Origin of the sequence: uncultured Sphingomonas sp. (assembly GCF_964021865.1) — a bacterium.
GTDB lineage: Bacteria > Pseudomonadota > Alphaproteobacteria > Sphingomonadales > Sphingomonadaceae > Sphingomonas.
The window spans coordinates 1-43,279 of sequence record NZ_CAXIAM010000025.1 but is presented as its reverse complement, the minus strand read 5'-3'; the positions used below and the strand labels follow the sequence as shown (position 1 = coordinate 43,279).

Genomic DNA, 43,279 nt, shown 5'->3' with positions numbered 1-43,279 from the left:
ACGTCACCAAGCCGTTCCACCGCGAAGAACTGATCGCGCGCATCCACGCCGTCGTTCGCCGCTCGAAGGGCCATTCGCAGTCGGTCATCAAGACCGGCAAGCTGTCGGTGAACCTGGATGCCAAGACCGTCGAGGTCGACGGTGCGCGCGTCCACCTGACCGGCAAGGAATATGCGATGCTGGAGCTGCTGTCGCTCCGCAAGGGCACGACCTTGACGAAGGAAATGTTCCTGAACCACCTGTACGGCGGCATGGACGAGCCCGAGCTGAAGATCATCGACGTGTTCATCTGCAAGCTGCGCAAGAAGCTCAGCCTGGCGTGCGACGGCGAGAATTACATCGAGACCGTCTGGGGCCGTGGCTACGTGCTGCGCGAGCCGGAAGAAGTCGTTCAGGTCGCGTGATCTCCGGATCGCGCTTTGTTAAGCGTCGATCGATCTCCGGCACTCCGCTCGCCGCACACATCGTCATTGCGAGCGTAACGAGGCAATCCAGGGCATCCTGATCCGGCCCTGGATTGTTTCGCTACCCTCGCAATGACGGATACTTCGCCGCCGAAGACGTGGCCCTTGCCCCCCGTCGAACCGCCGAACGAAGCGCCACCTTCCGCCGCCGCCGCAGCGCCGCGCCGAGCACCCCGAAGCCGGCGAGCATCATCATCCACGTCCCCGGCTCCGGCACCGCTGCGGTCGGACGGAAGTTGCCGGCATAGGTGTCGAGGTGCATCTCGCCGTTCTGCACCATGCTGTTGAACACCGCGCTGCCCTGGATGTAATTGCCGGTCGTCCCGGCGGCGAGCGGCGCGAGCACCGAGCCGCGCCACGCGGTCGTGACGTCGACCGTCGTCGCGTCGGCGAAGTTCCAGATCACGTTGCGGCCGAGCTGATCGACGTTGCCGAGGAAATTGTCGTCCAGCCTGATCGTCGCGCCGCTGACGTTGACGATCACCGTGTCGGCACCGTTGCGGTTGAACGCGATCTCGCCGAACGTCGACAGGTCGCTGCCGGCCAGCGAGAACACCGCGACGCCGTTGCTGCCCGCGACCGCGTTGAAGGTCGCGCGATTGTTTGAAATCAGCGCCTTGCCGGTCGCCGCCAGCGCCGGCAGCCCGTTCGACAGATCGATCATCGAGCGGGTCAGCGCATCGCGCTGATCGATCAACGCCTTCGTGAAGCCGACGGTCGCCGCCTGCCCGGACTTGACGGTGTTCTGATTGACGTTGGCGTTGGCGATCGTGCCGCCGACCAGCACCGTCTGCGGGTTGCCGTTCAGCGAGAAGCCGCTGGTGACGTTCCCGCCCACCGTCGCGCCGCCGGTCAGGTTCTTCGTCCCGCCGGTCACGTCGCCGACGACCGTCAGCGCGGGAGTATTCGCGGTCGAGGCCGCGGGGGTGCGGATCTGGTAGTTCGACGACGTGCCGCTCAGATTGCCGCCGACGAAGGTCCGACCCTCGACTTCGGACGAAGACTTCAGGTCGCCGAGCACGACGAGGTTCCATTCGTGCAGCGCATCCATGCCCTGGATCACGGTGGCAGCCGACGCGGGAGACGCCGCCACCAGCGCCAGCCCTGCCGCCAAACCCGCCGTAAATGCTGCGCGTGCCATCGTACCCGGTCCCGATAAATTGAACCGTTTCCGTGACTTGCCGCACAGCGTCACGCAATGTCGTTTACCTTGTCGCCGATCCCTGTTCGGGACGCGTGACCCGGATGCTCGTCGCCTCGATCGCTCTGCCCTTCCCGCGATCGTCAGCCCGGATTTGATCCGGGGCCCCGCTACCCCTCTTGGCGACTGAGCCGAAAGCGCGTCCGGGATGACGGGTTAACACGGGGGGATTGCCCAGCGCCCCTAGATCCCGCCCGCCGTCACGACACGCCCGTCGGCCTCCAACGCCGCCGTGAGGTCAGCGATACATGCATCGACCTGCGCCTGATCGGGCGAGCGCACCACGAAATTGGCGCCGGTCCGCCCGTCGCGAAAGAACGGATAGCTGCCGATCGCCACGCCCTCGTGCGCCTTTTCGGTCGCGCGCAGCAGCTCCGCGACCTCGCTTTCGGCCACCCAGCAGCCGATCGTCGCGCTCACCACCGGGCGTCCGCCCTCCAGCTTCCCGGTCAGCCAGTCGAGCATTCCCGCGGTGATGTGCGGCACCCCGGCCATGATGAAGATGTTGTCGACGCGGATACCGGGCGCGCCCGAGACGCGGTTCTCAATCAGCGTCGCGCCGTCCGGCACGCGCGCCATCCGCCGCCGCGCGTCGGTCAGCCCGCCACGCGTTGCGTAATGCCGCTCCAGCACCGCGATCGCGTCGGGGTGCTCGACCACCGGCACGCCCAGCGCCGCGGCGATCGCATCGACGGTGATGTCGTCATGCGTCGGTCCGATCCCGCCGGTCGTGAACAGGTAATCGTTGCGCGCCCGCAGCGTGTTGATCGCCTCGACGATCGCCGCCTCGCGATCGGGCACGACGCGCACCTCGACCAGCCGGATGCCCTGCACGTTCAGCCAGGTCGCGAGCTGCGCGATATTCTTGTCCTGCGTGCGGCCGGACAGGATCTCGTCGCCGATCACCACCAGCGCGGCGGTCCAGATGCGTTCGGTTGTCATGCTCCCTCACTAGCTCGCATTCCGTCGCCCGCCACGCTATATCCGCACGCATGACCGATTATGTGACTGTCACCAGCGATGCGCCACTCGCGCGCACCGGCGCGATCAAGCTGCACGGGCCAGATGCCTTTGCGGGGATGCACAAGGCCGGGCGGCTCGCCGCCGAAACGCTCGACATGCTCGTACCGCACATGGTGCCCGGCGTGACCACCGCCGAGCTCGACAAGCTGATCTACGACTTCGTCAAGGCCGGCGGCGGCGTGCCCGCGACGCTCGGCTATCGCGGCTATACGCATTCCAGCTGCATCTCGATCAACCACGTCGTCTGCCACGGCATCCCCTCGGACAAGGCGCTGAAGTCGGGCGATATCGTCAATGTCGACGTCACCCCGATCGTCGATGGCTGGCACGGCGACACCAGCCGCATGTACCTGATCGGCGACGTGCCGCTAAAGGCGAAGCGGCTGGTCGAGGTGACCTACGAATGCCTGATGCTCGGCATCGAGCAGGCGCGGCCCGGCAACACGATGGGCGACGTCGCGCATGCGATCCAGCGCCATGCCGAGGGGCATCGCTTTGGCGTCGTCCGCGATTTCTGCGGTCACGGCGTCGGCCGGCTGTTCCACGACGCGCCGGAGGTGGTCCACGTCGGCCGCCCGGGCACGGGGCCGGAGCTGAAGCCCGGCATGATCTTCACGATCGAGCCGATGATCAACATCGGCCGCCCCGACGTGAAGCTGCTCGACGACGGCTGGACCGCGGTGACGCGCGACCGCTCGCTGTCGGCGCAGTTTGAACATTCGATCGGGATCACCGAGGACGGGTGCGAGATCTTCACCGGCTCGCCCGCGGGGCTCGACAAGCCGCCGTATTGAGGATTTTGCGTGATGGCGAGCGGAACGACGGTCAGGAAACGATCCTGAACGTGTAGCTGTAATCGGTTGCCGCCCCCCGCACGCCGACCCCGGTGATCTTCACCGAATAGCTTACCCCTGCCTTCAGTCCGGCGACCTGGAATTGCAGGTTGTTGGGCACCGCATAGCCGACATTGTCGAAGCTGACGTTCGACACCGTCAGCGCGGTGCTCCCGTCGCTGACCGCGATCACCGCCTTCGAGAAATCAACCGTTGCGTTCGCCCCGCCGCGCTGCGTGGTGTCGGCGATGACCGTGAACGACAGCAGCGACGACGTGTCGAAATAGCGCGCCGGGTAGTCGCCGTACGGATAGGCGACGAACGACGGCAGGTTGCCGGGTACGCTCACGCCACCGGTGAACGATACGACCTTCATCGCCGCGGCATCGGTGCGGCTGCCGTCCGCCAGCACCTGCGCGACGCGGCCATAGGCGATCTTGCCGAGGAACGGATCGAGCATCCAGCGACGATGCCCGACATTGTTGGCGATCAGGTTCGACGTCTCGGTCAGCCAGCCGCTGAGGTACATATCCTCGGTATAATATGCGAGATACGGCGAGATCAGCCCGCCATACAGGTTGCTGGTCCCTGCCCCGTTCGCGCCGAGCGTCGTGTAGCATTTCCACGACGCCGCGGGCGTGTGGCTCAACTGGCCGTTGGCGGCCATCATCAGCGCGGCCTGTGTCGCCTGCTCGTCGTCGGCGCTCGAATAGCTCACCGCGGGCAGGCGATGCAGCGCACGGATCGCGTTCAGCCGTGCGAGTACGTCGTCGCGGACGCTCTGCACCAGCGTGCCGGGCTTGCAATTGGCGACGTCGGGCTGGGCGCTGAACAGCGCCGCGGTGTTGGTTGCCCAACTGCCGGTCGGGGTGAGCGTGGGCGACACCGCGGTCGGGGTAGGCGTCGGGCTGGGCGCGGGCGTGGGGCTCGGTGCGGGCGCGGGGGTCGGGCTGGGCGTCGGCGACGGGGCGGGCACCACCTGCACGCCGCCGCTGGCGGGAACGGCACCGCTCGCGCCGTCGCTTCCGCCGCCCCCGCCGCAGCCCGCCAGCAGCAGCGACAAGGCCGAGACGGCGCCGAACCGATATCCGCGTGAGCTTTGCATCGGGTTCGCATAGGGGCGCGCGGGTTAAGAAATGGCACATGCCCGCCAAAGTGGCAGACGAGGACCGCTTGCCCGTTTTTCAGGCAGCGAAAAGCGCGGATTTCCGCGAGTCGTTGCCTTGCCCTTCGCGCCTGCGGCTGGCACGATCGGTGCAACGATGCTGCTGGGGCATCCGAGTTTTCCGGGGTGGGGCGTTCGTCGCGTGAAGAAGATCGAAGCGATCATCAAGCCGTTCAAGCTGGACGAGGTGAAGGAGGCGCTGCACGAGATCGGCGTGTCCGGCATCACCGTCACCGAGGCGAAGGGCTTTGGGCGGCAGAAGGGCCATACCGAGCTGTATCGCGGCGCCGAATATGTCGTCGACTTCCTGCCCAAGGTGAAGCTGGAGGTGGTCGTCGAGGACGGGCTGACCGAACGCGTGGTGGAGGCGATCGCCGCCGCCGCGCAGACCGGCCGGATCGGCGACGGCAAGATTTTCGTGATCCCGGTCGAGACCGCGCTGCGCATCCGCACCGGCGAGCGCGATAACGAAGCGATCTGATCCTTATCCCTCGCCCCATGACGGGGGCGTGCCACTTACCGCGTCTCACCCGACAACAGTCGGGGCGGCGCTTATGCGAGAGAGAGCAACATCATGGCGAACACGGCCGCAGACGTTCTGAGCAAGATCAAGGACGAGGAGATCGAGTGGGTCGATCTGCGCTTCACCGATCCCAAGGGCAAGTGGCAGCATCTGACGATGGTCGCCTCGGTGATGGGCGAGGACGAATGGACCGACGGCCTGATGTTCGACGGCAGCTCGATCGAGGGCTGGAAGGCGATCAACGAGTCGGACATGATCCTGAAGCCGGATCTCGACGCGGTCTATACCGATCCGTTCTCGGCCACCCCGATGCTGATCGTGTTCTGCGACATCGTCGAGCCGTCGACCGGCGAGGGCTATAGCCGCGACCCGCGCACCACCGCGAAGCGCGCCGAGGCCTATGTCGCCACCACCGGGATCGGCGACACCGTCTATGTCGGGCCGGAAGCCGAATTCTTCATGTTCGACGACGTCCGCTTCGACACGTCGTACAACCAGTCGTACTTCAAGCTCGACGATATCGAGCTGCCGACCAACACCGGCCGCGAATATGAGGGCGGCAACATGGCGCACCGTCCGCGCGCCAAGGGCGGCTATTTCCCGGTCGCGCCGGTCGACTCGGCGGTCGATATCCGCGGCGAGATGGTCTCGACGATGATCGAGATGGGGCTGCCGTGCGACAAGCACCACCACGAGGTCGCCGCCGCGCAGCATGAGCTGGGCCTGACCTTCGGCACGCTGACCACCACCGCCGACCGGATGCAGATCTACAAATATGTCGTGCACCAGGTCGCGCACGCCTATGGCAAGTCGGCGACGTTCATGCCGAAGCCGATCAAGGAAGACAACGGCTCGGGGATGCACACGCACTTCTCGATCTGGAACGGCAAGGAGCCGCTGTTCGCGGGCAATGGCTATGCCGGCCTTTCCGACACCTGCCTGTATTTCATCGGCGGGATCATCAAGCACGCCAAGGCGATCAACGCCTTCACCAACCCGACCACCAACAGCTACAAGCGGCTGGTGCCGGGTTACGAAGCGCCGGTGCTGCTCGCCTATTCGGCACGCAACCGCTCGGCCTCGTGCCGCATCCCGTATGGCACCGGTCCGAAGAGCAAGCGCGTCGAGGTCCGCTTCCCGGACGCGATGGCGAATCCGTACCTCGCCTACGCGGCGCTGCTGATGGCGGGTCTGGACGGTATCCAGAACAAGATCCATCCGGGCGAGGCGATGGACAAGAACCTGTATGATCTGCCGCCGGCCGAGCTGGCGCAGGTGCCGACGGTCTGCGCCTCGCTTCGTGAAGCGCTCGAGTCGCTGCTGGCCGACCACGACTTCCTGCTGAAGGGCGACGTGTTCACCAAGGACCAGATCGAGGCGTACGTCGAACTGAAGTGGGCGGACGTGGCGCGTTGGGAAATGACCCCGAGCCCGGTCGAGTTCGATATGTACTACAGCGCGTAAGGCTGCCGTGCCGGCAGCCGGTGCGGCTCCGCCGCATACGCGCTGTCGGCCGGCCTCGCCAAAGGCGAGGACCGACGACGCGGCTTCGCCGCGTCGCTGCTCCCGATCGAAAGGGGACGTCTTTCCACACGGAAAGGCGCCCTTTTTCGTAATCGCGCGCGGTTCACCTCTCCTCTTTCTCCTCGTCATCCCGGACTTGATCCGGGATCCCGCTTCTTCTTCGCCCGCCAGGAAGAAGCGGGGCCCCGGATCAAGTCCGGGGCGACGGAGGGTTCATCTCCCCACCCTATCGTCTGCGACGAACGCCCCACCCCGACAAACCCCAACCTCACCGCGCCAAAGCCCAACTAGACTCCCCTTTTCGCGCCGTTCGCGTACCATCATCGTCCCTAGCCACGACAACGGTCCGCGCCACCCGGGAGCCACAGCCATGTTCGCCATCGCCGCCAACGACCGCTTCGCCCCTTTCTCGATCGTCGCGATCTCCGACGCCCGGCAGAGCGAGCCGACGTGGCGGACGATGTTCGGCTGGCCCGCCAACGATCCGCGCACGATCCCGATCGCCGCTCGCTCGCGCGCCGAACGCAAGATCTGGGCGGCACGCGTCGACCAGGCGGTGTGCGCGGCGGATCGCCCGGTGCTGTTGGTCGCGGACGGGATCGGCTGCGCGGCGAGCGCGTGGTGGGGCCGGCTGTCGCCGAGCGATTATGTGTCGAAGATCGCCGGCGCGTTGCTGTTCGCGCCGCGTGGGGCGGACGTGACGCGGGACGGCGACACCGACCTGTTCGCCTCCCCGACCGCGCCCCTGCCCTTCCCCTCGATCGTGATCTCGCCGCAAGGCGACGCGGGCCAGGTCGACGCGGCGGTCGAAAGCTGGGGCAGCCGCCTGATCGCCGGCCACCGCGACCGCCATGTCACGCGTGAGACGACCGCATGGCGACAGGCGCAGCGGCTGTTCCTGCGCGTGACGCAGCAGGTCGCGGCGCACGAGGTCGGGCGCGCCGAGGCGCTGATCGGGCGGTAGGTTCATCGCGGTCCAGGCCGCCGAACTTGGAGAGCGGCGTCCCCACCCTCACCGTCGCCCCTGCGAAGGCAGGGGCCTATGTCTGTCTCGTCCTGACCGACCATCTGCCACGGCCAGCGCCGCCCATGTGTCAACGAAAAGGCATGACGACACAGAGATAGGCCCCAGCCTTCGCAGGGGCGACGGCGTATGGGGCGGCGCGGGCCCTTTCTTACCTCCGTCGCCCCGGACTTGATCCGGGGCACCGCTTCCTCTCGGCCCACGAAGAACAAGCATCATCCCGGATCAGGCCCGGAATGACGAAGGCGACCCTACCGCCGCACATCCAGCCCGCCGGCAAGGAACGCATCGACATCCCCCTGCCGGAACAGTGCCGCATCCCCCGGCAGCGAGTGCTTCAGCGCCGCCAGCGCCAGCCCGGTTTCCGCCGCCGCCGCAATCCCCTGCCCGTTCAGCAAGGCATGCAGCACCCCGGCCGCGAACGCGTCGCCGCCGCCGATCCGGTCGACGATCCCCGCCAGCACCGTCTCGGGCGTCTGCGCATGGTCGTCGCGCGTGTCGATGCGTGCCGACAGCCGGTTGAGGTCGACATGCTCGACATGCCGCGCGGTGGAGGCAATCGTCATCAGCGTCGGGAAGCGCGCGAACGCCGCCTCCGCCGCCGCGCGTCGCCGGTCCTCGCCATCGCCGCCGAAATCGTCGCGGCCGAGCAACAGCGCGATGTCGCGGTGGTTCCCGAACATCAGATCGGCATGTTCGACGATCCGCGTCAGGATGCGGCGCGGATCGCTGTCCCAGCGCGCCCACAATTTGCCGCGCCAATTGCCGTCGAACGACACCGCGACCCCGCGCGCGCTCGCCGCCTCCGCCGCCGCGATCGCACTTTCCGCGGGCACAGCCCCCAGCGCCGGGGTAATCCCCGACAGGTGCAGCCGCGTCACCCCGTCGAGGATCGCGTCCCAGTCCCACGCGCTCAGCGGTGCCTCGGCGAACGACGATCCGGCGCGGTCGTAGATCACCTCGGTCGCGCGCATCCCCGCGCCCGAGGTGACGAAATACAGCCCCATCCGCTCGCCGCCGGTCTGCAGATGCCGCACGTCGACGCCATGCCCGCGCAACGTCGTGATCGCGCTCTGCCCCAGATCGTTGTCGGGCACGCGGCTGGCGATGCCCACGTCATGCCCCAACTTCGCCAATTGCGTGACGACATTCGCCTCCGCGCCCGCCACCCACACGTCGAAACGCGGCGTCTGCATCAGCAGCTCGCGCCCCGGCGGCGAGAGCCGGAGCATGATCTCGCCGAACGCCAGGAACTTGCCCATCAACCCCGCTCCACCAGCTCGGCCAGCTTCGCGCGTTCGGCGTCGTCGGCCTGCCAGCGCCCGGCGAACTTGCCGCCCACGCCGAACAGCGCATCGACCATGCCGCGCGCATCGTTGGCACGCCACAACGCCGCCAGCTCGTCCGCCATCGGATCGTTGATCGGCCCCGCCTGCCCGCGCAGATGCCGCAGCCACCCGGCCAGCGCGGTCAGCGTCGCGGTGCGCTCGACCCCACGCGCACGATTGATCGTGAGCGCCTCCAGCCAGCGCGGCCCGACCTTCTGCGACCCGTCGGTGGCGATCTGCGCCAGCCGATGTTCGAGCGAGGGATTGGCGAAGCGCGCCAGCAGCGCGTCGGCATAGCCGCGCAAATCCTGCCCCGGCGCAGCGTCGAGGCTGGCGGCGGCCTCGTCGCGCATCAACCGCTCGACGGTTGGGCGCACCGCCCGGTCGGCGATCGCCTGATGCACATAGTCATGCCCCGCGCCGAGCCCGAGATAGGCGAGCGCCGAATGCGCGCCGTTGAGCATCCGCAGCTTGGCGGTCTCATACGGCCGCACGTCGGTGACGAATTGCGCACCCCCGACGTCCCAGCGCGGACGATCGGTGGCGAAGCGATCCTCGATCACCCATTGCCGGAACGGCTCGGTCACGACCGCGCCCTCGTCGCGCTGCCCAAGCCGCGCTTCGATCGCGTCGAGATCGTCAGCGGTGGTGGCGGGGACGATCCGGTCGACCATCGTCGACGGGCACGCCCAGTCGCGCTCGAACCAGTCGCGCGCCGTGCCGTCGAGCAGCGCCGCCACACCGTCACGCAACACATGGCCGTTGTCGGTCATGTTGTCGCAACTGACCAGCGTCATCGGCCCCGCCCCCGTGGCCAGCCGATCGCGCACCGCCTGCGACAGATAATGGTAGATCGTCCCGCCCGCCGCCGCGACCGAGCCAGTGTCGATTCCGCCGCCCGGCAGCCGGTGATAGCCCTTCTCGGTCACGGTCAGCGTCACGATCCGCGTCGCGGGCGCGGCCAGCGCCGCCGCCACCGCGTGCGGATCGTCCGGCGCAACCAGCACCTCGCGCACCGCGCCGATCAGCCGCAGCCGCTCGCCCTCGGCGTCGCGGGTCGCGACCGTGTAGAGCCCATCCTGCGCTGCGAGCTGCTCGTGGACCTGCCGCGAGCGCAGCGACACACCGGTGATCGCCCAGTCGCGGTCGCCCGCCGCCATCGCATCGTCGGTATAGACCGCCTGATGTGCGCGGTGGAACGCGCCGATGCCCAGATGCACGATCCCGCGCGCCTGCTCGGTGCGCGCATAGCCCGGCTGCGCCACATCGGCGGGCAGCGCGGCGCGGGTGGCGTCCGACAGCCTCACAGCTTGTACGCCTTGCGCACCAGCCCGTCGGTCAGTTCATGTGCCAATTCGACCGCCTCCCAATCCTCGATGCGATGCTCGGCGACCAGCCGCGCGAGAAACGCGCAATCGACCCGCCGTGCCACGTCATGCCGCGCCGGGACCGACAGGAATGCGCGCGTGTCGTCGTTGAAGCCGACCGTGTTGTAGAAGCCGGCGGTTTCGGTGGTCAGCTCGCGATAGCGGCGCATCCCCTCCGGCGAATCGTGGAACCACCATGCCGGCCCCAGTTTCAGGCAAGGATAATGGCCCGCCATCGGCGCCAGCTCGCGCGCATAGACGCTCTCGTCGAGCGTGAAGAGGATGATCGTCAGGTCGCGCTCGTTGCCGACCACATCGAGCATCGGTTGCAGCGCGCGCGTATATTCGGTGCGCACCGGAATGTCGGCGCCCTTGTCGCGCCCGTGGCTCGCGAACAGCCCGGCATTGTGGTTGCGGTACGAGCCCGGATGAATCTGCATCACCATCCCGTCCTCGACGCTCATCTTCGCCATCTCGGTGAGCATCTGCGCACGGAACAGCTCGGCATCATCGACGTCCCAGGTGCCCCCGACGATCTTGGCGAACAGCGCCTCGCATGCGGCGGTCGAGAGATTGGCGGTCTGCGCGGTCGCATGGCCGTGATCGGTGGCGGTGGCGCCCGCGGCGCGGAAGTCGGCGCGACGCTTGCGATGGGCGGCGAGATAGCCTGACCAGCTATGGACATCCTCGCCGGTCAGCGTCGCGAATTTCTCCATCGCCCCCTTGAACTGCTCATGCTCGACGTCGATCACGCCATCGGGGCGATAGGTCGTTGCGACGCGCCCCTTCCAGCCCGAGGCGCGGATCGCGTGATGCGCATCGAGGCTGTCGTGCGCCCCCTCGGTCGTCGCGAGGAAGTCGATGCGGAAGCGATCGAACAGCGCGCGCGGCCGGAAATCGTCACCCGCCAGCCGCTCGTTGATCGTGTCGAAATACCAGTCGGCGGTGGTGGCATCCAGCCGCACGTCGAACCCGAACACCTCGGCGAACACATGATCCAGCCACAGCCGCGACGGCGTGCCGCGGAACAGGTCGTAATGCGATGCGAACAGCGTCCACGCCGCGCGCGGATCGGTGGCGGGGACGCCGCCGCGATGCGGGATGCGTAGATCGTCGAGCGCGATCCCCTGCGAATAGAGCATCCGGAACACATAATGGTCGGGTGCGAGCAGCAGCGTCGTCGCATTGTCCCATTTGGCGTCGGTCGCGAACCACGTCGGATCGGTATGGCCGTGCGGGCTGACGATCGGCAGCGCGCCGATCTCGGCATACAGCGCGCGCGCGATGTCGCGGGTCGTCGGATCGGCGGGGAACAGCCGGTCGGGGTGCAGTTCGAGCGGTCGTGTCATCGTCAGTTCGCTCCCATAAACGTCAATCCGCGCTCCAGCCCGCGCAGCTCCGCCAGCCCGCGCATCCGCCCGAGCAGCGAATAGCCGGGGTTCGTCACCCTGGTCAGATCGTCGAGCATCTGATGCCCGTGATCGGGGCGCATCACGATCGAGCGCCCCTCGCGGCGTTGCAGCGCCACCACCTCGGCCATCACCGCGGTCAGGCCGCCGCTGCCCTCCAGATGCGCGGCCTCGTGGAACGCGCCATCGGGTTCGCGCTGGACGCTGCGCAGATGGAGGAACCCGATCCGCTCCCCCAGCCGCCGGACCATGCCGGGCAGGTCGTTGTCGGCGCGCACCCCGAACGAGCCGGTGCAAAAACACAGACCGTTGGCGGCGCTCGGCACCGCGTCGAACAGCGCGGTCACGTCCGCCTCGGTGCTGACGACGCGCGGCAGCCCGAAGATCGGGAACGGCGGATCGTCGGGGTGGACGACCATCCGGATCCCCAGTTCCTCGGCGACCGGGCAGATCGCCGCCATGAAGGCGTGGTGGTTGGCACGCAGCTCGTCGGGTCCGGTGTCGGCATAGCCCTGAATCGCGTCGAGGAATTGCGCGGAGGTGAAGCTCTCCTCGCTGCCCGGCAGCCCGGCGATGATCGTCCGCTCCAGCCGCAGCTTCGCCTCGTGGTCCATCGCCGCGAAGCGCCGCGCGGCGCGCTCGATCGTGTCGGCACCATAATCCGCCTCGGCGCCCGGACGCTTGAGCAGGTGCAGGTCGTACGCCGCCACCGCGTCCAGCTCGAACCGCAACGCACGCGCGCCGTCGGGCAGTTCCCACGCCAGATCGGTGCGCGTCCAGTCGAGCAACGGCATGAAATTGTAGGTGACGATGGTGATCCCCTCCGCCGCCAGATGGCGCAGGGTGGTGATATACTGGTCGATCAGCCGGTCGCGGTCAGGCCCGGCGGTCTTGATCGCCTCGTGCACCGGCACGCTCTCGACGGTGGTCCAGCCGAGCCCGGCGGCCGCGATCGTGGCGCGCTGCGCGGCGATTTCCTCGCGCGGCCAGACGTCGCCATTGGGGATGTGGTGAAGCGCGGTGACGACCTCGCTGGCGCCGGCCTGCCGGATATGCGCCAGCGGCACCGGATCGCGCGGCCCGAACCAGCGCATCGCCTGCGTCATCAACACGTCCGCCATCCTCTCCGATCCTGCCGCCCGCAGCTTCGCGCCGCTTGTGCTAGCGATACCACGTCACCAAGCAAGCTACGGCAGCCGCGTGCCCATCCCCGCCTCGAGCACCGCATACCATTGCGATCGCGTCCATTCGACCCGGTACGCGCCCGCCGCCGCCGCGATCCGCTGCGAGGTTTGCGAGCCGACGATCGGGATGATTCGCGCCGGGTGCGCCATCACCCACGCCAGCGCCGCGGTGGCGGCGTCGACGCCGTACGCCGCGCCCTGTTCGGCCAGCAGCGCCCCCGCCGGATGCGTGGCGTCGGTCAGCCGCCCACCGCCGAGCGGCGACCATGCCAGCACCGCAAGGTCGTGCGTCATCGCATGGTCGAGCGTCCCGTCGAACAACGGCGCGACGTGCAGCGCGGAAAATTCCGGCTGTGTCGCGACGATCGGCCGGTCGAGGAACGCCTGCAGCGCATCGAACTCGGCGGGCGAATGGTTCGACACGCCGATCGCGCGCACCTTGCCGCTCGTCACCATCGCGTCGAGCGCCGCGGCGACCTCCTGCGGGTGCGTCAGCAGGTCGCGGCGGTGGATCTGGTAGAGATCGACCGTCTCCACCCCCATCCGCTGCAGCGAATCGTCGAGCGCCGCCGCGAGATACGCGCGGCTGGAATTGTACGGGATACCGGGCCGGATCCCGCCTTTGGTCGCGATCACCATCCGGTCGCGCAAGGACCGGTCCTCGCCCAGCGCACGCCCGAACAGCGCCTCCGCCGAGCCGAACCCGGCGGGCACGTCGCAGCCGTAGATGTCGGCGGTGTCGAACAGCGTGATCCCCGCGTCCAGCGCGGCGTCGATCAGCGCGCGCACCGCCGCGATATCGTCACCCGCCAGCCGCCACATGCCCCAGGCGAGCGGCGAAACCACGATCCCGCTCTTGCCCAGGGGCCGCGGTTCATTCGATAGGCGCAATGTCGTCATGAACGGCGGCATGGCACAGGGTCGATCGGGATGATAGCGTCGAACCGTTTCTCGTTTCGGGCGGGGCTGCGTTGATCCGCCATGTCGCGATCGTCGGCGGCGGCTTCTCGGGCGCGCTGCTGGCGATCAACCTGCTCCGCCACGACGGGCCGCGCGCGACGCTGGTCGAGCGGCGCCCGGCGCAGCTCGGGCGCGGCGTCGCCTATAGCGCCGCCCACGAGGAGCATCTGCTCAACGTCCGCGCCGGCAACATGAGCGCACTGCCCGACGATCCCGACCATTTCGTCCGCTGGCTGACGCATAATGCGCTCGGCGACCGCACCACCTTCGTGCCGCGCCGCGTCTACGGCCGCTACCTGCGCGAGATGCTGGAACAGGCCGCCGCCGCGCACCCGCACCGACTGACGCTGATCGAGGACGAGGTGCAGGCAATCGCCCCGACGGCGAACGGCTATGCCGCCACGCTGGCGGGCGGCGGCACGCTGGCGGCGGACACGATGGTGCTCGCGCTCGGCAACCTGCCGCCGCACACCCCGGCGGGGATCGCCCCCGATATGCTTCCGCCGGGCTGCTATCGCGGCGACCCGTGGGCGGGCGACATTGCGGAGCGGTTGCGCGACGACGATACGGTGGTGCTGGTCGGCAGCGGGCTGACCGCGGTCGACGCGGCGCTGCTCCTCGATTCGAGCGGGTTTCGCGGCCGGATCGTCGCGCTCTCCCGGCGCGGGCTCGCACCGCGCCGCCACGCCGATACGCCGCCGCAGCCCGGCCTGTCCGAGCGCCCCGCCGCGACGCTGTCGGCACTGTTGCGCCATGTCCGCACGCGCAGCGCCACGATCGGCTGGCGTGCGGCGGTCGATAGCTTGCGCCCGATCACGCAGCTGATGTGGGGCGCGGCGGACGCGACGACCCGCGCGCGCTTCCTCCGCCACCTGCGCCCGTGGTGGGACGTGCACCGCCATCGCCTCGCGCCCGCCGTCGCCGACCGGATCGACGCGCTGGTCGCCGCAGGGCGGCTGGCGGTGGTCGCGGGCAAGCTGGTCGCCACCACGGCGGACGGGGAGCAGGCGCTGCTCGACTGGCGGCCGCGTGGTGAACACGAAACCCGCCGCCTTCGTGCCGCACGAATCGTCAATTGCACCGGGCCGCAGGGCGACCTGTTGCGCTCGGGCGAACCGCTGCTCCGCGATCTGCTCGCGCGCGGGATGATCCGCCCCGATGCGCTGCGCATCGGGCTCGAGGTCGACGCACAATCGCGGGTGATCGACGCGCGCGGCGTGGTCGCCGACCAGCTCTACGCGATCGGCCCGATGACACGCGGTGGGCTGTGGGAAGTCGTTGCGGTCCCCGACATCCGCCAGCAGAACTGGACGCTGGCACGGCGGCTCGCCAATGCACAATGGGTGGGCGGCGAAGGGCTTTGATGGCGAAAACGGTTGCGCGCCGATGATGGTAGCGCTACCTCATCTCGCAACGCGCGGGCGCAGACCCGCGAACTGGATCTGAGAGGAGCCCGAGACGATGCGTCGCCCAACCCGTGACTATCTGGCCCGTGCCTGTCTGTTGCCGCTGCTCGCCACGCTTCCGCTCGCGGCATGCGGTAATCGCACGACCACCGCCGATACCGCCACGGCCGCCAACGCCGCCGCCACTGATGCGCCGCGCGCCAAGGATGGCCGTCGCTACCTGTCGCAGCCGCTGGTCACCGACTTCTACACCGCCGACCCCTCGGCGCATGTCTTCGACGGCAAGCTCTACGTCTATCCCAGCCACGATATCGACGGTTCCGCGAAGGAAGACGATCTCGGCGGGCATTTCGAGATGCGCGATTACCGGGTGCTGAGCATGGACGAGCCCGGCGGCAAGGTCACCGCGCATCCCGTCGCGCTCGACGTCAAGGACGTGCCCTGGGCCGAAAAGCAGATGTGGGCGCCCGACGCCGCCTACAAGAACGGCACCTATTTCCTCTACTTCCCCGCCAAGGACCGGCAGGGCGCGTTCCGCATCGGCGTGGCGACGTCCAAGTCGCCGGTCGGCCCGTTCAAGGCCGATCCGCAGCCGATCGCGGGCAGCTTCTCGATCGATCCGGCGGTGTTCACCGACGACGACGGCAAGAGCTATATGTATTTCGGCGGGATCTGGGGCGGACAGCTCCAGCGCAACACCACCGGCACTTACGATCCGAACGGCTCGAAGACCGATCTCGGCGCCGACGACAAGCCCGCGCTGACCCCGAAGGTCGCCCCGATGGCCGCCGACATGAAGAGCTTCGCCGGCAAGCCCCGCGACGTCGTCATCCTCGACGAAAAGGGCAAGCCGCTGCTCGGCGGCGACCACGACCGCCGCTTCTTCGAGGCGTCGTGGATGCACAAGTACAAGGGCAAATACTACTTCAGCTATTCGACCGGCGACACGCATTACCTCGTCTATGCGATCGGCGATTCGCCTTTTGGTCCGTTCACCTACAAGGGCCGCATCCTTCAGCCGGTCGAAGGCTGGACGACGCACCATTCGATCGTCGAATGGAAGGGCAAATGGTGGCTGTTCTACGCCGACACCCAGCTCTCGGGCCAGACGCGCCTGCGCAACGTCAAGATGACCGAGCTGCACTATAACCCCGACGGCACGATCCAGACGATCGATCCCTTCGTGAAGTGATCTGACACCGGCGACCCTCACCCGTCACCCCGGCGCAGGCCGGGGTCCAGTTGGGGGACGCTTCCGCATCGCACGCCCGGCCCGCCGCTGGACCCTGGCCTTCGCCGGGGTGACGACAGAGATGAAAGATTGACCATGTTCCTCGGCATCGACATCGGCACCTCGGGCGTGAAGGCGGTGGTGATCGACCGTGATGGCACGATCGCCGCGCAGGCCACCGCCGCGCTGACCGTCCAGCGCCCGCACCCTTTGTGGTCCGAACAGGACCCCGATGCATGGTGGCAGGCTACCGACGCCGCGGTCCGCGCGCTCCCCGCCGACGTGCGTCGTGCGGTGCGCGGCGTCGGCCTGGCCGGGCAGATGCACGGCGCGACCTTGCTCGGCGCCGACGACCGCCCCTTGCGTCCCGCGATCCTGTGGAACGACGGCCGCTCCTTCGCCGAATGCGAGGAACTGGAGCGCGCCGCGCCCGGTCTTCGCGACATTGCCGCGAACATCGCGATGCCCGGCTTCACCGCGCCCAAGCTGCTGTGGGTGAAGCACCACGAACCCGAGACGTTCGCGGCGATCCGCACCGTCCTGCTCCCCAAGGACCACGTCCGCCTCATCATGACCGGCGAGAAGGCGTCCGACGTCTCCGACGCCGCCGGCACCCTGTGGCTCGACGTCGCGAAGCGCGACTGGAGCGACGAGCTTCTGGCCGCGACCGGCCTCACCCGCGCGCAGATGCCGCGCGCGGTCGAGGGCAGCGACGTCACCGGCCGCCTGCGCGCCGATATCGCCGCGAGCTGGGGCATGGAGCAGGTGCCCGTCGCGGGCGGCGGCGGCGACAATGCCGCCGGGGCCGCCGGGATCGGCGTGGTCCGCGATGGCGACGCGCTGCTGTCGCTCGGCACCTCGGGCGTGATCTTCGTCGCCACCGACACCCTGCGCGCCAATCCGGCGGCGGCGGTCCATGCCTTCTGCCACTGCATCCCGGGCATGTGGCACCAGATGGCGGTGCATCTGTCGGCGGCGGTCTGCGTCGACTGGGTCGCGCGGCTGATCGGCGCACCCGGCGCCGCCGACGTGTTCGCGCGCGCCGAGATCGCCGGCCCGGCGGGCGGCCCCGAATTGTTCCTGCCGTATCTCTCGGGCGAGCGCACCCCACACAACGACGCGCAGGTGCGCGGCGGCTTCCTCCAGCTCGATCACGACAGCACGCCCGAGCGTATGGCGCAGGCGGTCCTCGAAGGCGTCGCCTTCGCGCTCGCCGACGGCGTCCGCGTACTGCGCGAATCGGGCACCAGCGTGGAGCGGCTGTCGGTGATCGGCGGCGGCGCACGCTCGCGCTATTGGGGCGAAACGCTCGCCGCCGCGCTGGAGGTCGAACTCGCCTATCTCAAGGGCGGCGAGGTCGGCCCCGCGATGGGTGCGGCGCGCCTCGCGCAGCTCGCGGTCGACCGCGGGACGCCCGCCGATGTCTGCGTCGCCCCACCGATCAGTCACGTCATCACCCCCGACCCGACGCTGGTCGACCGGCTCGCCCCCAAGCGCGCCGCCTTCCGCGCCGCCTATTCCCGTATCAAGCCGTAAAGGAACCCAGCGAATGGCCACCGATTTCTTCGCCGACATCCCCCAGATCAAATATGAGGGGCCGGAAACCACCAACGAACTCGCCTATCGCTTCTACGACAAGGACCGGGTCGTGCTCGGCAAGCGCATGGAGGACCACCTCCGCTTCGCCGCCTGCTTCTGGCACACCTTCTGCTGGCCGGGCTCGGACGTGTTCGGCGGCGGCACCTTCAACCGCCCGTGGCATGCAGGTAGCAACGACAGCGCGGCCGCGGCGATGAAGCGCGAGGTGGCGTTCGACTTCTTCTCGAAACTCGACGTGCCCTATTACTGCTTCCACGACGTCGACGTGATGGCCGACGCCGACAACGTCGCCGAGCACCGCCGCTTCTTCGGCGAGGCGGTCGACCATCTGGAAAAGCTCCAGGCGTCGTCGGGCCGCAAGCTGCTGTGGGGCACCGCCAACCTCTTCGGCAACCCGCGCTTCGCCGCCGGCGGCGCGACCAACCCGGATCCGGAAGTCTATGCGTTCGGCGCGATGCAGGTCCGCGACGCGCTGGAGGCCACGCACCGCCTCGGCGGCCAGAACTACGTGCTGTGGGGCGGCCGCGAGGGCTATGAGACGCTTGCCAACACCGACCTGAAGCGCGAGCTGGACAATCTCGGCCGCTTCCTGACGCTGGTCGTCGAGCACAAGCACAAGATCGGCTTCACCGGCACGATCCTGATCGAGCCGAAGCCGCACGAGCCGACTAAGCATCAGTACGACTTCGACACCGCCACCGTGTACGGCTTCCTCAAGAAGTACGGGCTGGAGAACGAGGTCAAGGTCAACATCGAGGCGAATCACGCCACGCTGGCCGGCCACACGTTCGAGCATGAGATCGCGATGGCCGGCGCGCTCGGCATCTTCGGGTCGATCGACGCCAACCGCGGCGATCACCAGAACGGCTGGGACACCGATCAATTCCCGAACTCGGTCGAGGAACTGACGCTGGCGATGCTCGAGATCCTCCGCGCGGGCGGCTTCACCACCGGCGGCTTCAACTTCGACGCCAAGGTCCGCCGCCAGTCGATGGACGCGGTCGACCTGTTCTACGGCCATGTCGGCGGGATCGACGTCGTGGCGAAGGGCCTGCTCAACGCCGCCGCGCTGATCGAGGACGGCCGCCTCGACGCGATCAAGCAGGAGCGCTACGCCGGCTGGGACGCCGACTTCGGCCAGAAGGTGTCGAGCCTCGACCTTGCCGGGATCGCCGATCTGGCGGAAAGCGCCGACGTCAACCCGCGCCCGCGCTCGGGCCGGCAGGAGCGGATCGAGAACATCGTCAACCGCTTCATCTGATCCGACACGCTAAAACTGTCATTCCCGCGAAGGCGGGAATCCAGACGCGCAGGTCCGTCAATAGAGGCGAGACCGCAGAGCATCTGGATCCCCGCCTTCGCGGGGATGACGGTGGCGGATGCAGGACACAGTCTCTCCCCTCCCCTTCAGGGGAGGGGCTGGGGGGTGGGGCCGAGTCTCACCGAGACTGTCGCTCGTGACGCCCCCACCCCAACCCCTCCCCTGAAGGGGAGGGGCTTGATGGTATCGGGGCAATATCGACGTGCATTGCCCAAGGCGCAGGGTTGCGAATCCGCCCCCCGCCGCCTACCTAATGTCCGACTAATCCCCATCACGAGGACGATCATGATCGACGGAGCGATGCTCATCGGCGCCGAGGCGCGTCAGGCTGACAAGCGGTTCACCTCGGTCGATCCGTCGACCGGCGCGACGCTGACGCCGGACTTCTCCTCCGCCGGCCCCGACGCGGTCGACGCCGCCGCCGCGCTCGCCGCCGAGGCGTTCCCGACCTATGCCGCGACCGATCCCGAAACCCGCGCCGCGTTCCTCGAGGCCATCACCGACGAGATCCTCGCGCTCGGCGACGAGTTGATCGTCCGCGCGATGCAGGAAAGCGGCCTGCCGCGTGCCCGCCTCGAAGGCGAGCGTGGCCGGACGGTCGGCCAGCTCAAACTGTTCGCGAACGTCGTCCGCCAGGGCGACTGGCTCGACGCGACGATCGATCCCGCGATGCCCGACCGCCAGCCACTGCCGCGCCCCGACCTGCGCCGCATGAACGTCGCGCTCGGACCCGTAGCGGTGTTCGGCGCGTCGAACTTCCCGCTCGCCTTCTCGGTCGCGGGCGGCGACACCGCCTCGGCGCTTGCGGCGGGCTGCCCGGTCGTCGTCAAGGGCCATCCCGCGCATCCGGGCACCGGCGAGATGGTCGCGCGTGCGATCGCCAAGGCGGTCGAAAAAGCCGGGTTGCCGGCGGGCGTCTTCTCCTATCTGCCCGGCGAAACCAACGAGTTGGGGGGCGCGATCGTCCGCGATCCGCGCATCAAGGCGGTCGGCTTCACCGGCTCGCGCGGCGGCGGCATGGCGCTGATGAAGATCGCCGGCGAGCGTGACGAGCCGATTCCGGTCTATGCCGAGATGTCGGCGATCAACCCGGTTGTCATCATGCCGCACGCGCTCGACGCGCGCGGCGCGGCGCTCGCCCCCGCCTATGTCCAGTCGCTGACGATGGGCGCGGGCCAGTTCTGCACCAACCCCGGGCTCGTGCTCGCGATCGCCGGTCCGGCGCTCGACGCGTTCGTCGACGCGGCCGGTCAGGCGCTCACCGAGAGCGCACCGACGACGATGCTCACCCCCGGCATCCATGCCAGCTTCGAAAAGGGCGTCGAGGCGCTCGCCAGCCACGCGGCGGTCACCACTGTCGCGCGCGGCAAGGTCGGCGAGGGCGTCAACCAGGCGGTCGGCGCGCTGTTCCGCACCGACGCCACCGCCTTCCTCGCCGATCGCGCGCTCGGGCATGAGGTGTTCGGTTCGTCGTCGATCGTCGTCGCATGCCGCGATCTCGCCGAACTGAAGCAGGTCATCGCCAGCCTCGAAGGCCAGCTCACCGCGACCCTCCAGATCGACGCCGAGGACGAAGCTGACGCCAAGGCGCTGATCCCGGTGCTCGCCGACCGCGTCGGCCGCATCCTCGTCAACGGCTGGCCGACCGGCGTCGAGGTCGCCCCGGCGATGGTCCACGGCGGACCGTTCCCGGCGACCAGCGACGGCCGCACTACCTCGGTTGGCACGGCGGCGATCTACCGCTTCCTGCGCCCCGTCAGCCTCCAGAACCTGCCCGAGGCGCTGCTGCCGCCGGCGGTGCAGGACGGCAACCCCTGGGGCATCGCCCGCCGCCTCGACGGCAAGCGCGAGGCCTCGCCGCGGTAAGATCCGCCGGTTGTTATGGAAACGGAAGGGCGGCCTCGCGGGGCCGCCCTTTTTCGTTCACGCGGAGGCGCGGAGGCGCGGAGGCGTTCCGCCCGGCGCCGCAGGCCGGCGCGAAACGACGCCTCCTTCGTCATCTCGAGCGCCGCGAAGCAATCCAGGGCCGGACCAGGACGCCCGGGATTGCTTCGCTGCGCGCGCAATGACGATCTGGTTGGGCGGCGCGGCAAACGCACCCTCTCTGCGCCTCCGCGCCTCCGCGCCTCCGCGCCTCCGCGTGAACCGATCGGTCAGTGGTTGTCGCGCGGCAGCCCCATCGTCTGCGCGATGCGCTGGTACTTTTCCGCGCCTTCCAGGATCGCACCGGTGCTCATCTGCCCGACCACCGCACGCTGGATCTCCTGCCACGGCGTCTGCGAGGCCGGGTACGCATAGCCCCCCGCCGCCTCCAGCGCCGCACGGCGCTCGGCGAGTTCCTCGTCGGAGATCAGCACGTTCGCGGTGCCCTTGCCCAGATCGACCCGCACCCGGTCACCGGTCTTGAGCAGCGCGAGGCCCCCCATCGCCGCCGCCTCGGGGCTGGCGTTGAGGATCGACGGGCTACCGCTCGTCCCCGATTGCCGCCCGTCGCCGATGCACGGCAGCGCGTGGACGCCCTCGGTGATCAGATAGGCCGGCGGGCGCATGTTGACGACCTCGGCCGCGCCCGGATAGCCGATCGGCCCCGCGCCGCGCATGAACAAGAGCGTCTCCGGCGTGATCCCGGTCGCCGGATCGTCGATCCGCGCGTGATAATCCTCCGGCCCGTCGAACACCACCGCCGGCCCCTCGAACGCCTCGGGGTCGTTCGGGTTCGACAAATACCGGTCGCGGAACTCCGGGGAGATCACGCTGGTCTTCATCACCGCGGCGTCGAACAGATTGCCCGACAGCACGATGAACCCGGCCTCTTCCTTCAGCGGCGCGTCGTAGGGGCGGATGACCTTTTCGTCCTCGATCGCCACCCCGCGGCAATTCTCGCCCATCGTGCGCCCGTTGACGGTCAGCGCATCCTCATGGATCAGCCCCTGTTCGATCAGCTGGTTGACCACCGCCGGCACACCGCCCGCGCGGTAATAATCCTCGCCGAGATACTCGCCGGCCGGTTGCAGGTTCACCAGCAGCGGCACCTTGTGCCCCTCGGTCTCCCAGTCCTTGATCGGCAGCTCGACCCCGACGTGGCGCGCCAGCGCCGCGAGGTGGATCGGCGCGTTGGTCGACCCGCCGATCGCCGAATTGACCTTGATCGCATTGTGGAACGCGTCGCGGGTCAGGATGTCCGACGGCTTGAGGTCCTCGGCGACCATCTCGACGATCCGCTTGCCGGTGAGATAGGCGACCTCCTGCCGGTCGCGGTACGGCGCCGGGATCGCCGCCGAGCCGGGCAGCGACATGCCGAGCGCTTCGGCCAGCGAGTTCATCGTCGTCGCGGTGCCCATCGTGTTGCAATAGCCCGTCGACGGCGCCGAGCTCGCCACCAGCCGGATGAACTCGGCATCGTCGATCTCGCCGGCCGCCAGCAATTGCCGCGCCTTCCACACGATCGTCCCCGAACCGGTGCGCTCGCCCTTGTGCCAGCCGTTGAGCATCGGCCCCACCGACAGCGCGATCGCGGGGATGTTGACGGTCGCGGCCGCCATCAGGCACGCCGGGGTGGTCTTGTCGCAGCCGATCGTCAGCACCACGCCGTCGAGCGGATAGCCGTACAGCACCTCGACCAGCCCCAGATACGCCAGGTTGCGGTCGAGCCCGGCGGTCGGGCGCTTGCCGGTCTCCTGGATCGGGTGCACCGGGAATTCCAGCACGATCCCGCCCATCTCGCGCACACCCTCGCGCACCCGCTCCGCCAGCACCAGATGGTGGCGGTTGCAGGGGGAAAGGTCCGAGCCGGTCTGCGCGATGCCGATGATCGGCTTGCCCGAGCGCAGTTCCTCCAGCGTCAGACCGAAGTTCAGATAGCGCTCCAGATACAGCGCCGTCATGTCGATGTTCGCCGGATTGTCGAACCACGCACGGCTGCGCAGCTTCGTCGGATCAAGAGGGGCGGTCATGCAGGAAGGCTCCAGAACGAAATGCAGGTATATAGTCGGACAAATAGCATTGATCAGCGCAGCGACGCCAGCGAAATTCCTTCCGCCATCGCACGATACCCCGCAATGCTCGGGTGCAGCCCGTCGCCGCTGTCATAGGCGGGGAGCAGCCGGTCGGGGCGCGCCGGATCGCGCATCAGCCGGTCGAAATCGATCACGCGATCGGCGTTGCCCGGCGTGCGGATCCACGCATTGATCGCCTGCCGATCCGCCTCGCTCGCCGCACCGGGATGGTAATAAGCGTTGGTCGAAAACGGCATGATCGTCGCGAGATGCACCGTCATCCCCCTGGCACGCGCCCGCGCCACCATTTGCGCATACGCCCCCGTCACCCCCGCCACCAGCGCGCGATGCGCCTCCGGAGTCGCTGGCTGCTCGCGCGTCAGCACGCCGATATCGTTGACGCCCTCCAGCACGATCAAATGCGTCGCCCCCGCCTGCCCCAGCACGTCGCGGTCGAAGCGCGCCATTGCGTTCGGCCCGAGGCTGTCGAGCAGCACGCGGTTGCCCCCGATCCCGAGGTTGAGCACCGCCGCCTTGCCGCCCAGCCGTCGCGCGAGCACGTCGGTCCAGCGCGCGTTGGTGTTGGGCGTCACGCCGTAACCGTCGGTGATCGAGTCGCCGAACGCGACCACCCCGTTCGGCGCGGTGCAGCGCTCGACCTCGATGCCGGAGAGCTGGAACCAGTGATCGGTGGCGGTCGCCGCAGTCAGATCGGCCGCCGCGGTCGCATTGCCCTTCGCGATCCACGACGTGGCGCGCGATCCGGGGTGCGAGGTCTGTCCGTCCGGCGCGGTCGGGAAGAAGGCCGACACCGCCAGATCGTCGAACGCCGCGACCGGCAACGGCACCGCGTCGCTCCAATATTCCGCGCCCGGCGGCACGACCACGTCGCGCGCGCCACCAAACGACAGCGCCCGCACACTGCCCGGCGTCACCCGCGCGCTGGCGAGATCGGCGGAGCGCGCGATGCTCGCGGCGGCGATGCGCAGCGGCGCGCGGCCGAAGGCGTTTGAGAAGCGCACCCGCACCCGCGCGCCCCCGATCGACGGCCGCACCACCTGCCGCAGCGTCGCATCGCGCAGCGCGTCGTCGGACAAGACGTTCTCGCCCTGCGGAATCATCTGCGCCGACGCCCATGCCGCCTGCCACGTGCAGGTTCGCGCGGCGGCGGGAGCAGCGGCGAGGCCGAGCAATGCGGCGGCAAGTACGAACGAGGATCGCATGGTCCCTCCCGAAGAAAGAAGGGCCGGCCTCACGAAGAGACCGGCCCGAGAGTCGACGCGCCGAAAAAAGGGGAGAAAATCGGCGCGCCTATCGCATCAGCAAAAAGTGGAAGGTCGGGAAAACCGTTCGGGGAAGATGGTGGGCGGGCCACGATCACGGCCGCTCACGATCGCGGCGACGCAAGCCTGTCGATGCCGAACGATCGCGCGCATCTTCCTCTCCAAGAACGATCCGGTTGGCCGGATAGGCTTCGACGTCTCCGCCGGATATCATTGATAGCGGTATCATATAGATGCGACCGATCGTCAAGCGCTCTGTGCCAGACGAACGTCGCGATAGTGCGGGTTGAGCAGGTGGAACACCAGCAACGCCACCAGATACGCCACGCCGCACGCGATGAAGAACGGCCCGTAGCTTCCCACCGTATCGAGCAGCAGCCCAAGCGACTTGGATGCGATGAACCCGCCGACCGCGCCCGCGAACCCGCCGAGCCCGATCAGCGTCCCCTGTGCGAAGCGCGGGAACTGGTCGCCCGGCAACGCGAACAAATTGGTCGAGAAACCCTGATGCGCCGCGCACGCCAGCCCGATCAGCATCACCGCGATCCAGATGTTGCTCGCCTGCCCCGCAAACATCACCGGCAGCGCGAACAGCGCACAGGCGAACATCGCCCGCTTGCGCGCGCGCCCGGTCGCCACCCCGCGCTTGAGCAGATGCGACGAATACCATCCGCCCGCGATCGCGCCCAGATCGGCGAGAATGTAGATCGCGACGAGCGGCGGCCCGAAGCTCTTCAGATCATAGCCATATTGCTTGTTGAAGAAGTCCGGCAGCCAGAACAGGAACGTCCACCACACCGGATCGATCAGGAACCGCCCCGCCATATAGGCCCATGCCTCGCGATGGCGCAGCACGCGCAGGAAGCCCGCGCGGCCGTGGTCGACCGCCGGCTCGGTCTCGATCCACGCGCGTTCCTCGGCCGACAGCCGCGGATGCTCGGCGGGCTTGTGATACAGCCGCCACCACGCGAAGAGCCACACCAGGTTGAACAGCCCGGTGATGATGAACGCCCAGCGCCAGTCGAGCAGCAGCCCGGCGACGATGAACCCGATCAGCAGCGGCGTCACCACCGCGCCGACATTCGCCCCGGCGTTGAACACGCCGATCGCGAGCGCGCGCTCCTTCTTGGGGAACCATTGCGACGCCGCGGCGAGCGCCGACGGATAGGTCCCCGCCTCGCCGAACGCCAGCGGGATGCGCGCGATCACGAAGCCGGTCGTCGAGGTGACGAGCGTCTGCGCGAAATGGCCGAGCGTCCAGCTGCCCATCGCGAGCAGATAGCCGTATTTCGGCCCGATCCGGTCGATCAACCACCCGAAGATCGGGAAGCCGATCCCGTAGAATACCTGAAAATAGCCGGTGACGTCGCCGTAGCCGGTATTCGTCCAATGATAGAGCTCGGTCAGCTGGGGCTTGAGCACCCCCAGCACCAGCCGGTCGACATACGACAGCACCACCGCCGCAAACAAAAGCGCGCAGATGATCCAGCGGATGCGACCCTTGGGCCGCGGGACCTCGGATACGGCAGTCTCGGGCGCGTGCTGCGCGGCCTGGGTGAAGTCGCTCATGCGCCTGCCTCTCATACTTCCGTCACCCCGGCGCAGGCCGGGGTCCACCCCTCCGCACGAACAACGAGGCTGGCTCCTGCGGAACCGTGGATCCCGGCCTTCGCCGGGATGACGGGTAAGTGAAACACCCTCACCAACTCCACAGCGTGCCATCCTCCAGCCGGTTCACCGGCAGGTACGCGCGCTTGTAGTCATACCCCGCCGCCAGCACCTCATCGATCTCGACCCCCAGCCCCGGCGCGTCCCCCGGATGCATCATGCCCTGCTCGAAGCGATAGGCATGCGGGAACACCGCATCGGTCTCGGCGGTGTGCGGCATATGCTCCTGCACCCCGAAATTCGGAATCGACATGCCGAAATGCAGCGCCGCCGCCAGCGTGACCGGCGACAAATCGGTCGCGCCGTGGCAGCCGGTCCGCACCTGATAAAGATCCGCGAGCGCGGCGACGCGGCGGAGGTGCGTGATCCCGCCGGCATGGACGATCGTCGCTCGGACATAGTCGATCAGCTGCTGCTCAATCAGCGCCTTGCAGTCCCAGATCGAATTGAAGACCTCGCCCACCGCGATCGGCGTCGTCGTATGCTGACGGATCAGCCGGAACGCGTCCTGATTCTCCGCCGGCGTCGGGTCTTCGATCCAGAACGGGCGATACGGCTCCAGATCCCGCCCCAGCCGCGCCGCCTCGATCGGGGTCAGGCGGTGGTGGACGTCGTGGAGCAGGTGAACGTCCGGCCCCAACGCCTCGCGCGCCGCAGCGAACAGTGCGGGCACGACGCGCAGATACTTCTCGGTCGACCACACGCTTTCGCTCGGCAACGCCGCATCGGCGGGTTCGTAGCGCTGCCCCGGCTTGGCGACGCCATAGGTGGAGGCGAGCCCCGGCACCCCGCATTGCAGCCGGATCGCCTTATAGCCCTTGTCGCGCTCGGCCAGCGCGACCGCGATCGTGTCCTCGATCGACGTGCCGTTGGCATGCGCATAGACCATGCACGCCTCGCGGCTCGCACCACCCAGCAACTGATAGACCGGCAGACCGGCCAGCTTGCCCTTGATATCCCACAGCGCCACGTCGACCGCCGCGATCGCGGTCATCGTCACCGGCCCGCGCCGCCAATACGCGCCCTTGTAGAGATATTGCCAGATATCCTCGATCCGGTGCGCGTCGCGCCCGATCAGGCACGGCACGACATGCTCGGACAGATAGGCCGCGACCGCCAGCTCGCGCCCGTTGAGCGTCGCGTCGCCGACCCCGGTGGTGCCGTCGTCGCAGATGATCTTCAGCGTGACGAAATTGCGCCCCGGACAGGTGATGATGACGCGCGCATCGGTGATGATCGGCATGGTCTCTCTCAGGCGATATCGAGCGTGACGGTCTGCACGTCACGGCTGTTAGGGCCGATCATGATATCGAACCGGCCCGGCTCGACCACCTCCCGCATGTCCTCGTCCCACATGCGGAATGCCTCCGGCCCGAGCGTGAAACGCACCGTCTTCCGCTCGCCGGGCGCGAGCGCGACGCGCGCGAACTCCTTCAATTCCTTGACCGGGCGCGCCACCGACGACACCTGATCGCGGACGTAGAGCTGCACCACCTCGTCGCCCGCGCGCTGCCCGGTGTTGGCGACATCGACCTCGACCACCACCTGCCCGGCAATTGCGATGCGCGGCGCGGAAAGCCGCGGCGGCGACAGCGTGAAGGTCGTGTAGCTCAGCCCGAAGCCGAACGGGAACAACGGCGCGTCGTCGTCGAACAGGTAACCGCGCCGCGCCGAGGGCTTGTGGTTATAGTAGAACGGCACCTGCCCGACGTCGCGCACCACCGTCACCGGCAGCTTCGCGCCCGGATTGACGTCGCCGAACAGCACGTCGGCGATCGCGTGCCCGCCCTGCTGCCCGGCATACCAGCATTCGACCAGCGCGTTCGCGCCCGCTACCACTGTCGGCCACGACGGCGGCCGACCGTTGATCGCGACGACGACCACCGGCTTGCCGGTCGCCTTCATCGCGCGGAACAGCTCGTTCTGTTCGCCGAGCAGATCGAGGTCGGTGCGGTCGCCGAGGTGCGTCTTGGCATAGCCTTCGCGGCTGGTCTGTTCGGTATCGCCGATCGCGAGCAGGATCACGTCGGCGCCCCTCGCGACCTCGACCGCTTCGGCGATCAGCTGCCGGTTGCGCGCGGGATCGGCGAGCAGGACTTCGTTGGCGGAGCGATCCTCGCTCTGCGTGATGAACACGCCCTGCGCATGGACCACCTCGGCGCGCCCCTTCAGCTTCACGCGCACCCCGTCGAGCAGCGACACCGGATCGGTCGGGAGCGACGAATAGCCGCCCAGCCGCGCCACCGCCGCATTGGGTCCGATCACCGCCACCCGCTTCTGCGCGCCCGGCGTCAGCGGTAGCGTCCCGTCGTTGACCAGCAGCGCGATCGACTTGCCCGCCGCCTCGCGGGCGAGCGCCAGCGCCTCGGCATTCGCGGTCAGCTTCGCGGCGGCGCGAGCGTCGACCTTCGCCTCTTCGAACAGCCCGGCGCGGAACTTCATCGTCAGCATCCGCGCGCACGCCAGATCGATCGCGGCGACCGACACCTGCCCGGCGCGCGCCTGATCGGCGAGCGTGCGGTAGGCGACGCCATCGGGAAGGTCGCAATCGACTCCGGCCTCCAGCGCCAGCTTCGCCGCCGCCTCCTTGGAAGCGGCGACGTGGTGGAAATACTCCAGCTCCGGGATCGCGGCATAGTCGCTGACCACCGCGCCGTCGAAGCCCCACTCCCCGCGCAGGATCTTGCCGAGCAACCAATGGTTCGCATGGCTCGGCACGCCGTCGATCTCGTTATACGACGGCATCACCGCCGCGATCCCGGTCTGCTCGACCACCTTGCGGAACGGCGGGAAATAGCTCTCGCGCAACTCGCGCTCGCCCAGCTGCGCGGGCGCGACATTATTGCCCGCCTGCGGCTGACCATGCCCGGTCATGTGCTTCAGCGTGGCGTGCACCTTGCCCGGCGCCAGCTCCTTGCCCTCTCCCTGCAAGCCCCTGACCGCCGCGACCCCCATCTCGCCGCACAGATACGGGTCCTCGCCGAACGTCTCCTCGATCCGCCCCCAGCGCGGGTCGCGCGCGATGTCCACCACTGGCGACAGCGCCAGTGTCGTGCCGTGCGCGCGCACTTCGCGCCCGATCACCGACTGCACGCGCTGCATCAGGTCGCGGTCGAACGAACCCGCCATTGCGATGGCTTGCGGGAAGCTGGTCGCGCCCGGCGCCATATAGCCATGCAGCGACTCCTCGTGGAACAGGATCGGGATGCCCAGCCGTGTCCGCTTCGCCCAGTCCTGCGCGGCATTGACGAAGGCGATCGTGTCGGCGGGCTTGCGCCACCGCCCGGTCACGTCGTTCCCCGTGTTGTTCGCGGTCGCCGCCCCGCCGCGATCGGAGGGCCGCGCGATCTGTCCGATGCCGTGCGGATAGGCGGTGTCGGCCTTGCCTGGCGCAAAGGCGCGCGCCTCGTCCATGACGTCGCGCTTGGTGGTCGACAGCGTGATGAGCTGCGCGACCTTCTCGTCGAGCGTCATCCGCCCGAGCAGGTCCCGCACGCGCAGGTCGACCGGCGCGCGCGCGTCGCGATAGACCGGCATGCTGGCGGCGGCCGGCAGGAAAGCGAGCGCCGAGACACCGGCGCTCCAGCGCAGCAGGTCGCGACGGGCGATGACCGCGGTCGGTCGACGAGGGGCGGTCACGCGTCGCTTCTCCTGACATTCCCGATCTGTCGCCGGTACTTGTTAAATCTTCTGATAGCGGTACCATGACCTTTCAAAAGCGGCGTTGTCAATGCCGCCAAAGGTAGCGGGAGCGGAGATGAAGGCACGTCCGGAATGGCTGGGTGCACTCGCCCTGATGCTGGCGAGCGCCGCGCATGCCGATGACGGCTATCGCCTGTGGCTCCGCGCGGCCGTGGCGGCGCCGGCGGCAACGACGGTCGCGATCCGCGGCGACACCGCGACGCTGCGCCTCGCCGCCGCCGAGCTGTCGCGCGCGCTCCCGGCGGACCTGAGCGTCACGGTCGCCACCAGCGCCGACGCGCAAGTCGCGGCGTTGCGGCTGCCGTTCGCGCCGCTCGGCGACGAAGGCTATCTGGTCCGCCCCGTCACGCTCGACGGCACGCCGACGTTGCTGGTGGCGGGCAACAGCGACCGCGGCGCGCTGTACGGCGCGTTCGCGCTGCTCCGGCACCTCGCGACCGGCGGCACCGCGGCGAACGCGACGCTCACCAGCACGCCCAAGGTGAAGCTGCGCGTCCTCAACCATTGGGACAATCTCGATGGCACCGTCGAGCGCGGCTATGCCGGCGTGTCGCTGTGGGACTGGTGGACGCTCCCCGACCTCAAGGACCCGCGCTACGCTGACTATGCGCGCGCCAATGCCTCGATCGGCATCAACGGCACCGTCCTCAACAACGTCAATGCCAAGGCCGACAGCCTGACCCCGCGCTACATCGCCAAGGCCGCGGCGCTGGCCGACGTGTTCCGCCCGTGGGGGATCAAGGTCTATCTCTCCGCGCGCTTTTCCGCCCCGATCGAGCTGGGTGGGCTCAAGACCGCCGACCCGCGCGACCGCCAGGTCGCCGCGTGGTGGAAGGCGAAGGCCGACGAGATTTATCGCGCGATCCCCGACTTCGGCGGCTTTCTGGTGAAGGCGAACAGCGAGGGACAGCCCGGCCCGCGCGATTACGGCGCCAGCCACGCCGATGGCGCGAACATGCTCGCCGCCGCGCTCAGGCCGCACGGTGGCGTCGTGATGTGGCGCGCATTCGTCTATGCCGAAACCGACCCCGAGGACCGCGCGAAACAGGCCTATACCGAGTTCAAGCCGCTCGACGGCACCTTCGCCGACAATGTGCTGGTGCAGGTCAAGAACGGCGCGATCGACTTCCAACCGCGCGAACCCTTCCATCCGCTGTTCGGCGCCATGCCGAAGACCCCGCTGATGGTCGAGTTCCAGATCACCAAGGAATATCTCGGCTTCGCCACCCACCTCGCCTATCTCGGCCCGCTGTTCGAGGAAGTGCTGTCCGCCAGAACCGGACGCGGCGCTGAGACGGTCGCCAGCGTCGTGGACGGCAGCAGCGAGCGGCACCGGCTGACCGGCATGGCAGGGGTCGCCAATATCGGGCGCGATCGCGACTGGTCGGGGTCGACCTTCAATCAGGCCAATTGGTACGCCTTCGGCCGGATGGCGTGGGACCCGACGCTGACGGCGCAGCCGATCGCGCGCGAATGGGCGCAGCAGACGTTCGGCACGAACCCGCAGGTGGTCGACACCGCCGTCGCGATGATGATGGGCTCGCGCGAGGCGGTGGTGGATTACACCGGCGCGCTCGGGCTCGCGCATCTGATGGCGACCGGCCACCATTACGGACCGGGGCCGTGGGTCGCCGATCTCGCGCGCCCCGAATGGAACCCGGTCTATTACCACAAGGCCGATCGCACCGGCATCGGCTTCGACCGGACGAGGACCGGCAGCAACGCGGTCGCGCAATATGCGCCGCCGGTCGCGACGCGCTTCGCCGACCCGAACACCACGCCGGAGCGCGACCTGCTGTGGTTCCACCACGTCGCATGGGACCGGAAGATGCCGTCGGGCAGGACGCTGTGGGACGATCTCGTCGCGCATTACGATCGCGGCGTTGCCTATGTCGGCGACATGCGGCGGCAATGGGAGGGCGTGCGCGCGCTGGTCGATGACGAACGCTGGCAGAAGACCGCGACCTATCTGGCGGTGCAGGAACGCGAGGCGCGCTGGTGGCGCGACGCCAGCCTCGCTTACTGGATGTCGGTCAACGGCCGGGCCCTGCCCGCCGGGGTTGCGCCACCCGCGCACGATCTGGCGTGGTACAAGGCGCAGAAATTTCCCTACGTTCCGGGTCACCACGACTAATCTGACGCTTGCCGAGCCCGCGCGGGACCGCCAAGAACCGTGCCTATGGATTGTCCGGCATGAACGAACCGCGCGGGTCGCGCCGCCAACGCAACGCCCCGACGATCAGCGACGTCGCGGCGCACGCGGGCGTGTCGCCGATGACGGTCAGCCGCGTCATTAACCGTGAGGGCAGCGTGCGCGACGCGACGCGCGAACGGGTCGAGGAAGCGATCGCCGCGCTGCGCTACGCCCCGTCGGCGGCGGCGCGGATGCTGGCCGGGGGCGAGGATTTCCGGCTCGGCGTGCTGCACACCACCACCAGCCTGTTCTACTTCAGCGAGTTCCTGGTCGGCTGTCTCGATCAGGCCGCGCGCCAGAACGGGCAGATCATCGTCGAGCAATGCGCCGAGGGCGCGGAGTTGGCCGCGATCGAGCATCTGCTGAACGGCCGCGTTGACGGTCTGCTGCTACCGCCCCCGCTGGGCGACGCCGAAACGGTGCTGGCGATGCTGCGCGAGCGCGACGTGCCGGTCGTCGCGGTCTCGACCGGGCGTGCGCCGGAATGGGCGCTGTCGGTCAGCATCGACGATCGCAAGGCCGCGTACGAGATGACCCGCCACCTCGGCACGCTCGGCCATCGGCGGATCGGTTTCATCACCGGCGCGGCGAACCAGAGCGCGACCGGCGAGCGGCTCGCCGGCTATCGCGATGCGCTGGCCGACATGGCGCTAGACGCCGACGATGCGCTGATCGCCAGGGGCGATTTCGGCTATCGCTCCGGGCTCGATGCGGCGGAACGGTTGCTCGACCTGCCCGATGCGCCGACCGCAATCTTCGCCAGCAACGACGACATGGCCGCCGCGACCGTCGCGATCGCGCATCGCCGCGACCTCGACGTGCCCGGCGACCTTACCGTCTGCGGCTTCGACGATTCGGCACTCGCCACCACGGTCTGGCCGGAGCTGACCACGATCCGCCAGCCGGTCAGCGACATGGCGCGCACCGCGGTCGACCTGCTGATGCGCGAAATCCGTCAGCGACGCGGCGGCAGCAGCGAGGATCATCCGCATGTCGTGGTCGATTACGCGCTGATCCGGCGGCAGTCGGACGCGGTGCCGCGCCGTCGCCCGCGCGTCACGGGCTGATCGTCCCGAACCGGCGACGAAGGCGCTTCCCCCCGCCCCCTACTTCGGCCTAACAGCGCGACGATATGTGGCAGCTCTATCAGTTCCCGCTGTGTCCGTTCACGCGCAAGGTCCGTACCCTCCTCAACGAGAAGGACGTGGGCTATCAGCTCATGCGCGAGAATCCGTGGGAGCGGCGCGACGCGTTCATCGACATGAACCCCGCCGGGCAGACCCCGGTGATGACCGACAACGATCGCGGCGTCGTGCTGGTCGATTCGATGGCGATCTGCGAATATTTCGAGGAGACGGTCGAGCGGGTCGCGATGATCAACGGCACCGCCGCCAACCGCGCCGAGATTCGGCGGCTGGTGGCGTGGTTCGACACGCATTTTTACCGCGACGTCACCCAGCCGCTGCTCGACGAACGCATGATCAAGCGCATCGCGCACCGCATGGCCCCCGACGCCTCGCGGCTGCGCGAGGCGATGAAGTCCGCGGTCGGGCATCTCGATTATATCGACTTCCTGCTCGATCACCGCAAATGGATCGCCGGCTCGACGATCAGCCTCGCCGACCTCACCGCGGCGGCGCAGATTTCGGTCGCCGACTATCTCGGCGGGATCGACTGGGCAGGCCATGCGCTGACCAAGGCATGGTATTCGGCGTTCAAGAGCCGTCGCAGCTTCCGCCCGCTGCTCGCCGAGCGGATCAGCGGGATCGAACCGCCCAGCTATTACGAGAACCCGGACTTCTAATGCACGCCACCCACGATCCCGCCGCCCCGCCCGCGCCCGCGATCGAGTTCGACGACTTTCTGGCGGTTGACGTGCGGGTCGGGACGATCGTCGCGGCCGAGCCGTTCCCGGAGGCGCGCAAGCCGGCGTTCAAGCTGACGATCGACTTCGGCCCGACGACCGGCACGAAACGCTCGTCGGCGCAGATCACCGAACATTATGATTGCGACGGGCTGATCGGGCGACAGGTGGCGGCGGTGGTCAACTTCCCGCCGCGCCAGATCGGCAAGTTCATGTCGCAGGTGCTCACCCTCGGCTTCCCCGACGCGGACGGAAAGGTCGTTCTGGTGCATCCAACCGTTCCTGTGCCAAACGGCGGACGGCTGTTCTGATGCGACAGGCGCACGGCAGATTGACGATCGCGACGCGTGGGGCCGGACTGGTCGAGGTGACCGACGAGGTCACGGCATGGCTGGACGCGCAGGGTATCGCAGACGGTCTGCTGACGGTGTTCTGCCGGCACACCTCCGCGTCGCTCCTCATCAACGAAAATGCCGCTCCGGCGGTCCGCCGCGATCTGGAGCGGTATTTCCAGCGGCTTGCGCCCGAATCGCGCGACTATGAACATGACGACGAAGGGCCGGACGACATGCCGGCGCATCTCAAGACCGCGCTGACCAACGTTTCGCTTTCCATCCCTGTGGTGGACGGTCGGATGGTGCTGGGCACGTGGCAGGGCATCTACCTGTTCGAACACCGCGCCGCCCCTCACCGCCGCACGCTCGCGCTGCATGTGATCGGCGAATAACTGGCTCCCAACCGCCACCCCGCCTTTCGAACCGTCGTCCCGTAGAGAAAACCGTCGTCCCTGCGCAGGCAGGGACCCATGTCTGTATCGTCCGGAAGCACCTTCGACACAAAACCCGCCGCCCATGTGTCAGCCGACCACACGAACTCGACAGCCATAGGCTGCCTACGCAGGGGCGATAGCTGGATCATGATGCTGTGCGTTCGACTATATCGTTCGTCATTGCGAGCGCAGCGAAGCAATCCAGGGCGTCCTGATCCGGCCCTGGATTGCCGCGCTACGCTCGCAATGACGACTCAGGTGGACGTCATCACGCGTTGAAGTGCCACTCCTCAAACCCGACGCATCACCCCGGCGAAGGCCGCGGCCCGGTTGGGAGACGCTGATAGCGTGCGTCGCGCTTCGTCACCGCCGCCTTCCCACCAGAACCCCGGCAGCCCTCGGGGTGACAGCTGAGATGACGCAAACCAGTGCGATCAGCCCTACCGCGGTTCCGCCAGCGTCAGGATCGACACGCCGGTCGGCATCGGCACCCGCCCGACCAGATACCGCTCCAGCCCGAAAATCCGCTCGAACAAGGCATTAAGCGGTGCAGCGGGCGGTGAATCGTCGCTGTCGTCGCGGCCGGTCAACCGGCCCGCGACCCGCGCCGCGGCCGCCAGCGGAAACAGCAGCGAATTGAAATAGGTCAGCCCGCGCTCCTTCAGCCCCGCCTTGTGGATCGCGCCCAGCAACGTCTTCTTCGAATAGCGGCGATGATGATGGTTCACGACGTCGTGCGCGCTCCACATCCATTGATGCGCGGGCACCGCGATCAGGATCTTGCCGCCGGGTGCCAGGCACTCGCGCATCGCCGCCAGCGCCGCGACATCGTCCTCGATATGCTCGACGACGTCGAGCACCGCGATCAGATCGTAATGGCCGCGCGGTACGCCCGGCAGCGCGGGGAGCGGCGCATCGCTGACCGGCTTGCCGAGCCGCTGGCTTGCGATCGCGCGCGCCGCCGGGTCGATCTCGATCGCGTCGACGTCGCCGAACGCCCCCAGCATCGGCAGATTGTGCCCGGTGCCGCAGCCGATCTCCAGGATTCGCGCCGATGCCGGCAATTTGCCTTCGCGAGTCAGATAGTCGGCGAGGATGTCGCGGCGCGCGCGATACCACCAATGCGTGGAATCATGCTCGGCCATGCGATCATAGACGCGGCGGTCCATCAGCGATTACTCTTGTTCAAGCGAACACCCAGAAACGATAAAGTACGAACGTCACCATCGGCGTGACGAACACGTTGGTGACGAGCGGCCACCAGGTCGCGCCGTGCATCGGCCCGGTCAGGAACCACACGAAGAAGGTGTTGAGCGCGAAGCTGACCAGCGTGACGACCAGAAAGCGGCCGCCGGTGCGCGACACATTGTCACGCGCGCCCACGTCGCGGAAGCTCCACCGGCTGTGGATGACATAGCCGGCCACCATCGACACCAGATAGCCGAGCACATTGGCGATCAACGGCCAGACGCTGCGATGCGCGAGCGGCCAGCGCACCTGCGCATAGGTGGCGATCGGCCAGTAAACGGCGGCATAGATGGCGGTGGCCGCGCCGCCGGTCAGCCCGAAGCGCACCAGCTGCCAGAACAGCGCGCGCAACTGCTCGATCTTGCCGTGTGTCTGCAACGTTGCCACTGGCTTGCCCCTTTCGCCGCCCGACTAGGCCGGCACGCCGGTGCTGGCAATGCCCGCGTGTGTGCGGGCGCGGGACGCCCGTTGCCGTTTCCTCGCCCGTGGCCTAAGCACCGCCGGATCGACGGGCCGCCCTTTACGGCACGGCGTGAAGGGAATGTGTTGACCGACCATCTGTTGCCGCCCGCCCCGCTCGACCGGGCTGCGCGGACGCTCGACCGCCACTGGCTGCGGCTGACGTTGCTGGCATGGGCCGGCATCGCGATCTGGTACGTCTGGCAACGCTGGGCGGCGATCCACTGGCTGTCGTTGGGTGACACCGACGACAACATGCGGCTGATGCAGGTTCGCGCGCTGCTGGACGGTCAGGGCTGGTTCGATCTGCGCAACTATCGGCTCAACCCGCCGGGCGGCTTCGACATCCATTGGTCGCGGCTGGTCGACCTGCCGATCGCCGGGCTGATCGTGCTGCTGCGCCCGTTCGTCGGCGTGGCGGAGGCCGAGCGGCTGGCGTGCGGCATCGCGCCGTTGCTGCCGATGGCGGTGGTGCTGGTCGCGTTGGGCGCGACGCTGCGACGGCTCGTGCATCCGCTGGCGTGGCCGCTGGGGATCGCGCTGTTTCTCGCCACCAATGTCGCGCTCGGCATGTTCATGCCCGACCGGATCGACCACCACGGCTGGCAGCTGGCGATGCTGGCGGTGACGGTCGCCGGGTTGTGCGATCCGCAACGTCGGCGCGGCGGTGCACTGGTTGGCACCGCGACCGCGATTTCGCTCACGATTGGGCTCGAAATGCTTCCCTACGCCGCGATGGCGGGGGGTATTATCGGGCTCGCTTGGGTATGGGAGCGGGCAGAACGTGAACGGCTGGCGCTCTACGCGCTGTCGCTGGCGGGCGGCGTGGCGGCAGGATTTGCGGCGTTCACCTCCTATGCCAATCGCGTCTATCGTTGCGACGCGCTGACCCCGGTATACGCCTCGACGGTGGTGCTGGCCGGCGGACTGCTGCTGGCGCTCGCGTTCATTTCGCCCCGCAAGCCCTTGATACGATTGCTGCTTGCGGTCGCGGCCGGTGCGGTGGTGGCGGCGTTCTTCGCGCTCGCCTTCCCGCAATGCCTCGGCCGGCCCGAGCAGGTGTCGAACGAACTCTACACGAGCTGGCTGTCGCAGGTCCGCGAAGCCAAACCGATCTATCGCCACCCCCTGCGCGTCGCCCTGCCGATCGTCACCCTCCCGCTGATCGGATTAATCGGCGCATTGTTCGCCACTTGGCGGGCACGGCGGCAGCCGGCCCTGCGCGGCTGGGCGTGCGTGGCGCTGTTCGGCGCGTTCGCCGCGCTGATGCTGTTGTGGCAGGCGCGCGCCGGACCCGCGGCGCAACTCCTTGCCATCCCGGGCGCCGCGGCGCTGGCGTGGATGGCGGTGCCGTGGCTGATGGCTCCCCGCTTCTGGTGGGCAAAGGCGGCGGCCGCGGCGGCGCTGTTCGTGATCGTCTCGGGCAGCTTTACGCAGATCATCATCGACCAGTTCAAGGTCGATCGCCCCAACGCCTACGTCCGCCGCGTCAACAAGGCGACCGGTCGCTGCCTGACGATCCCGGCGATGCAACCGCTGAACCGTTATCCGGCGCAAACCGTCTTTACCTTCGTCGACCTCGGTCCACGCCTCATCACATTGACGCACCACGATGCGATCGCCGGGCCGTACCACCGCAACGGCGACGCGATCCTCGACGTCCACCACGCCTTCATGGGAACGCCGGAGGTGGCGCGCGCGATCATGAAGCGCCACGGCGCGACGATGCTGCTGGTGTGCCCGGACATGGCAGAGTCGACCAATTACCGCGCCAAGGCGCGCGGCGGCTTCTACGACCGGCTCGCGAAAGGCGAGCATTTCGACTGGCTCGTGCCGCTGCCGATCAAGAAGGGCTCGCCGTTCCGGGCGTTCCGAGTGGAATAAGCGTTCGCGGCTGCGGCGTTACCGCAACTGCTCCACCACCCCGTCGATCACGAATTGCACCGCCAGAGCGGCGAGGAGCACGCCGAGCAGCCGGGTGATGACCGCCTCGATCTTCGCGCCGAGCACCCGCATCAGCGGGCCGGCGGCGAGCAGCGCCAGCAGCATCAGCAGCAGGTTCGCCGCCAGCGCCGCCATCACGACCACGGTCTGCTCGATGCCGTGGCTGCGCGCGGTAAGCAGCATCACCGTCGCGATCGAGCCCGGCCCGGCGATCATCGGCATCGCCATCGGGAAGATCGACACGTCGTCGGCCTCTTCCTCGGTGATCTTGGCGGCGCGATCCTCGCGGCGCTGGGTGCGCTTCTCGAACACCATTTCCAGCGCGATCAGGAACAGCATCACGCCGCCGGCGATGCGGAACGACGCCAGTTCGATGCCAAGTGCGTGAAGTAGGGGCTCCCCCGCCAGCGCGAAGACCAGAAGGATGCCCGCCGCGACCACGACCGCACGGATCGCCATCGCGCGGCGGTGGGTGGCGTTGGCGCCGGCGGTAAGCCCGGCGAAGATCGGGGCGCAGCCGGGCGGATCGATGATGACGAACAAAGTGATGAACGACGAGACGAACAGCTCGACCATCAGAGCGCCGGATCGACCGCGACGCCGATCCGCCGCCCCGCCGCCACCAGCGTGTTGCGCATCAGCACCGCAATCGTCATCGGCCCGACCCCGCCCGGCACCGGCGTGATCGCACCCGCAACCTCGGCCACGCGCGGGTCGACGTCGCCGACCAGCCCCGCGTCGGTGCGATTGATGCCGACGTCGATCACGGTGGCACCGGGCTTGATCCACTCGGGCTGGACGAAACCCGGGATGCCGACCGCGGCGACGACGATATCGGCCTGCCGGACATGCCCCATCACGTCACGCGTGCGGCTGTGGACGGTGGTGACGGTGCAGCTTTGCTGGAGCAGCAGCGCCGCCATCGGCTTGCCGACGATGTTCGAGCGGCCGATCACCACCGCCTCCAGCCCCGCCAGATGCGGGTGGACGTCCTGGAGCAGCATCAGGCAGCCGAGCGGGGTGCACGGCACCAGCCCGTCAAGCCCGGTCGCCAGCCGTCCGGCATTGACCGGGTGGAAGCCGTCGACGTCCTTGTCGGGGTCGATCCGGGTGATGACCGCGCGTTCGTCGATGTGGCGGGGCAGCGGCAACTGAACCAGGATGCCGTCCACCGCATCGTCGGCGTTGAGGCGATCGACGAGCGCGATCAGCTCCGCCTCGGTCACGTCGGCGGGCAGGCGATGCTCGAAGCTCTCCATGCCGGCCGCGACAGTCGCCTTACCCTTCGAGCGGACATAGACCGATGAGGCGGGATCCTCGCCGACCAGCACGACCGCGAGGCCGGGCTTGCGCCCCGCCTGTCCAGCGAAGGCGGCCGCCGCGGTGGCGACATGGCCGCGGAGCGTGGCGGCAAAGGCTTTTCCGTCGATGAGGCGCGCTGTCATGGCGCGACCGCATAGAGCGAAGCGGCGGCGCGCGCCAGCGCCTGCGGATCGCCGGCGACCGCAAGTCGCTTCAATCGCGCGGTTTGCCCGGCCAGGAGCGTCACATCGCGTTTCGGCACCCCGAAGTGCTTGGCGACCAGCGCGAGCAGCGCCGCATTGGCCGCGCCATCGACGGGGGCAGCGGCCAAGCGCGCCTCGAAATGGTCGTCGGTCCCTGCCAGCAAGGCGTCACGCCCGCCGCGCGGAGTGACGCGGACTGCGATCGCGATCCCGTCCGACGTCTCGCGCCAGGCGCTCAGATCGCCGCGCCGCCGGTCATCGCGCTGATCGCGATATTGTTGAGGATGATGTTGAGGATCGCCATCAGCACCAGCACCACCGCCGGCGCGAAGTCGATCCCGCCGGTGTTCGGCAGCATCCGGCGGATCGGGCGGTACAGCGGCTCGGTCAGCCGATCGAGCCCCTCGTACAGCGATCGCACGAAGTTGTTCGAGGTGTTGACGACGTTGAACGAGATCAGCAGCGACAGGACAAATTGCACGATGATGATCCACCAGACGAGGTTCAGGATCACCTGCAGGATCTGGATGATGGTGGCCGTCAGCACGCCGGGCGTCTCCCAATAGGTGTGCCGGTAATGTAGAGCACCGGCGGGCGGATCGAAAGGCTGCCGCTCATTTGCGGATCAGCGTGCCTGCACCGCGCTTCGTAAAGATTTCGAGCAGCATCGCGTGCGGCACGCGCCCATCAAGCACGACGGCAGCGTCGACGCCGGACTCGACCGCGGCGACGCATGTCTCCAGCTTGGGGATCATCCCGCCCGAGATCGTGCCATCGGCGCGCAGTTCGGCGACCGCGGCGGGGTTCAGATCGGTGACCAGCTCCCCCTGCTTATCGAGCACCCCCGCCACATCAGTGAGCAGGAAGAAGCGCTTGGCGCCGAGCGCGGCGGCGATCGCGCCGGCCATCGTATCGGCATTGATGTTGTAGGTATGACCGTCCGCGCCGATGCCGATCGGCGCGATCACCGGGATGATGCCGTCGCGGCTGAGCGAATCGATGATCCGGCGATCGACCGCGACCGGCTCGCCGACGAAGCCGAGATCGACGTTGCGCTCGATCCCCTGCAACGGATCGGGGGCACGGCTGCCGACCTTCTCGGCCTGCACCAACCCGGCGTCCTTGCCGGAGATGCCGACCGCACGTCCCCCGGCGCGACCGATCCAGCCGACGATCTCCTTGTTGATCGAGCCGGCGAGGACCATCTCGGCGATCTGCGCGGTTTCGGCATCGGTGACGCGCAAGCCATCGACGAAGCGCGATTCGACGCCCAGCCGCTTGAGCATCCGCCCGATCTGCGGACCGCCGCCGTGGACGACGACCGGGTTGATCCCGATCGCCTTGAGCAGCACGACGTCCTCGGCGAAATCGGCCTGCGCCTCGGGATCGCCCATCGCATGGCCGCCATATTTCACGACGAAGGTCGCGCCGGCATAGCGTTGCAGGTACGGCAGCGCCTCGACCAGGGTTTCGGCCTTCAAGGCGGGCGACAGGTTCGGATCGGTCATGTGCGGCGCCATAGCGGCGCAGACGGTCAGGCGTCCAGACGGCGACCGACCGCGACCAGCGCGTATATCAGCGGCGGGACCAGCGCGATCGACAGCACGACCTTCGCCAGCATCTGCCCCGCCATCAACCAGCCGACCGCCGACAGCCCGAAGGCGATCGAGATGAACAGCACCGAATCGACGATCTGGCTGAGCGCGCTGGCGGTCGCGGCGCGGAACCACAACAACCTGCCGCCTTCCCGCCCCTTCAGCCACGAGAAGATCGTCACGTTGAGCGTCTGCGACACGCCGTATGCGACGATTCCGCCCGCCCAGATCCACGGGGTCGCGCCCATCATCTGGTTGAACGCGGCGAGGTGACCGCCGTCCATCTCGGGTGCGGCGGGCAGGACGAGCACGACCAGCGTCAGCGCCATCGACACCAGCAAGGGCACGAACCCCATCAGTACCAGCCGACCTGCCACCTTCTGCCCGTGCAGTTCGGCGACCGCACTGGAGGTGACGACGAGCAGCAGGAAGGCAAAGATTCCCGCCTCGACCGCGAGCGGCGGCAGGCCAACCATCGGCCCGAGTTGCGAGATCGGGCCGAGCGACACCTGTTTGTTGCCCAGCACCCCGGCGATGCAGACCATCCCGCCGTAGAAGATCGAAAAGGCGAACAGCGAAGGCGAAATCGCGCGGCGGGCGGGGGCTTCCATCGCGGCGGTGTACGGGGCGGCGGCGGGGCGGGCAATGACCGATTGTCATATGGGTACGCCCCATTCCCGTTCGTGCTGAGGCGGCATCGAGCGAAGTCGAGAGGCCGTCTCGAAGCACCAGCGCGCGCCCTTCGAGATGGGGCTTCGACAAGCTCAGCCCTTCCTCAGGGCGAACGGAAGGAAGGGATGAGCGGGGCGTCCACCCGATCTTGGCTGGCGAACGGCCAGCGGGCATGTCATGGCGCGGAACTTCGGCAGCGAAGAAGAAAAATGCAACGGACTCTCATCGGCCTGGCGGGCATCGTCGTCATCCTGCTGCTCGCGGTGCTGCTGTCGGCCGACCGGCGCGCGATCCGGCTGCGGATCGTCGCCAGCGCGTTCGCGCTGCAGGCGACGATTGCGACCATCGTGCTCTACTGGACGCCCGGGCGCGCCGCGCTGGCCGGCGCGTCGGCGGGGGTCGCGGCGCTGCTCGGCTATTCGCAGAAGGGCACCGAATTCCTGTTCGGTAATCTCGCCAGCCCCACGGTCGGCGGGCAGAGTTTCGCGATCGCGGCGCTGCCGGTCATCATCTTCTTCGCCAGCCTCGTCTCGATCCTCTACTATCTCGGCGTCATGCAATTCGTGGTCCGCTGGATCGGCGGTGCGATCGAGAAGGTGATCGGGACCAGCAAGGTCGAGAGCCTGTGTGCCGCCGCCAACATCTTCGTCGGCCAGAGCGAATCGCCGCTGGTGATCCGCCCCTACCTCGCCGGCCTGACCCCGGCGCAGGTGTTTACGGTGATGACGAGCGGGATGGCGGGCGTCGCGGGGACGATCCTGGCCGCCTATGCCTCGATGGGGATCAGCATCGACTATCTGCTCGCCGCCAGCTTCATGG

General features: G+C 68.2%; 38 protein-coding genes. 17 read left to right on the top strand and 21 right to left on the bottom strand.

All coding sequences use genetic code 11. From position 1 onward, the window contains the following. Nucleotides 1-404: response regulator transcription factor (locus AADI75_RS08790; protein ID WP_341208657.1), on the top strand; the 404-nt coding region annotated here is incomplete at its 5' end. 121 nt (nucleotides 405-525) lie between these two features. Here AADI75_RS08790 and AADI75_RS08785 read toward each other — a convergent pair. Continuing rightward, nucleotides 526-1,605, bottom strand: a complete 1,080-nt coding sequence (locus AADI75_RS08785) for a choice-of-anchor A family protein (RefSeq protein WP_341208656.1) — start codon at nucleotides 1,603-1,605, stop codon at nucleotides 526-528. 243 nt (nucleotides 1,606-1,848) lie between these two features. Then, entirely contained in the window at nucleotides 1,849-2,607 is a 759-nt protein-coding gene (locus AADI75_RS08780) for a molybdopterin-binding protein (RefSeq protein ID WP_341208655.1), read from the bottom strand. A gap of 50 nt (nucleotides 2,608-2,657) precedes the next feature. Between AADI75_RS08780 and map the strand changes: the two genes are divergently transcribed. After that, the gene (gene map / locus AADI75_RS08775) at nucleotides 2,658-3,482 is read left to right on the top strand and encodes a type I methionyl aminopeptidase (RefSeq protein WP_341208654.1); all 825 of its coding nucleotides are present in this window, start codon (nucleotides 2,658-2,660) and stop codon (nucleotides 3,480-3,482) included. Between the two features lie 31 nt (nucleotides 3,483-3,513). Here the strand turns inward: map and AADI75_RS08770 are convergent, their stop codons facing one another. Next, complete coding sequence (locus AADI75_RS08770) at nucleotides 3,514-4,626, bottom strand: CAP domain-containing protein (protein ID WP_341208653.1); 1,113 nt, start codon at nucleotides 4,624-4,626, stop codon at nucleotides 3,514-3,516. Between the two features lie 202 nt (nucleotides 4,627-4,828). Here AADI75_RS08770 and AADI75_RS08765 point away from each other — a divergent pair, with 202 nt between their 5' ends. The 3 genes from AADI75_RS08765 (at nucleotide 4,829) to AADI75_RS08755 (ending at nucleotide 7,697) form a co-directional block, all read left to right on the top strand. Then, nucleotides 4,829-5,167: a P-II family nitrogen regulator gene (locus AADI75_RS08765; protein ID WP_028056880.1), complete on the top strand. Its 339-nt coding sequence runs from the start codon at nucleotides 4,829-4,831 to the stop codon at nucleotides 5,165-5,167. A 93-nt stretch (nucleotides 5,168-5,260) separates the two neighbouring features. After that, entirely contained in the window at nucleotides 5,261-6,673 is a 1,413-nt protein-coding gene (gene glnA / locus AADI75_RS08760) for a type I glutamate--ammonia ligase (RefSeq protein ID WP_341208652.1), read from the top strand. A gap of 430 nt (nucleotides 6,674-7,103) precedes the next feature. Further along, the gene (locus tag AADI75_RS08755; protein ID WP_341208651.1) at nucleotides 7,104-7,697 is read left to right on the top strand and encodes an alpha/beta hydrolase; all 594 of its coding nucleotides are present in this window, start codon (nucleotides 7,104-7,106) and stop codon (nucleotides 7,695-7,697) included. A 311-nt stretch (nucleotides 7,698-8,008) separates the two neighbouring features. On the opposite strand, the gene AADI75_RS08750 is transcribed toward AADI75_RS08755, so the two are convergent. The 5 genes from AADI75_RS08750 to AADI75_RS08730 all read right to left on the bottom strand — a co-directional run bounded on the left by AADI75_RS08750 (nucleotide 8,009) and on the right by AADI75_RS08730 (nucleotide 13,945). Next, on the bottom strand, nucleotides 8,009-9,019 hold the full coding sequence (locus tag AADI75_RS08750; protein WP_341208650.1) for a sugar kinase: 1,011 nt from the start codon (nucleotides 9,017-9,019) through the stop codon (nucleotides 8,009-8,011). After that, nucleotides 9,019-10,392, bottom strand: coding sequence for a mannitol dehydrogenase family protein (locus AADI75_RS08745; RefSeq protein ID WP_341208649.1), 1,374 nt, complete (start codon nucleotides 10,390-10,392; stop codon nucleotides 9,019-9,021). The genes AADI75_RS08750 and AADI75_RS08745 overlap by 1 nt, the downstream gene beginning before the upstream one ends. After that, nucleotides 10,389-11,801, bottom strand: coding sequence for a glucuronate isomerase (gene uxaC / locus AADI75_RS08740; protein WP_341208648.1), 1,413 nt, complete (start codon nucleotides 11,799-11,801; stop codon nucleotides 10,389-10,391). The genes AADI75_RS08745 and uxaC overlap by 4 nt, the downstream gene beginning before the upstream one ends. 2 nt (nucleotides 11,802-11,803) lie before the next feature. After that, nucleotides 11,804-12,982, bottom strand: coding sequence for a mannonate dehydratase (gene uxuA, locus AADI75_RS08735; RefSeq protein WP_341208647.1), 1,179 nt, complete (start codon nucleotides 12,980-12,982; stop codon nucleotides 11,804-11,806). Between the two features lie 66 nt (nucleotides 12,983-13,048). Beyond that, a complete protein-coding gene (locus tag AADI75_RS08730) occupies nucleotides 13,049-13,945 on the bottom strand; it encodes an aldo/keto reductase (RefSeq protein ID WP_341208646.1) in 897 nt (298 codons plus the stop codon). Between the two features lie 71 nt (nucleotides 13,946-14,016). On the opposite strand from AADI75_RS08730, the gene AADI75_RS08725 reads away from it, so the two are divergent. The 5 genes from AADI75_RS08725 to AADI75_RS08705 all read left to right on the top strand — a co-directional run bounded on the left by AADI75_RS08725 (nucleotide 14,017) and on the right by AADI75_RS08705 (nucleotide 21,428). Beyond that, the gene (locus AADI75_RS08725) at nucleotides 14,017-15,369 is read left to right on the top strand and encodes an FAD/NAD(P)-binding protein (RefSeq protein WP_341208645.1); all 1,353 of its coding nucleotides are present in this window, start codon (nucleotides 14,017-14,019) and stop codon (nucleotides 15,367-15,369) included. Between the two features lie 97 nt (nucleotides 15,370-15,466). Next, nucleotides 15,467-16,603 carry a glycoside hydrolase family 43 protein gene (locus tag AADI75_RS08720; protein WP_341208644.1) on the top strand — a complete coding sequence of 379 codons (1,137 nt, stop codon included), beginning with the start codon at nucleotides 15,467-15,469 and terminating at the stop codon, nucleotides 16,601-16,603. Nucleotides 16,604-16,738: 135 nt separating this feature from the next. Then, entirely contained in the window at nucleotides 16,739-18,178 is a 1,440-nt protein-coding gene (xylB, locus tag AADI75_RS08715) for a xylulokinase (protein WP_341208643.1), read from the top strand. Between the two features lie 13 nt (nucleotides 18,179-18,191). Next, nucleotides 18,192-19,502, top strand: a complete 1,311-nt coding sequence (gene xylA / locus AADI75_RS08710) for a xylose isomerase (RefSeq protein WP_341208642.1) — start codon at nucleotides 18,192-18,194, stop codon at nucleotides 19,500-19,502. Nucleotides 19,503-19,847: 345 nt separating this feature from the next. Beyond that, nucleotides 19,848-21,428 carry an aldehyde dehydrogenase (NADP(+)) gene (locus tag AADI75_RS08705; RefSeq protein WP_341208641.1) on the top strand — a complete coding sequence of 527 codons (1,581 nt, stop codon included), beginning with the start codon at nucleotides 19,848-19,850 and terminating at the stop codon, nucleotides 21,426-21,428. Nucleotides 21,429-21,715: 287 nt separating this feature from the next. Here the strand turns inward: AADI75_RS08705 and AADI75_RS08700 are convergent, their stop codons facing one another. From AADI75_RS08700 to AADI75_RS08680, 5 genes are all read right to left on the bottom strand, one after another. Beyond that, nucleotides 21,716-23,515, bottom strand: a complete 1,800-nt coding sequence (locus AADI75_RS08700; protein WP_341208640.1) for an IlvD/Edd family dehydratase — start codon at nucleotides 23,513-23,515, stop codon at nucleotides 21,716-21,718. Between the two features lie 53 nt (nucleotides 23,516-23,568). Further along, nucleotides 23,569-24,780 (bottom strand): SGNH/GDSL hydrolase family protein, encoded by a 1,212-nt coding sequence (locus AADI75_RS08695; protein ID WP_341208639.1) that lies wholly within the window; start codon nucleotides 24,778-24,780, stop codon nucleotides 23,569-23,571. Between the two features lie 306 nt (nucleotides 24,781-25,086). Next, nucleotides 25,087-26,409, bottom strand: a complete 1,323-nt coding sequence (locus AADI75_RS08690; protein WP_341208638.1) for an MFS transporter — start codon at nucleotides 26,407-26,409, stop codon at nucleotides 25,087-25,089. A gap of 130 nt (nucleotides 26,410-26,539) precedes the next feature. Continuing rightward, nucleotides 26,540-27,751, bottom strand: coding sequence for a D-mannonate dehydratase ManD (manD, locus tag AADI75_RS08685; protein ID WP_341208637.1), 1,212 nt, complete (start codon nucleotides 27,749-27,751; stop codon nucleotides 26,540-26,542). Nucleotides 27,752-27,759: 8 nt separating this feature from the next. Next, nucleotides 27,760-30,045, bottom strand: a complete 2,286-nt coding sequence (locus AADI75_RS08680; protein WP_341208659.1) for a glycoside hydrolase family 3 N-terminal domain-containing protein — start codon at nucleotides 30,043-30,045, stop codon at nucleotides 27,760-27,762. Between the two features lie 220 nt (nucleotides 30,046-30,265). Here AADI75_RS08680 and AADI75_RS08675 point away from each other — a divergent pair, with 220 nt between their 5' ends. The 5 genes from AADI75_RS08675 (at nucleotide 30,266) to AADI75_RS08655 (ending at nucleotide 34,995) form a co-directional block, all read left to right on the top strand. After that, entirely contained in the window at nucleotides 30,266-32,344 is a 2,079-nt protein-coding gene (locus AADI75_RS08675; protein WP_341208636.1) for an alpha-glucuronidase family glycosyl hydrolase, read from the top strand. A 59-nt stretch (nucleotides 32,345-32,403) separates the two neighbouring features. Beyond that, nucleotides 32,404-33,471, top strand: coding sequence for a LacI family DNA-binding transcriptional regulator (locus tag AADI75_RS08670; protein WP_341208635.1), 1,068 nt, complete (start codon nucleotides 32,404-32,406; stop codon nucleotides 33,469-33,471). Between the two features lie 65 nt (nucleotides 33,472-33,536). Next, on the top strand, nucleotides 33,537-34,208 hold the full coding sequence (locus tag AADI75_RS08665) for a glutathione S-transferase family protein (protein ID WP_341208634.1): 672 nt from the start codon (nucleotides 33,537-33,539) through the stop codon (nucleotides 34,206-34,208). After that, nucleotides 34,208-34,579 carry a tRNA-binding protein gene (locus AADI75_RS08660; protein WP_341208633.1) on the top strand — a complete coding sequence of 124 codons (372 nt, stop codon included), beginning with the start codon at nucleotides 34,208-34,210 and terminating at the stop codon, nucleotides 34,577-34,579. Before AADI75_RS08665 ends, AADI75_RS08660 begins: the two co-directional genes overlap by 1 nt. Beyond that, nucleotides 34,579-34,995 (top strand): secondary thiamine-phosphate synthase enzyme YjbQ, encoded by a 417-nt coding sequence (locus AADI75_RS08655; RefSeq protein WP_341208632.1) that lies wholly within the window; start codon nucleotides 34,579-34,581, stop codon nucleotides 34,993-34,995. The genes AADI75_RS08660 and AADI75_RS08655 overlap by 1 nt, the downstream gene beginning before the upstream one ends. 482 nt (nucleotides 34,996-35,477) lie before the next feature. Here the strand turns inward: AADI75_RS08655 and AADI75_RS08650 are convergent, their stop codons facing one another. Together AADI75_RS08650 and AADI75_RS08645 are read right to left on the bottom strand one after the other, a co-directional pair. Next, the gene (locus AADI75_RS08650; protein ID WP_028966664.1) at nucleotides 35,478-36,206 is read right to left on the bottom strand and encodes a class I SAM-dependent methyltransferase; all 729 of its coding nucleotides are present in this window, start codon (nucleotides 36,204-36,206) and stop codon (nucleotides 35,478-35,480) included. A 16-nt stretch (nucleotides 36,207-36,222) separates the two neighbouring features. After that, nucleotides 36,223-36,672: a GtrA family protein gene (locus tag AADI75_RS08645; protein WP_341208631.1), complete on the bottom strand. Its 450-nt coding sequence runs from the start codon at nucleotides 36,670-36,672 to the stop codon at nucleotides 36,223-36,225. A 159-nt stretch (nucleotides 36,673-36,831) separates the two neighbouring features. Here AADI75_RS08645 and AADI75_RS08640 point away from each other — a divergent pair, with 159 nt between their 5' ends. Continuing rightward, nucleotides 36,832-38,628: an AcrB/AcrD/AcrF family protein gene (locus AADI75_RS08640; protein ID WP_341208630.1), complete on the top strand. Its 1,797-nt coding sequence runs from the start codon at nucleotides 36,832-36,834 to the stop codon at nucleotides 38,626-38,628. 18 nt (nucleotides 38,629-38,646) lie between these two features. Here AADI75_RS08640 and AADI75_RS08635 read toward each other — a convergent pair whose 3' ends face one another. The 6 genes from AADI75_RS08635 to AADI75_RS08610 all read right to left on the bottom strand — a co-directional run bounded on the left by AADI75_RS08635 (nucleotide 38,647) and on the right by AADI75_RS08610 (nucleotide 42,399). Continuing rightward, nucleotides 38,647-39,264 carry a MarC family protein gene (locus AADI75_RS08635; protein WP_341208629.1) on the bottom strand — a complete coding sequence of 206 codons (618 nt, stop codon included), beginning with the start codon at nucleotides 39,262-39,264 and terminating at the stop codon, nucleotides 38,647-38,649. Beyond that, nucleotides 39,264-40,133 (bottom strand): bifunctional methylenetetrahydrofolate dehydrogenase/methenyltetrahydrofolate cyclohydrolase FolD, encoded by an 870-nt coding sequence (gene folD, locus AADI75_RS08630; RefSeq protein WP_341208628.1) that lies wholly within the window; start codon nucleotides 40,131-40,133, stop codon nucleotides 39,264-39,266. The genes AADI75_RS08635 and folD overlap by 1 nt, the downstream gene beginning before the upstream one ends. Beyond that, nucleotides 40,130-40,396 (bottom strand): DUF167 family protein, encoded by a 267-nt coding sequence (locus tag AADI75_RS08625; RefSeq protein ID WP_341208658.1) that lies wholly within the window; start codon nucleotides 40,394-40,396, stop codon nucleotides 40,130-40,132. Before AADI75_RS08625 ends, folD begins: the two co-directional genes overlap by 4 nt. Nucleotides 40,397-40,428: 32 nt before the next feature. Beyond that, nucleotides 40,429-40,740, bottom strand: coding sequence for a YggT family protein (locus AADI75_RS08620; protein WP_341208627.1), 312 nt, complete (start codon nucleotides 40,738-40,740; stop codon nucleotides 40,429-40,431). Nucleotides 40,741-40,807: 67 nt separating this feature from the next. Beyond that, nucleotides 40,808-41,701 carry an acetylglutamate kinase gene (gene argB, locus AADI75_RS08615; RefSeq protein ID WP_341208626.1) on the bottom strand — a complete coding sequence of 298 codons (894 nt, stop codon included), beginning with the start codon at nucleotides 41,699-41,701 and terminating at the stop codon, nucleotides 40,808-40,810. Between the two features lie 26 nt (nucleotides 41,702-41,727). Further along, nucleotides 41,728-42,399: a queuosine precursor transporter gene (locus tag AADI75_RS08610; protein ID WP_341208625.1), complete on the bottom strand. Its 672-nt coding sequence runs from the start codon at nucleotides 42,397-42,399 to the stop codon at nucleotides 41,728-41,730. Nucleotides 42,400-42,669: 270 nt separating this feature from the next. Between AADI75_RS08610 and AADI75_RS08605 the strand changes: the two genes are divergently transcribed. Beyond that, nucleotides 42,670-43,279: Na+ dependent nucleoside transporter N-terminal domain-containing protein (locus AADI75_RS08605; RefSeq protein WP_341208624.1), on the top strand; the 610-nt coding region annotated here is incomplete at its 3' end.

Excerpts from the sequence above, each read along its gene's own strand:
- AADI75_RS08785 (WP_341208656.1), bottom strand. The coding sequence starts at position 1,605 with ATGGCACGCGCAGCATTTACGGCGGGTTTGGCGGCAGGGCTGGCGCTG.
- AADI75_RS08780 (WP_341208655.1), bottom strand. The coding sequence starts at position 2,607 with ATGACAACCGAACGCATCTGGACCGCCGCGCTGGTGGTGATCGGCGAC.
- map (WP_341208654.1), top strand. The coding sequence starts at position 2,658 with ATGACCGATTATGTGACTGTCACCAGCGATGCGCCACTCGCGCGCACC.
- AADI75_RS08770 (WP_341208653.1), bottom strand. The coding sequence starts at position 4,626 with ATGCAAAGCTCACGCGGATATCGGTTCGGCGCCGTCTCGGCCTTGTCG.
- glnA (WP_341208652.1), top strand. The coding sequence starts at position 5,261 with ATGGCGAACACGGCCGCAGACGTTCTGAGCAAGATCAAGGACGAGGAG.
- AADI75_RS08755 (WP_341208651.1), top strand. The coding sequence starts at position 7,104 with ATGTTCGCCATCGCCGCCAACGACCGCTTCGCCCCTTTCTCGATCGTC.
- AADI75_RS08750 (WP_341208650.1), bottom strand. The coding sequence starts at position 9,019 with ATGGGCAAGTTCCTGGCGTTCGGCGAGATCATGCTCCGGCTCTCGCCG.
- uxaC (WP_341208648.1), bottom strand. The coding sequence starts at position 11,801 with ATGACACGACCGCTCGAACTGCACCCCGACCGGCTGTTCCCCGCCGAT.
- uxuA (WP_341208647.1), bottom strand. The coding sequence starts at position 12,982 with ATGGCGGACGTGTTGATGACGCAGGCGATGCGCTGGTTCGGGCCGCGC.
- AADI75_RS08730 (WP_341208646.1), bottom strand. The coding sequence starts at position 13,945 with ATGACGACATTGCGCCTATCGAATGAACCGCGGCCCCTGGGCAAGAGC.
- AADI75_RS08720 (WP_341208644.1), top strand. The coding sequence starts at position 15,467 with ATGCGTCGCCCAACCCGTGACTATCTGGCCCGTGCCTGTCTGTTGCCG.
- xylB (WP_341208643.1), top strand. The coding sequence starts at position 16,739 with ATGTTCCTCGGCATCGACATCGGCACCTCGGGCGTGAAGGCGGTGGTG.
- xylA (WP_341208642.1), top strand. The coding sequence starts at position 18,192 with ATGGCCACCGATTTCTTCGCCGACATCCCCCAGATCAAATATGAGGGG.
- AADI75_RS08705 (WP_341208641.1), top strand. The coding sequence starts at position 19,848 with ATGATCGACGGAGCGATGCTCATCGGCGCCGAGGCGCGTCAGGCTGAC.
- AADI75_RS08700 (WP_341208640.1), bottom strand. The coding sequence starts at position 23,515 with ATGACCGCCCCTCTTGATCCGACGAAGCTGCGCAGCCGTGCGTGGTTC.
- AADI75_RS08695 (WP_341208639.1), bottom strand. The coding sequence starts at position 24,780 with ATGCGATCCTCGTTCGTACTTGCCGCCGCATTGCTCGGCCTCGCCGCT.
- AADI75_RS08690 (WP_341208638.1), bottom strand. The coding sequence starts at position 26,409 with ATGAGCGACTTCACCCAGGCCGCGCAGCACGCGCCCGAGACTGCCGTA.
- manD (WP_341208637.1), bottom strand. The coding sequence starts at position 27,751 with ATGCCGATCATCACCGATGCGCGCGTCATCATCACCTGTCCGGGGCGC.
- AADI75_RS08680 (WP_341208659.1), bottom strand. The coding sequence starts at position 30,045 with ATGCCGGTCTATCGCGACGCGCGCGCGCCGGTCGACCTGCGCGTGCGG.
- AADI75_RS08675 (WP_341208636.1), top strand. The coding sequence starts at position 30,266 with ATGAAGGCACGTCCGGAATGGCTGGGTGCACTCGCCCTGATGCTGGCG.
- AADI75_RS08670 (WP_341208635.1), top strand. The coding sequence starts at position 32,404 with ATGAACGAACCGCGCGGGTCGCGCCGCCAACGCAACGCCCCGACGATC.
- AADI75_RS08665 (WP_341208634.1), top strand. The coding sequence starts at position 33,537 with ATGTGGCAGCTCTATCAGTTCCCGCTGTGTCCGTTCACGCGCAAGGTC.
- AADI75_RS08660 (WP_341208633.1), top strand. The coding sequence starts at position 34,208 with ATGCACGCCACCCACGATCCCGCCGCCCCGCCCGCGCCCGCGATCGAG.
- AADI75_RS08655 (WP_341208632.1), top strand. The coding sequence starts at position 34,579 with ATGCGACAGGCGCACGGCAGATTGACGATCGCGACGCGTGGGGCCGGA.
- AADI75_RS08650 (WP_028966664.1), bottom strand. The coding sequence starts at position 36,206 with ATGGACCGCCGCGTCTATGATCGCATGGCCGAGCATGATTCCACGCAT.
- AADI75_RS08635 (WP_341208629.1), bottom strand. The coding sequence starts at position 39,264 with ATGGTCGAGCTGTTCGTCTCGTCGTTCATCACTTTGTTCGTCATCATC.
- folD (WP_341208628.1), bottom strand. The coding sequence starts at position 40,133 with ATGACAGCGCGCCTCATCGACGGAAAAGCCTTTGCCGCCACGCTCCGC.
- argB (WP_341208626.1), bottom strand. The coding sequence starts at position 41,701 with ATGACCGATCCGAACCTGTCGCCCGCCTTGAAGGCCGAAACCCTGGTC.
- AADI75_RS08610 (WP_341208625.1), bottom strand. The coding sequence starts at position 42,399 with ATGGAAGCCCCCGCCCGCCGCGCGATTTCGCCTTCGCTGTTCGCCTTT.